This window comes from Aidingimonas halophila, assembly GCF_900106955.1.
Lineage (GTDB): Bacteria > Pseudomonadota > Gammaproteobacteria > Pseudomonadales > Halomonadaceae > Aidingimonas > Aidingimonas halophila.
The window spans coordinates 230,687-288,357 of the sequence record NZ_FNNI01000002.1 but is presented as its reverse complement, the minus strand read 5'-3'; the positions used below and the strand labels follow the sequence as shown (position 1 = coordinate 288,357).

51 protein-coding genes and 2 tRNA genes (2 of these 53 running past the window's edge) are annotated in these 57,671 nt (G+C 58.1%); 28 read left to right on the top strand and 25 right to left on the bottom strand.

All coding sequences use genetic code 11. The annotated features are described in order from the left end of the window. Positions 1-605, top strand: the 3' portion of a protein-coding gene (locus tag BLW01_RS04665; RefSeq protein ID WP_217635488.1) for a transglycosylase SLT domain-containing protein. The gene continues 4 nt to the left of window position 1, outside the view; 605 of the gene's 609 nt are visible here — the last part of the coding sequence; its start codon lies off the left edge, out of view; its stop codon occupies positions 603-605. A 46-nt stretch (positions 606-651) separates the two neighbouring features. Continuing rightward, a complete protein-coding gene (locus BLW01_RS04660; protein WP_229806377.1) occupies positions 652-1,470 on the top strand; it encodes an alpha/beta hydrolase in 819 nt (272 codons plus the stop codon). Positions 1,471-1,474: 4 nt separating this feature from the next. On the opposite strand, the gene BLW01_RS04655 is transcribed toward BLW01_RS04660, so the two are convergent. The 4 genes from BLW01_RS04655 to BLW01_RS04640 all read right to left on the bottom strand — a co-directional run bounded on the left by BLW01_RS04655 (position 1,475) and on the right by BLW01_RS04640 (position 5,606). Further along, positions 1,475-2,959 (bottom strand): pyridoxal-phosphate dependent enzyme, encoded by a 1,485-nt coding sequence (locus BLW01_RS04655; RefSeq protein WP_092568333.1) that lies wholly within the window; start codon positions 2,957-2,959, stop codon positions 1,475-1,477. Positions 2,960-3,040: 81 nt separating this feature from the next. Continuing rightward, positions 3,041-3,712: a DUF6064 family protein gene (locus BLW01_RS04650; RefSeq protein ID WP_092568332.1), complete on the bottom strand. Its 672-nt coding sequence runs from the start codon at positions 3,710-3,712 to the stop codon at positions 3,041-3,043. Beyond that, positions 3,712-4,641 (bottom strand): aldo/keto reductase, encoded by a 930-nt coding sequence (locus BLW01_RS04645; RefSeq protein WP_092568331.1) that lies wholly within the window; start codon positions 4,639-4,641, stop codon positions 3,712-3,714. The genes BLW01_RS04650 and BLW01_RS04645 overlap by 1 nt, the downstream gene beginning before the upstream one ends. A gap of 38 nt (positions 4,642-4,679) precedes the next feature. Continuing rightward, positions 4,680-5,606 carry an AraC family transcriptional regulator gene (locus tag BLW01_RS04640; RefSeq protein WP_092568330.1) on the bottom strand — a complete coding sequence of 309 codons (927 nt, stop codon included), beginning with the start codon at positions 5,604-5,606 and terminating at the stop codon, positions 4,680-4,682. A gap of 154 nt (positions 5,607-5,760) precedes the next feature. Between BLW01_RS04640 and BLW01_RS04635 the strand changes: the two genes are divergently transcribed. Together BLW01_RS04635 and BLW01_RS04630 are read left to right on the top strand one after the other, a co-directional pair. Continuing rightward, complete coding sequence (locus BLW01_RS04635; protein ID WP_092568329.1) at positions 5,761-6,816, top strand: NAD(P)-dependent alcohol dehydrogenase; 1,056 nt, start codon at positions 5,761-5,763, stop codon at positions 6,814-6,816. Positions 6,817-6,873: 57 nt separating this feature from the next. Further along, positions 6,874-7,881, top strand: coding sequence for a zinc-dependent alcohol dehydrogenase family protein (locus BLW01_RS04630; protein ID WP_092568328.1), 1,008 nt, complete (start codon positions 6,874-6,876; stop codon positions 7,879-7,881). A gap of 97 nt (positions 7,882-7,978) precedes the next feature. On the opposite strand, the gene BLW01_RS04625 is transcribed toward BLW01_RS04630, so the two are convergent. The 3 genes from BLW01_RS04625 to BLW01_RS04620 form a co-directional block, all read right to left on the bottom strand. Beyond that, positions 7,979-8,371, bottom strand: a complete 393-nt coding sequence (locus BLW01_RS04625; RefSeq protein ID WP_139243914.1) for a hypothetical protein — start codon at positions 8,369-8,371, stop codon at positions 7,979-7,981. Positions 8,372-8,442: 71 nt separating this feature from the next. Continuing rightward, positions 8,443-9,186, bottom strand: coding sequence for a hypothetical protein (locus tag BLW01_RS18335; protein ID WP_139243913.1), 744 nt, complete (start codon positions 9,184-9,186; stop codon positions 8,443-8,445). Between the two features lie 116 nt (positions 9,187-9,302). Continuing rightward, complete coding sequence (locus tag BLW01_RS04620; RefSeq protein WP_175529765.1) at positions 9,303-10,973, bottom strand: alkaline phosphatase family protein; 1,671 nt, start codon at positions 10,971-10,973, stop codon at positions 9,303-9,305. Between the two features lie 382 nt (positions 10,974-11,355). On the opposite strand from BLW01_RS04620, the gene BLW01_RS04615 reads away from it, so the two are divergent. After that, entirely contained in the window at positions 11,356-11,964 is a 609-nt protein-coding gene (locus BLW01_RS04615) for a rhomboid family intramembrane serine protease (RefSeq protein ID WP_092568325.1), read from the top strand. 10 nt (positions 11,965-11,974) lie between these two features. On the opposite strand, the gene BLW01_RS04610 is transcribed toward BLW01_RS04615, so the two are convergent. Then, positions 11,975-12,400: a VOC family protein gene (locus tag BLW01_RS04610; protein ID WP_092568575.1), complete on the bottom strand. Its 426-nt coding sequence runs from the start codon at positions 12,398-12,400 to the stop codon at positions 11,975-11,977. A gap of 175 nt (positions 12,401-12,575) precedes the next feature. Here BLW01_RS04610 and BLW01_RS04605 point away from each other — a divergent pair, with 175 nt between their 5' ends. From BLW01_RS04605 to BLW01_RS04595, 3 genes are all read left to right on the top strand, one after another. Then, positions 12,576-13,445 (top strand): bifunctional nuclease domain-containing protein, encoded by an 870-nt coding sequence (locus tag BLW01_RS04605; RefSeq protein ID WP_229806376.1) that lies wholly within the window; start codon positions 12,576-12,578, stop codon positions 13,443-13,445. Between the two features lie 31 nt (positions 13,446-13,476). Continuing rightward, positions 13,477-13,752 carry a YrhK family protein gene (locus tag BLW01_RS04600; protein ID WP_092568324.1) on the top strand — a complete coding sequence of 92 codons (276 nt, stop codon included), beginning with the start codon at positions 13,477-13,479 and terminating at the stop codon, positions 13,750-13,752. Between the two features lie 188 nt (positions 13,753-13,940). Beyond that, positions 13,941-15,083 carry an arylamine N-acetyltransferase family protein gene (locus BLW01_RS04595; RefSeq protein WP_217635483.1) on the top strand — a complete coding sequence of 381 codons (1,143 nt, stop codon included), beginning with the start codon at positions 13,941-13,943 and terminating at the stop codon, positions 15,081-15,083. A 56-nt stretch (positions 15,084-15,139) separates the two neighbouring features. On the opposite strand, the gene BLW01_RS04590 is transcribed toward BLW01_RS04595, so the two are convergent. The 10 genes from BLW01_RS04590 to BLW01_RS04545 form a co-directional block, all read right to left on the bottom strand. Next, complete coding sequence (locus BLW01_RS04590) at positions 15,140-16,798, bottom strand: C69 family dipeptidase (protein WP_092568323.1); 1,659 nt, start codon at positions 16,796-16,798, stop codon at positions 15,140-15,142. A gap of 50 nt (positions 16,799-16,848) precedes the next feature. Beyond that, positions 16,849-18,537, bottom strand: coding sequence for a choline dehydrogenase (gene betA / locus BLW01_RS04585; protein ID WP_092568322.1), 1,689 nt, complete (start codon positions 18,535-18,537; stop codon positions 16,849-16,851). A 13-nt stretch (positions 18,538-18,550) separates the two neighbouring features. Beyond that, a complete protein-coding gene (betT, locus tag BLW01_RS04580; RefSeq protein WP_092568321.1) occupies positions 18,551-20,632 on the bottom strand; it encodes a choline BCCT transporter BetT in 2,082 nt (693 codons plus the stop codon). A 175-nt stretch (positions 20,633-20,807) separates the two neighbouring features. Then, complete coding sequence (locus BLW01_RS04575) at positions 20,808-21,740, bottom strand: hydroxymethylglutaryl-CoA lyase (RefSeq protein WP_092568320.1); 933 nt, start codon at positions 21,738-21,740, stop codon at positions 20,808-20,810. Next, positions 21,737-23,680 (bottom strand): aconitate hydratase, encoded by a 1,944-nt coding sequence (locus BLW01_RS04570; protein WP_092568319.1) that lies wholly within the window; start codon positions 23,678-23,680, stop codon positions 21,737-21,739. The genes BLW01_RS04575 and BLW01_RS04570 overlap by 4 nt, the downstream gene beginning before the upstream one ends. Continuing rightward, positions 23,673-24,206: a TRAP transporter small permease gene (locus BLW01_RS04565; protein ID WP_092568318.1), complete on the bottom strand. Its 534-nt coding sequence runs from the start codon at positions 24,204-24,206 to the stop codon at positions 23,673-23,675. Before BLW01_RS04565 ends, BLW01_RS04570 begins: the two co-directional genes overlap by 8 nt. A 10-nt stretch (positions 24,207-24,216) precedes the next feature. Continuing rightward, positions 24,217-25,263, bottom strand: coding sequence for a TRAP transporter substrate-binding protein (locus BLW01_RS04560; RefSeq protein ID WP_092568317.1), 1,047 nt, complete (start codon positions 25,261-25,263; stop codon positions 24,217-24,219). Positions 25,264-25,342: 79 nt separating this feature from the next. Then, positions 25,343-26,632, bottom strand: a complete 1,290-nt coding sequence (locus BLW01_RS04555; protein ID WP_092568316.1) for a TRAP transporter large permease — start codon at positions 26,630-26,632, stop codon at positions 25,343-25,345. 13 nt (positions 26,633-26,645) lie between these two features. Beyond that, a complete protein-coding gene (locus BLW01_RS04550; protein WP_092568315.1) occupies positions 26,646-27,893 on the bottom strand; it encodes a CaiB/BaiF CoA transferase family protein in 1,248 nt (415 codons plus the stop codon). A 35-nt stretch (positions 27,894-27,928) separates the two neighbouring features. After that, the gene (locus BLW01_RS04545; protein ID WP_229806375.1) at positions 27,929-28,633 is read right to left on the bottom strand and encodes a GntR family transcriptional regulator; all 705 of its coding nucleotides are present in this window, start codon (positions 28,631-28,633) and stop codon (positions 27,929-27,931) included. Positions 28,634-28,876: 243 nt separating this feature from the next. Between BLW01_RS04545 and BLW01_RS04540 the strand changes: the two genes are divergently transcribed. Then, entirely contained in the window at positions 28,877-29,614 is a 738-nt protein-coding gene (locus BLW01_RS04540) for a sulfite exporter TauE/SafE family protein (RefSeq protein WP_092568313.1), read from the top strand. A 5-nt stretch (positions 29,615-29,619) separates the two neighbouring features. Here BLW01_RS04540 and BLW01_RS04535 read toward each other — a convergent pair whose 3' ends face one another. Further along, positions 29,620-30,438 (bottom strand): acyl-CoA thioesterase, encoded by an 819-nt coding sequence (locus BLW01_RS04535; RefSeq protein ID WP_092568312.1) that lies wholly within the window; start codon positions 30,436-30,438, stop codon positions 29,620-29,622. A 45-nt stretch (positions 30,439-30,483) separates the two neighbouring features. Between BLW01_RS04535 and tadA the strand changes: the two genes are divergently transcribed. Then, positions 30,484-30,942 (top strand): tRNA adenosine(34) deaminase TadA, encoded by a 459-nt coding sequence (gene tadA / locus BLW01_RS04530; RefSeq protein WP_092568311.1) that lies wholly within the window; start codon positions 30,484-30,486, stop codon positions 30,940-30,942. Between the two features lie 14 nt (positions 30,943-30,956). On the opposite strand, the gene mltF is transcribed toward tadA, so the two are convergent. Next, on the bottom strand, positions 30,957-32,423 hold the full coding sequence (mltF, locus tag BLW01_RS04525) for a membrane-bound lytic murein transglycosylase MltF (RefSeq protein ID WP_092568310.1): 1,467 nt from the start codon (positions 32,421-32,423) through the stop codon (positions 30,957-30,959). Positions 32,424-32,582: 159 nt separating this feature from the next. Between mltF and purL the strand changes: the two genes are divergently transcribed. The 6 genes from purL (at position 32,583) to BLW01_RS04495 (ending at position 39,403) form a co-directional block, all read left to right on the top strand. Beyond that, positions 32,583-36,515, top strand: a complete 3,933-nt coding sequence (gene purL, locus BLW01_RS04520; protein ID WP_092568309.1) for a phosphoribosylformylglycinamidine synthase — start codon at positions 32,583-32,585, stop codon at positions 36,513-36,515. A 10-nt stretch (positions 36,516-36,525) separates the two neighbouring features. Further along, a complete protein-coding gene (locus BLW01_RS04515) occupies positions 36,526-37,470 on the top strand; it encodes a segregation and condensation protein A (protein WP_092568308.1) in 945 nt (314 codons plus the stop codon). Further along, positions 37,463-38,251: an SMC-Scp complex subunit ScpB gene (gene scpB / locus BLW01_RS04510; protein WP_175529764.1), complete on the top strand. Its 789-nt coding sequence runs from the start codon at positions 37,463-37,465 to the stop codon at positions 38,249-38,251. The genes BLW01_RS04515 and scpB overlap by 8 nt, the downstream gene beginning before the upstream one ends. Next, positions 38,248-39,108, top strand: a complete 861-nt coding sequence (gene rluB, locus BLW01_RS04505) for a 23S rRNA pseudouridine(2605) synthase RluB (RefSeq protein WP_092568306.1) — start codon at positions 38,248-38,250, stop codon at positions 39,106-39,108. The genes scpB and rluB overlap by 4 nt, the downstream gene beginning before the upstream one ends. Before the next feature lie 86 nt (positions 39,109-39,194). Continuing rightward, positions 39,195-39,269 (top strand) — tRNA-Lys (locus BLW01_RS04500). A 59-nt stretch (positions 39,270-39,328) separates the two neighbouring features. Beyond that, a tRNA-Lys gene (locus BLW01_RS04495) sits at positions 39,329-39,403 on the top strand. 183 nt (positions 39,404-39,586) lie between these two features. Here BLW01_RS04495 and BLW01_RS18330 read toward each other — a convergent pair. After that, complete coding sequence (locus BLW01_RS18330) at positions 39,587-39,817, bottom strand: hypothetical protein (RefSeq protein ID WP_139243912.1); 231 nt, start codon at positions 39,815-39,817, stop codon at positions 39,587-39,589. Between the two features lie 801 nt (positions 39,818-40,618). Between BLW01_RS18330 and BLW01_RS04480 the strand changes: the two genes are divergently transcribed. Together BLW01_RS04480 and nadA are read left to right on the top strand one after the other, a co-directional pair. Then, the gene (locus BLW01_RS04480) at positions 40,619-41,335 is read left to right on the top strand and encodes a Crp/Fnr family transcriptional regulator (protein WP_092568572.1); all 717 of its coding nucleotides are present in this window, start codon (positions 40,619-40,621) and stop codon (positions 41,333-41,335) included. A gap of 326 nt (positions 41,336-41,661) precedes the next feature. Further along, the gene (gene nadA, locus BLW01_RS04475) at positions 41,662-42,690 is read left to right on the top strand and encodes a quinolinate synthase NadA (RefSeq protein WP_092568303.1); all 1,029 of its coding nucleotides are present in this window, start codon (positions 41,662-41,664) and stop codon (positions 42,688-42,690) included. A 66-nt stretch (positions 42,691-42,756) separates the two neighbouring features. Here nadA and BLW01_RS04470 read toward each other — a convergent pair whose 3' ends face one another. After that, on the bottom strand, positions 42,757-44,205 hold the full coding sequence (locus BLW01_RS04470; RefSeq protein ID WP_092568302.1) for a M48 family metalloprotease: 1,449 nt from the start codon (positions 44,203-44,205) through the stop codon (positions 42,757-42,759). 143 nt (positions 44,206-44,348) lie between these two features. Between BLW01_RS04470 and BLW01_RS04465 the strand changes: the two genes are divergently transcribed. Both BLW01_RS04465 and BLW01_RS04460 read left to right on the top strand, forming a co-directional pair. Continuing rightward, on the top strand, positions 44,349-44,600 hold the full coding sequence (locus BLW01_RS04465; protein ID WP_092568301.1) for a sulfurtransferase TusA family protein: 252 nt from the start codon (positions 44,349-44,351) through the stop codon (positions 44,598-44,600). Beyond that, the gene (locus tag BLW01_RS04460; RefSeq protein ID WP_092568300.1) at positions 44,597-45,697 is read left to right on the top strand and encodes an AI-2E family transporter; all 1,101 of its coding nucleotides are present in this window, start codon (positions 44,597-44,599) and stop codon (positions 45,695-45,697) included. The genes BLW01_RS04465 and BLW01_RS04460 overlap by 4 nt, the downstream gene beginning before the upstream one ends. A 4-nt stretch (positions 45,698-45,701) precedes the next feature. On the opposite strand, the gene BLW01_RS04455 is transcribed toward BLW01_RS04460, so the two are convergent. Beyond that, positions 45,702-46,175 (bottom strand): peroxiredoxin, encoded by a 474-nt coding sequence (locus BLW01_RS04455; RefSeq protein WP_092568299.1) that lies wholly within the window; start codon positions 46,173-46,175, stop codon positions 45,702-45,704. A gap of 217 nt (positions 46,176-46,392) precedes the next feature. Between BLW01_RS04455 and dapA the strand changes: the two genes are divergently transcribed. Genes dapA through purC form a run of 4 tightly spaced genes read left to right on the top strand, consistent with a single transcriptional unit; the run spans position 46,393 to position 49,846 of the window. After that, complete coding sequence (dapA, locus tag BLW01_RS04450; protein ID WP_092568298.1) at positions 46,393-47,277, top strand: 4-hydroxy-tetrahydrodipicolinate synthase; 885 nt, start codon at positions 46,393-46,395, stop codon at positions 47,275-47,277. Between the two features lie 46 nt (positions 47,278-47,323). Continuing rightward, complete coding sequence (locus tag BLW01_RS04445) at positions 47,324-48,298, top strand: outer membrane protein assembly factor BamC (RefSeq protein ID WP_175529763.1); 975 nt, start codon at positions 47,324-47,326, stop codon at positions 48,296-48,298. Then, positions 48,298-49,113, top strand: a complete 816-nt coding sequence (locus tag BLW01_RS04440) for an MBL fold metallo-hydrolase (protein ID WP_229806374.1) — start codon at positions 48,298-48,300, stop codon at positions 49,111-49,113. The genes BLW01_RS04445 and BLW01_RS04440 overlap by 1 nt, the downstream gene beginning before the upstream one ends. A 22-nt stretch (positions 49,114-49,135) precedes the next feature. Next, positions 49,136-49,846 carry a phosphoribosylaminoimidazolesuccinocarboxamide synthase gene (gene purC, locus BLW01_RS04435; RefSeq protein ID WP_092568296.1) on the top strand — a complete coding sequence of 237 codons (711 nt, stop codon included), beginning with the start codon at positions 49,136-49,138 and terminating at the stop codon, positions 49,844-49,846. Here purC and tsaA read toward each other — a convergent pair. Beyond that, positions 49,843-50,583 carry a tRNA (N6-threonylcarbamoyladenosine(37)-N6)-methyltransferase TrmO gene (gene tsaA / locus BLW01_RS04430; RefSeq protein WP_092568295.1) on the bottom strand — a complete coding sequence of 247 codons (741 nt, stop codon included), beginning with the start codon at positions 50,581-50,583 and terminating at the stop codon, positions 49,843-49,845. The genes purC and tsaA overlap by 4 nt on opposite strands. A 158-nt stretch (positions 50,584-50,741) precedes the next feature. On the opposite strand from tsaA, the gene BLW01_RS04425 reads away from it, so the two are divergent. Then, positions 50,742-51,251 (top strand): GNAT family N-acetyltransferase, encoded by a 510-nt coding sequence (locus BLW01_RS04425; RefSeq protein ID WP_175529762.1) that lies wholly within the window; start codon positions 50,742-50,744, stop codon positions 51,249-51,251. Between the two features lie 5 nt (positions 51,252-51,256). Here BLW01_RS04425 and nadC read toward each other — a convergent pair whose 3' ends face one another. After that, on the bottom strand, positions 51,257-52,111 hold the full coding sequence (nadC, locus tag BLW01_RS04420; RefSeq protein WP_092568293.1) for a carboxylating nicotinate-nucleotide diphosphorylase: 855 nt from the start codon (positions 52,109-52,111) through the stop codon (positions 51,257-51,259). Positions 52,112-52,188: 77 nt separating this feature from the next. On the opposite strand from nadC, the gene ampD reads away from it, so the two are divergent. The 3 genes from ampD to aceF all read left to right on the top strand — a co-directional run. After that, a complete protein-coding gene (gene ampD / locus BLW01_RS04415) occupies positions 52,189-52,746 on the top strand; it encodes a 1,6-anhydro-N-acetylmuramyl-L-alanine amidase AmpD (protein WP_092568292.1) in 558 nt (185 codons plus the stop codon). A gap of 304 nt (positions 52,747-53,050) precedes the next feature. Continuing rightward, positions 53,051-55,723, top strand: a complete 2,673-nt coding sequence (aceE, locus tag BLW01_RS04410) for a pyruvate dehydrogenase (acetyl-transferring), homodimeric type (RefSeq protein WP_092568291.1) — start codon at positions 53,051-53,053, stop codon at positions 55,721-55,723. An 86-nt stretch (positions 55,724-55,809) separates the two neighbouring features. Continuing rightward, on the top strand, positions 55,810-57,671 hold the 5' portion of the coding sequence (aceF, locus tag BLW01_RS04405; RefSeq protein ID WP_092568290.1) for a pyruvate dehydrogenase complex dihydrolipoyllysine-residue acetyltransferase. Its footprint extends 145 nt past the window's final position; 1,862 of the gene's 2,007 nt are visible here — the first part of the coding sequence; its start codon is at positions 55,810-55,812; its stop codon lies off the right edge, out of view.

The window sequence follows — 57,671 nt, the reverse complement described above, 5'->3', positions numbered from 1 at the left end:
TGTTGATTGGGATGTCCTCCGGGTGTGCCATGCTGGCGCCGTCACCACCGCAGAATCAGAGCAATATCTGTGAGATTTTTCGTGAGCAGCCTTCCTGGTATGACTATGCCCGGGACTCCGAAGAAAAATGGGGGACACCCATTGCCACGCAGATGGCCTTCATCGAACGTGAGTCCTCCTTCCGTAGCCATGTGCGACCGCCGAGAAAGCGCATACTCTGGATTATTCCCGGTCCGAGACCGTCATCAGCCCATGGCTATGCTCAGGCTCAGGATCCGGTATGGGGAGAGTACAAGGACGATGCCGGCAGTCTCTTCGCTCGCCGCACGCACATGAAACACGCGACTGATTTCATCGGCTGGTACAACGCCCGATCGCATCGACAAGCGGGTATTTCCCTCAATAATCCCGAGCATCTCTATCTGGCATACCATGAAGGCCAGGGAGGATATCGTCGCGGCTCTTATCATGCCAAGCCCCAGGTGATGCGCGCGGCCAGAGAAGTCAGGGATCAGGCCAGTCGCTATCGGACTCAACTGGCTTCCTGTGAAGCCGAATTTCGTTGTCGTCACTTTTACCAATTCTGGCCGTTCTGTCGGGCGTAATCGACGAGTCGATATGCGAATCAAATATTAGTACCGGGGATCGATGATGTGGCGTGTGCTTCTTTGGGCCATCCTGATCTATGTCTTGATCGTACTACTTGCCTGGCTGTTCCAGGATCGCTTGCTCTATCTACCCCATACGGGACGGGATTATATCGCCACGCCCGATGAATATGGCTTGTCCTGGGAGTCGGTCAGTCTGGAAAGCGAAGACGACATCACATTGGATGGCTGGTGGTTGCCGGCCGAAAAGGAGCGTGGCAGCTTGCTTTTCTTCCATGGCAATGCCGGCAACATCTCGCACCGACTGGATTCTCTGAGTCAATTCCATCAACTGGGCTTGTCGGTGCTGATCATCGATTACCGCGGCTATGGGCGGAGCGAAGGTAAACCCTCGGAAGCAGGAACGGCAAAGGACGCCCGTGCTGCCTGGCAATGGTTGCGGGAGCGACGAGAGGCGGACCGGATCGTTATTTTCGGCCGCTCTCTGGGTTCGGCGGTTACGGCGGAGTTGGCGCGTGATGTGTCACCGGCAGCCGTGATACTGGAGTCGCCCTTCCGCTCGGTTCCGCTCATGGCCCAGCAGATGTATCCGTTCCTGCCGGCTCGCTGGCTGTCACGATTCGGGTACCACACCATTGATTATGTTACCGAGCTGGATGCGCCGTTGCTGGTGGTTCACAGTCGTGATGACGATGTCATTCCATTCTATGAAGGCCAGGCCGTTTTCGAAGCGGCGCGTGAACCGAAGACCATGCTCGAAATCAGCGGCAGCCACAATGCGGGCTTTCTCGATAGCGAACCCGAATACCTCGACGGTATTGATACCTTCCTGGTCGAAGAGGCAGGGATGTCTCGCGACTAGGAGGTCAGCGGGGATGCAGCCAGCCAGGCAGCATGCTGTAGGGGTCGACCGGTGAGCTGGTGTCATAGGAGCGATTCAGGGCATCGAGTCGTTCAAAGAGTCGCCCGCTCTTGCACTCGTCGAACAGTTCCGTACAGCCACCGACGAACTCGCCGCCAATGAATATCTGCGGCAGGGTCTGGACCCCGGTGCGTGCGTTGAGCACGGCGCGTATCTTGCCGCCCCGGTTGTCCTGCTGATAATCCACCGCATCCAGGTCGATACTGCGATAATCGATATCATGATGTTTCAGGACCTTGCGTACCGACCAGCAGAATTCGCACCACTCCAGGGCGAACATCACGATCGGTTGATCAGGATCGTTGATGATCTGCGTGACTTCCGCTTCGGCAGCTGGGTCGAGAGTGACTGGCCTGGTGTCGGGAGCCGCAGCAGGAGACGACACATCGAAACGGTAACCGGGCGTGGAGCGGGAAATATCCAGTTCTTCCTCGGTCATGTCGACGGCGATACCTTCGAACAAGGGCGTCGTCAGGTAACGTTCGCCGGTATCCGGTAGCATGCAGAGGATGGTGGCACCAGGGTTGGCATTGTCGGCGACTTGCAATGCCCCCGCAAAGGTCGCGCCTGCGGAAATGCCGACAAAGATGCCCTCCTGGCTGGCCAGTGCCTGTGACCAGTACAGCGCATCGCTTCCATTGATGGGCAGGTAGGTGTCGATTCGTTGACCGGACAGCACCTCTTCGGCCAGTTGGGGAATGAAGTCCGGTGTCCAGCCCTGCATCAGGTGCGGTCGAAAGATGGGATGACTCTGGCTGTGGGAGCCGTCGGGATGGCGCTGTTGAGGAATGCCGCTTGCCATGATGGCGGCGTTGTCCGGTTCGCAGACAACGATTCGTGTCGCCGGACTGCGCTCGCGAAGTACGCGCGAGACCCCATTGAGTGTGCCGGCCGTGCCCACTCCGGTGACCCAGTAGTCGAGGGGCGAGTCATCAAAATCCTCGAGGATCTCGACGGCGGTGGTCCGGGCATGAATCTCGGCATTGGCAGGATTCTGGAACTGTCGCGATTGCCACCAGCCGTGTGTCTCGGCCAGTTCCCGGGCTTTGGCGACCATGCCGGAGCCTTTTTCCGATGCCGGTGTCAGCACGACCTTGGCGCCCAGAAAACGCATTAACTTGCGCCGTTCGACACTGAAGTTTTCGGCCATGGTAACGACCAATGGATAGCCTTTCTGCGCGCATACCATGGCTAGCCCGATGCCGGTGTTGCCGCTGGTCGCTTCGACGACGGTCTGGCCCGGCTGCAGTTCGCCGCGCCGCTCGGCATCCTCGACGACGCCCAGCGCCAAGCGGTCCTTGACCGACCCCATCGGGTTGAAGGCTTCGATTTTAACGAATAATTCGACGCCGGGGGGCGCCAGATTATTGATACGTACGACCGGTGTATTGCCGATAGTCTCGAGAATGCTGACGTAGCGCTTACCCATGCTCCACCCCCAACGGCAACCAGGATTGTTGCCGTGTCTCTTATCAATGTAGTGCGAGACACGGGCCGTCGCTATGCCGGGTTACTTTGCTTCGGCGTGAGGCCACAGTCTGGTGACAAGAGCCAGGCAGGCGGCGGTCAGTGGAGACCAGGCGGAGGGAGCGCCCATTGTATCGAGGGTGAGCCAACTGATCAGGCACCACAGCAGAGGAATGACCATCAAGGGCCAGGCCCATCGTGCTGGATGAGCGCTGACGAGCAGCCCCAGCGTTGCGATGGCCAGCGGGTCGGGAGCGACTGCGAAGACTTCCGCCATTTGCCAGGAGCGGCCTGACAAGAGCGGAACCAGTGGATGCAATATGACGGCATGGAGAATCAGGGCGAGCCCGATGTAGCGAGGGAGGCGTCTACGGTCGGTGAACGTCAGCCAGCCGCTGGAAAGCGCTCCCAGCAAGAGCAGGGCTTGCAGTGCAAAGAGCGGGATGACGTACTCGATAGCCCAGTTGATCGGTGCGTAGCGTTGCCAGAGAAAGGCCCAGGCAACGAAGCCCCAACTGGCTGCCAGGACGACACCGAGACAGCGTACGAGCCAAGGGCGGGGCGTTAGCAGTACCACAATGAGCAACAGGCCCGCGAGCAGTGCCACGATTTGTAGCGGCCACCATGCAGCATTATGCAGTTCGAACAGACGCCAATAGACACGCGGGGAGAATAACAGGAAATCTTCCGGCCGATAGGTCCACCACTCGGACATCACAGTTCTCCGATCGTCTCGGCAATACGCTGACGCATGTCGTCATCGGGAAGCGGTGACGAGGCAGCGGCCATGTTCTCGCGCACATGCGCCACCTGCGTCGTGGCGGGAATGGCGCAGGTGACATCGGGATGCGAGATGATGAACTTGAGAATGAGTTGTGCCCAGGTCTCGGCTTCTACATCACTGGCCCAGTCGGGTAGGGCGTGATCCTCGAGTCGGTCTATCAACCGGCCTTGCTGGAAAGGTCGGTTGACGATGACGCCGATCTCCCGCTCCCTGGCCAGGGGCAATAGCCGTTGTTCCGCTGCCCGGTCGATGGGATTGTAGGTGAGCTGGACGAAATCCAGCGGATAATCGCGCATAATGGTTTCGAATTCGTCGTGGCGACGCCCATGTGAGGTTGTGATGCCGACATAGCGCAATTCACCGTCGTCTTTCATGGTCAACAGCGTTTCGAGATTTTCCCGCCAGGCGCGCAAGTTGTGAACCTGAAGAAGGTCGAAACGGGATATGCCCCAATCGGACCGCGACGCGTCGATCTGATCGCGTCCCTCGTCAGGATTCGAGGTCCATAGCTTGTCGGCGGAAAAGACCCGGTCATGGGCGTCGAGCTTGTCCAGCCCATAGCCGATCGTCGCCTGCGATGAGCCGTACATCGGTGACGAATCGATCATGCGTCCGCCCGCATCGAAGAAAGCCGCCATGACATCGACGCATTGCTCCAGCAGCTCGGAATCGTCGCCGACATTGAAGGTGATCCAACTGCCCAGGCCAATCAGGGGTAGGGAGTCACCCGTGGAAGGGACGGCGCGCGTTTTCGGTCCGTTGTCCTGGGCCGATAACGGCCAGGAGGGTATGGCTGTAGCGGCCGCGGTTGTCAGGAGCCCTTTGAGAATCGTTCGGCGAGACGGATTGCAAATTGACATCGCTTTCTCCCGGCGTGCATGGCAGGCATGGCACTCGCTCAGCTGGCCCGTTGTGTCGTGGTGCGGTCGATCGTCGGCCCCGGCGACTGCTGACGATCCTTCATCGGAGAAACCCCGAAATAGCGTTTATAGTCGCGACTGAATTGAGACACGCTGCGATAGCCGATCCTTTCGGCGATCCGGTTGATGTTGAGATCATCGTGGCTGAGAAGCAAGCGAGCCTTGAGTAGACGCAAACGCTTGAGATATTGCAGCGGCGAAGCGTGAGTGATCCGTTTGAAATGGTGATGGAAGGACGAGACGCTCATATTGGCCTCGTGAGCCAGAGTATCCACGCTCAGTTCATGATCGAAGTCGGCATGCATCTGCGAGAGCACCTGGACGATACGTGAGTAATTGCCCTGGTTCTGAATGAGTGCGCGTAAGGCCGGCCCTTGTTCCCCCTTCAGGGCTTCAAAGATGACGTCCCTGACTCGCGCTTGCCCCATGACGCTGGCGTCGACCGGGTCATGGAGGGCCCGGACCAGCCGAATGACGGCCTCGCTGATACCTGGCGTCAAGGCTACCGAGTCCATGGGTAATGGTTCATGTTCATAGGTTTCGAAGGGGGGCGATCCCGCTGCCATGACCAGCTCGCCCAGCATGGCGGGATCGATATGAACCGACATCGCCAGCAGCGGGGCATCCGGCGATGCGAAGGTTTCGCACTCGAACGGCAGTGGTAGGGTCTGTACCAGGTAGTGTCCCGGGTTGTAATGAATCTCCCGCTCGCCCAGATAGCCGACCTTCTGTCCCTGGGCAACGATGATCAGGCTGGGATCGTACATGAGTGGTGTACGCTCGACGGGGCGATGGGTCGCGATCAGTGATACCTGGGGAATGCTCGTCTCGGAAAAACCATCATGGGTAATCAGCGGTCGTAGCAAGTCGACCAGATCGGGAAACGTAGATGTCGAGTCAACCATGGTATCTGCCTGTCATGAAGGGAAAACGGCATACTTTTGGAGAAATGAGCAAAAATGTCACAGAAACATCGATCGTATTCATCGGGTGTCACCACCAGAATACTGGGTCTCAGCCTAGTCGAAGCATGATCCGCATGCAGGAGGACACAGTAGCATGAGTCAAGTCAAAGGGTATGCCGCCCGTTCCGCCGATTCCGACTTGTCGCCAATCACGTTCGAGCGTCGACAGCCACGCGCCGATGACGTCTCCATCCAGATCGACTATTGTGGTGTCTGCCACACCGACCTTCATTTCGCTCACGATGACTGGGGCATCACCCAGTTTCCCGTCGTCCCAGGGCATGAAATCATCGGCCGTGTCACAGCGGTCGGGAGCGCCGTCACGATTTTCAAGGAAGGAGATATCGTCGGCGTCGGCTGCATGGTCGATTCCTGCCGTACCTGCCCAGCCTGCGAAGGGGGCCTGGAACAGTTCTGCCTCAATGGCATGACACCGACTTACAACGGTGAAGATCGCCATGATGGTAGCATCACCTTCGGCGGCTATTCCGACAGCATCGTGGTCAGTGAGCACTTCGTGGTCAAGGTGCCGAGTGCCCTGAATCCGGCCATGGCAGCACCGCTGTTATGTGCCGGCATCACGACCTATTCGCCACTGCGTCACTACGGCGTGAAACCCGGCCATAAGGTAGGCGTCGTCGGCATGGGGGGACTCGGCCACATGGGCGTCAAGTTCGCCAAGGCACTCGGAGCCGAGGTCACGCTGTTCACCCGTTCCAGTCACAAGGTGGACGAAGCGCGAAAACAGGGAGCGGATCACGTCGTGGTCTCCACCGATGACGCGCAAATGGAAGCCACCGCCGAACACCTGGATTTCATTCTCGATACGGTGCCGGTGCAGCACGACCTCAACCCGTATCTGAATACCCTGCGCTACGATGGGATTCACATCATGGTGGGCTTGCTGGAGCCGGTCGATCCACCGCTCCAGGCCGGCGCGTTGCTGATGAAGCGTCGTGTTCTGGCCGGCTCGCTGATCGGCGGCATGCCGGAAACTCAGGAAGTGCTCGATTTCTGCGCCGAGCACGGCATCGAGTGTGATGTAGAGATGCTCGACATCAAAAACATCAATGAAGCCTACGAGCGGATGCAGCGCGGTGACGTGAAATACCGTTTCGTCATCGACATGGATACCTTGAAAGCGGCCTGATATCGCTCCAACGTGTCAGAAAGCAGTGCTGCCATACGAATCGATAAGGAGGGTTCGATGAAGGTCGTTACATTACGCCATCCCGGCGGACTGGACCATCTCGACGTGCAGGATCGCGAGGCCCCGGGAGAGCCGGGGCCGGGTGAAATCCGCGTACGCCTGCATGCCAGTTCGCTCAATTTCCACGACTACGGTGTGGTTTCCGGCGCCATGCCGACGGAAGACGGTCGGATACCCATGTCCGATGGGGCCGGTGTCGTGGAAGCGGTCGGCCAGAGTGTCGACGAATTTCAGGTCGGTGATTCGGTCGTCTCCACCTTCTTCCCGACCTGGCTGAACGGGCCGGCGCCGGTAGGGGATTTCAAGACCGTTCCCGGCGATGGTGTCGAAGGGTACGCACGAGAGCAGATCGTGCGCCCTGCTACCTGGTTCACCCTTGCTCCCAAGGATTACACCCATGCCGAGGCGGCGACGCTGACCACCGCAGGCCTGACGGCTTGGCGCGCCCTGGTGGTCGATGGCGGCCTGAAGGCCGGCGATACGGTGCTGGTGCTGGGCACCGGCGGCGTATCGATCTTTGCGCTGCAATTCGCGCGGATGATGAACGCCCGAGTGATTGCTACCTCCTCCTCCGACGAGAAGCTGGAACGGCTGCGCGAGATGGGGGCCGAACACACCATCAATTACCGCACGGATCCGGAGTGGGGCAAGACGGTCAAGTCGTTGACCGGTGGGCGTGGTGTCGATCATGTGATCGAGGTCGGCGGTCCCGGTACATTGCCGCAGTCGATAGACGCTGTATGTATCGGAGGCCACATTTCCTTGATCGGAGTACTGACCGGTCGTGGCGGTGATATCCCTACCGCCAAGCTGATGGCAAAACAGGCAAAGCTTCAGGGCCTGATCGTCGGCAGCCGCGCCAATCAACAGGACATGATCCGTGCCATCGAGGCGAGTGACATGCATCCGGTCATCGATCGTACCTTCCCGCTGGACGACATCGCTGAGGCGTTCCGGCATCAGGAGGCCGGGCGTCATTTCGGCAAGATCTGCTTGTCGATGTAAGGCAGCAGGCAGCGAAGCCGATGGGGTGGAAAACTGTCCATGCGGGATGCCACCTCACCGGCTGGACGGGGGAGTCGTACCCATTGGCTTCTCAACACTATTGGAGTAGCGGTTGAAGGCGGTTCTGATAAGTTTCGAAAAGTTGGCTGTTGTGACGATTCGCCGCGTCGCGATGTTCAACATTGACTTGGCTAGTAATCGCGACTTGTCTGAGTTGTGAATGAACCCACTGATATTCTGCCCAATTACCCTCCTCGCTGAAAACGGCCTCAATCAAAGCTAATCGTTTTCTGTGAGTGTCGCCGGAATATTTGTTTTCTAGTTCTTCTGCCTTTTCAGTAATTACAATGAATTCTTCGACCTGATTTTGAGATAATTTTCCACTAGGTGGTGGTTCATATTCATGAGATCCGATATTTTTGATAACCGCTATATCATCAATAGCGTTTGAGTCACCAAAAGCCGATGAAGTTCCCAGCATCGTGGTCATGGCCGTTATGATTAGCAAGTATAGAGGCGTTTTTAGCATAAATGTCTTCATCTTATTTTCACAAGTGAGGGTTAGGGAGAATAGTTGGAATATCGCTCGGGTGGCTTTAGCTCTACAGTGAGAAAATGAGATATGCTTTCGGACTGGTTGTCTATTGCATATTTACCTGCCTTTTTCCATATTGATTCCATGGGATCCAGGTAATAATGGTTGTTTGAGTTATCTTTACTGTCCTTATGATTGATGAAGGTTTGGCTAATACCCACTATGACATGGTTGGATATTGTATGTGGTGGTAACTGTGAACATGGTGTCATGACATACTCTGTTACCCGAAAGAAAGTGTTGTCGAAAATCTTTTTTACCAGTTTTGACGCTTTTTCTGAAATATGCCCTTGTTGAGAAAGTTCGTAAAATGATGGGCCAGGTATGTTTGTCATAGAAGGTGTTATTCGGGATTGAAATTCCAAGAAACTCGCTTCGGAAATGCCATTGTTTTGGAGCGAGGATGTGTTCTTGGGGATGCTATATGGTTCGCCACGCCTGTGTCTGGATTGTTTGATTATTTTGTCACCATGTTTGTGTATTATGGAGTAGTCGCTCAAAGGATATATAAGCCATTTACGTGTACTTTCTTCCTCTATCTCTAACGTGTCACCTGGTTCCAGCGTGACTTCTCTAACCACTGCATACTCATTATTGATATGGGCTTGGCTATCAAGCGCCAACAGTGTCGTGGGAACGATAGATAAGAAAAATGCTATAAAAAATAATACCGATAGAGACAGCGGTTTTATTTTTCCATTAACAATCATTTATGATAATCTGTATTGCATACGCAATTGATATAAATGATGAGAGGCTGTTCCGCCATGCGTCCCTGGCATGTACAGTCAGGTCCTCTCATCATTAATAGCGGTTTTATCTGTTATTAGAAACTTCGCTCACTGACCACCTCCTCAAGCACATCACCATCGGCTCCGGAGGGTGTTCTCACCTCCATGTAATTGGTTATCGTGATGGCTAGATCGCTAACGGCCACACTTCTATCCACGACTTGATTGGGAATTTTAGGGCCGGATATCAGTATAGGAACATGCGTATCGTATGCATAAGGGCTGCCATGCATAGCCGAGAACTGATCCGCGTTGGGGTACAGGTACCAAAACTGGTCTTGGATGAAGAGAACATTGCCGGAACGTTCTGGCTGAAACGCACGCACCAACTTGTTCATTATCGGTGTATCCGGTATGTTGCCTGATTCGATATCCGTGCGGGTTATAGCATAACTGACTCCTTCCTGATCCAGCATGGCTTGAGCAAGTGCACGTTCGACTTCCGGATAGTCTAAATCATTTGACTCCATGACATCAGGATTCAGATAGAGACTTGGATTCCAGAAGGCCATGATGAGATCATCGGAAATATCAAAACGTTCCCGTAGGGTTTCATTGGCTGTTTCAATGAATTCCTCAGGATAATGACGATCGGCATCGAGTCCTTCTTGATGCTGGTACTCGGGTATATCATCAGCACCATGGTCTGAGCTGATAATGATCAATGTATTATCCAGACCAACCTCATCGTCGACGAAGCTGAAGAAATCGTCCAGTAATGCATCAACGTGCAGGAACATGTCTTCATATTCTAGGCTATTCGTTCCCCAGGCATGTCCTACATAGTCCGTCCCGGATAAACTGATATTAAGGACATCGGCGGCGTCTCCTTTGCCAATTTCTTCCTGCTCCATGAGAGTTTTGGCAAATTCGAGTGTTAGCTCATCGCCAGCCGGGGAAAAACGTAATCCTCCATAGTAGGCACTATCATCTGAATTATCATAATCCTTGGGGATGGTTGAGCCTAGGTCATAATAACCCTTTTCATGTTCTCGGTCGTCATTGTGCGAAAATGTATAAGTGTCTTCTGGTTTTTTAAGCGTCCATTGTTCATCACGGAATTTGTCTTTCTTTCCAGATTCATTGAACTCCGTTACCCATTCTGGCATCTCATCGTAATAATACGATGTCGTATAGAAGTCGCCAGAACCCGATTCATACCAGAAAGCTTTCCCAAGACGCCCGGCTGGTATGATGGCTCCCCGGTCTTTGACACTGACGGCGAAACTACGTGATTTTCCGCCGGAAGATAGGGAAAGTTCATCGCTAAAAGTCGTGGCTGTCAGATTTCGAGGTGACGTTCCGCGCATATCGGTATCAATGAAGGGATTGCTATCAGGGTCCGAAACGCAGTAGACACGCTCTCCGGTTTTTCGGTCGGCCCAGTCGTTTCCAGCCAAGCCATGTTCAGCAGCCGGGGCACCAGTGTTGAGTACCGCATGGCCAACTGCCGTGAATGTGGTGGAATGCTGATAACGCGCATTTGTATAGGAAACGCCATTGTCTATCACATGGCGAATGCCTCCTTCTGATAACCGATCATAGTTTCTAAAAGGGACTTCCCCTTTTAACATGTCGATTGTCACATTAAGGACTAAATCTACATCGTTGTTGTTAGCCTTTGCTCCCGGCGATTCTCCAATAAATAATAAAGGAATAGTCATGCTGACGATAGCTGATTTTTTGATATATCCTAATTTAATCATGATTAACCCCATGTAATTACTGAGGGCATTTTTATTTTGTTCTGCGAATTTTTAGTTTAGTTTTCTTGGTGTTTTTTTTCAAAAAATATATGAGTATCTATCATTTTTTATTAGAATGTTGGTGCATGATGACCATATTTTTGGTTTTAAAGAAAGGGTGGGTATCAGGCTATGGATGGAGAATGATGTCGTTAATGAGATGGGTTCATGAATAGGTGGTGGATTACCTATAAACCGGGCGATAGCTGGAGAGATAGCCTTAGTCGTTTCTCGGTTATGAGGGCAAGGAGCTAGGCGACCGATCATTGCAAAAAGTAGAATAGAGTGAAGCGCTACACGCCCGATGAACTTCACTGTCAGGCCTGCATTTCAAGGAGGAACAATGCCCATTGCCACCTATACCATCATGGCTGCCACCATTGCAGTGTCGCTGATGGCGTGGCGTTCGAGATCACTTCTCGATGCCTTGATCTACTGGCCGCCCGGCGTTTCTCGCGGGCAGTGGTGGCGTTTGCTCAGTCATGGCTTCATTCATGCCGATGGTGCGCATCTGCTGTTCAACATGGTGACGCTGTACTTTTTCGGTACGGTCATGGAGCAAGTGCTGACACCACGCATCGGGATCGTGGGCGTCGTGCTGTTCTATTTGATCGGCATACTGGTCGCCATTCTGCCGAGCCATGTCCGTCATCGAGGCGATCCACGTTACCGTAGCCTGGGGGCCTCGGGAGCGGTGGCTGCCATGTTGTTCGCTTACATCCTTCTGCAACCCTGGTCGATGCTGTTCGTGTTTTTTCTACCCGTGCCGGCGATTCTGTTTGCCGTAGTCTATGTGGCGTATTCCTTCTGGGCCGATCGGCGCGGGGGAGGCAACATCAACCACAGTGCTCATCTCTGGGGTGGAGCCTGGGGCGTGGCTTTCATGCTATGGCTGGAGCCACGCCTTTGGCAACGATTTCTGAGCGAGGTGCTGACTCCCCTCGGTATGTGAATGACGCACATTACCCATCTTTTTCACAGTTGATCATCCAGGGCACACCATACTGATCAATGAGCATGCCGAAACGTTCTGCCCAGAAGGTTTCCTCGAGCGGCATCTGAACCGTGCCGTTGTCCGACAAGGCCGCGAAAATGCGCTCGGCGTCCTCCGGCGTATCGACATTGAGGGTGATATGCGTGCCATGGATGCCCTCGTAGGGAACCGGACATACCGATGTCATGTCGGAGCCCATCAACCACTGTCCATCTACCGCCAGTCGGGCATGCATGATCCGGTTATGTTGCTCGGCGGGTACCGGTTCACCACAACCCTCCGGCATTTCGCCGTAGGTTGCCATGGCCTCGATGTGACCGCCGAGACAGCGCTCATAGAATTGGAATGCCGATTGGCAGGTACCATCGAACATCAGGTAAGTACTCAGGCGCATGATCTCATTCTCCTCTTGTATACAGACCAGGTGGCATCGACATTCCCTGGTCGAATGGGAGCGTCCGAATTCGACATCGTCCGGCCCGAGGAGCGTATTTTTCATGGCAGCCAATGCAAGCCACTGCCATGCTTCAAGCAGGACATGCCTCCACTGGCGTGAAGGACGGTGGTTGATGTTAATTCGTACAGTCATGCATGCGAGCATTCCCTGGCTCCTGGGGGGGCTGTTGATGGTCTGGGTCGGTGTCGCCGATGGGCGCGAACTGGCCGTGGACCCGGAGACCATGGTCGAGGTCGAGATCGCTTCGGTGGCGATCGCCGTCCCGATAGGGACACCGGTCGTGTTATTGCGGGAACCCGGTGCCGAAGAAGTGATCCCCATTCTGATCGGTTCCGCAGAGGCCGAAGCCATCCAGAGAGGATTGCGCGATCAACAACCGCGCCGTCCCATGACTCACGAGTTGCTCGATAATGTTCTCGACGGTGTCGATGTGTCGCTGGAGCGGGTTTACGTCGACGCCATCGAAGACGATGCCTTCCTCGGTATGCTCGAACTGAGAAAGGCGGGGCAAGACGAAACGATCCGAATCGATAGTCGCCCCAGCGATGCAATCGCTTTGTCCTTGCGTACCGGTGCCACCATTCATGTTGCTCCCCAGGTGCTGGAAGCGGCGCGGCGTATCGATTACCAGGGCATGGATGACCAGGTGGTGTCGGCGTTGGGTATCACGGTGACCCCGGTGACCGATGATCTGCGCGATGCATTCGAACTCCCCGACCGAGAGGGCGTATTGGTCAGCGATGTTGCCGGTCCTGCCGAGGATGCCGGAATGGAGCCAGGTGCGCTGCTGTTTGAAGTCAATGGCCAAACACCTGAGCAACCGATGCGGTATCTCGAACTCGTACGTAAAACACCCTCGGACGCGGAGGTTCGCTTGCGTTATTGGCAGGAAGGCGAAATAGAGGAGTTGGCGCTACCGGCCGATATACCCTCCCCGGGGCCGAGTGAACCGGAGCCGGAGGAGCCGGGGCTGCGTTTATAGTACATGTGAATGTGGCAAGGAAGAGAAGACTATGGCCAACACGCCGATGGATAATCCACTGACATTCCACCTCGGACGAGAAGAGTTGGTTATCCGACGCCGTTATGAGGTGCTCAGCATCATCAATGACTTCTTCATTGCCGTCTGGTTTCTGGTCGGCAGCGTGCTGTTCCTGTATCCCAGTCTGGAGACAGGAGCAATCTGGTGCTTCATCATCGGCAGTTTCCAGTTTCTGGTTCGACCCACCATCCGTTTGATCAGTCACATACATTTACAGCGAGTCCCGTCCAGTCAGTGGGAGCACTGAACCGCGGCAGGACTGAGTGTCGAAGTCGGGCTATGCCAAGCGACTAAAGTGTGAAACGTTCTGACTCGACATGACATTGCCAACCCTTGACCTCAACCATGGTTGAGGTCTTATAAAGACGTTCATTTCGTAAGCAGCGAGTGGCGGATGCCGTGTATCCTGATCACACTCGATGACAGGGAGGTCGCATGAACGACGACAATCAACCACCAAACTGGTTGACCGGAGCACGTGTCCTGTTGTTGGGACGTGCGCCTGAAGTGCTGGATATGGTGAGGCAGGAACTCCTCGAGCTGGGGGTCGATGTCCGGGGCACGACGGATGTCGAAAATGCCGCCGACCGGTTCGATGCCGAGGATTTCGATCTGATCGCCTTCGGTCGGGGCCTGCTGGGCCCCGCCAGCGAACGGTTGAAGCAAGCGTTTACCCGTCAGGATCCGCAGATACGTTTCCTGGATACCTTGGCGCCACTGGCCGTAGGACAAATTCTGTCGGCATTGACCGGCAAGGATCGTGACCCTGAACTCGATCTCGATGCCTACTTCGCCAGAATCGGTTATACCGGTCCGCGTTCGCCGACCCTGGTGACGTTGTGTGCACTCCATGAACGTCATCCCGCGTCCATTGTGTTCGAAAACATCGACATTCTGCTGGGTCGGGGGGTCGATATTTCGCCGACGGCGGTGGATGCCAAGTTGATCGAGGGACATCGCGGTGGTTACTGCTTCGAGCACAACAGCCTGCTCAAGCGTGCATTGGAGGCGATCGGTTTCGAGGTCGAAGGCCTTGCCGCCAGGGTCTATTGGCAGTCACTGGCCGGCGCGGCCCCTCGGCCGCGTACCCACATGGCGTTGCGCATCATGCTGGAAGGCCGTCCCTGGCTGGTGGATGTCGGATTCGGCGGGAATGTGTCAGTCGCACCGCTACGCATGGATACATCCGAGCCACAAGAGACTCCTCATGGCGTATATCGTGTCATTTCCTATGGGGATGAACTGATGGTGCAGGTGTGGCTGGACTCACGCTGGTCATCACTTTATGCGCTCTCGCTTGAGCCGCAACTCGACGTCGATTACGAGCTGCCCAACTGGTTCACCTCGACGCATCCGACATCGCACTTCCGGCATCATCTCACTGTGGCGCGCACGACACCGGACGCTCGTTATACGCTGGCCGATCGACAATTCACCATTCGCCCCGTCGAGGGTGAGAGTGAACGGTATCTCCTGGATGGTGACGGGATCGAACGGGTTCTTCGCGACACCTTTGGCATGCCCGTCGAGGCCGAATGGCGTCCCATCATCGAGCGAGCCGCGACGGCGAATGACTGAACGAGTCGATCGATCCCTGAAGGATCGACCGACGGTGAGTCCGAATGGTAGTGGCGTCAAGGCCTCAGGGCTCTGTCCTCTTCGTAGCGACCATGCTCACGTGGATATTCATCCATGGATTGCTGGTAACAGTGAATCATGGCGCCCCATCCTTCACGTGCCATATGCTGGCTCGTCGCCGGTGTCGTATCGCCCTTGCTGGCTTCGCCCTCGGGCATGCGGATGCCATATCTGTCACGGGTTTGCCGTTCCACGTTGCGGACCAGGTCTTCGCCGAGCGCCAGGCTGTCGAGCAGTGAGCGCTGGGTCATATCGGTGAGGTACCGACGCGCCTCGTCGCCTTCATCTGACTCAAACAGGGCGAGCGCTTCACGTTCGATGCGTGCGCGGGAATCCAGCAGGTTCTGCTCGAATGCTTCGATATCGCCGGTCACCGGTTGCAGGAAATCCTGAGGATTTTCACAGGTGTGGTAGAGCAGGCGCTTGAAGGTTCGAGTGGCATATCGAGTCGCTTCCAATGGACCATAATCCGGATCCAGGAAGTGAGAATCGGCATCCTTGGTCATGTAACGATGCTGCTTGAACTCCGGCGGTACTTCTTCGGTACCGATAGGAATCGGGACGAAGGGTGTCGTGATGGCACTGGTGACGGCGACCCATAGCGTTTGCAGTTCAGGGTGGGTGTCCGGGCGTATCTGCGCGACCTGACCGTAGCCGGAGAAGTCCGTAGACCAGCGGGGGTCGCGTACATAGGCGAGCATGTCTTTCAGCTTGATGGGGGCCATATCCCGAAGCTCCTCCTCGCGTTCGGGAGGGTTACGCCCCTCGGTATAGAAGCTGGGATAGAAGTCGCCGGGATCTTCAGCCGGAAACGGTTGTCCATAGACTTCCTGAAGGTCGAGGGAGTCGCCGTTACCATCCCACCACGCCTGTTCACGAGCGAAGTCGATGAGGTTGTCGGAGGCCATGTAATCGTCATCGTCGTCGGGAGAGGCGGGGAATTCATTGATATATCCCGGGTAGGAAACTCGCACTTCATCGGCTTCCAGCCGTTCTGCAGCCCAAAGCCCCTTGGCGCCGGCATAGTTGATGAAAACCCAGCCTTCGTTTTCGTCGGCAAATAGATGCGAGTTGCCTCCATAGGTCGAGAAACCGTGTTCATCGATGAGACTTCCGATGATCTCTACGGCCTCTCGAGCCGATGTCGCGCGCTCCATGGCGATGCGGGCGAGGTCGCTGTACTGCGGGCCGGTCTGGGGCTCATCTTCAGCAGCCTCTTCCGACATCTCCACGAGTTCCGGTCGTGAGGGCGACCAGATATCGCGTGCCGCGACACCATGCTCATTCAATCCGCCATTCGTGAGCGGTGGTGGAAAGCCCGCAAATTCCGAGTAGTTGGAAGTGATGTACTTGAAGGTTTCCTCTACCTGTGGAATCTCGGTCAGTTCGCCGGGGATGCGCGCGTCCTCGGTCACGCCGACCGTCATGGTCGCTCCCTCGGGATGCTCTTGTGATGGCACGATTTCCAGCCAGTGACTGGAAGGCTCATGACCGAACCCGCCGAGATAGGTGGCACCATCCTCTGTCAGGTCACTGCCGATATAGATACCCAGACTCTTTTCGTTAGGGTGGCCGAACCTCCCCGGGGTGTCCTCGGCGTGTAGCTGGCCGGCAATGCCGAGAGGGGCTATTGCAAGGATCGGTAAGTACCTCATGCAGATGCCCTCCTTGTGTTGTCAGTTGATGTTGTTTTTGTGGCGGTCGGTCACCGTTGGGGCTCTCCTTCGCGCTGCTTGCTGTCCCAGTCCGGAACGACGAAGACGGGGGCTTCGGAGGGAGCCAGTGGCTCGCGTCCCAGAATGTGGTCAGCGCCTTTTTCACCGATCATGATGGTCGGGGCATTGATGTTGCCATTGGTGACGGTGGGCATAATGGAAGAATCGACGACACGCAGATTGTCGACACCGTGCACACGGCATTCGGTGTCGACTACGGCCATGCTATCGGTTCCCATCCGACAACTGCCACAAGGGTGATAAGCGGTTTCCGCAGTGCGAGCGACCCAGTCATCGATCTCGTCGTCGCTTTGTACGGCCCGGCCGGGTGAGAGTTCCTCTCCACGGTAAGGGTCGAGCGCGGGTTGCGCGAAGATCTCTCGGGTCAGGCGCAGGGCACGGCGGTACGCCTGTTTGTCCTCTTCCTCCTGAAGATAGTTGAAAACCAGCTCGGGCGGAGCGGATGGGTCGCTCGATTTGAGCCGCACATGGCCTCGGCTCTTGGGTTTGTTGGCGCCCAGGTGGACCTGAAACCCGTGGCCTCTAGCGGCGCTGGAGCCATCGTAGGCGATGGCGCCGGCCAGGAAATGATACTGGATGTCCGGATATTTCAGGCCGGCCCGACTGCGGATGTAGCCGTTGGACTCGAACTGGTTACTTGCCCCCAGGCCTTTCTTGAAGAAAAACCAGCGCGCACCGATCAGCAACTGCCCCAATGGATTGAGCCAACCGTTCAGCGTGATCTTCTGTGTGCAATGTTGCTGCACCCAGACTTCCAGGTGATCCTGAAGGTTCTCGCCGACACCGGGTAGGTCATGTACGACCTCGATGCCATGCTGCTTGAGATGTTCGGCCGGGCCGATACCGGAGAGCATCAACAACTTGGGGGAGTTGAAGGCACTGGCGGACAGGATGACTTCACGACGCGCCTGTACGCGTACCACCTTGCCATGCTGGCGATATTCGACGCCGACGGCGCGTTTACCCTCCATGAGGATGCGGGTGGTGAGAGCATGCATCTCCAGATGGAGGTTGGCGCGTTTCAACGCCGGCTTGAGATAAGCATTGGCCGTCGAACAGCGGACCCCATCGCGCACCGTCATGTCCATGCGACAGAAGCCTTCCTGTCGATAGCCGTTGTAATCCTCGCTTTCCCCATAGCCGGCCTGTCGGCCTGCCTCGATGAAGGCGCGGTACAGTGGGTTCTTCATGTTGTTGCCATTGCAGACGCCCAATGGCCCACCGGTGGAGCGATATGCGTCGTCGCCATACAGACAGTCTTCGGCCCGCTTGAAATAGGGCAGGACATCGGCATAGTTCCAGCCTTCGGCGCCGAGCTCGACCCATTCTTCGTAATCCCCTGCGCAGCCGCGGACATACGCCATGCCATTGATCGACGAGGAGCCGCCGATGACCTTGCCGCGTGCTTGATGGATACGTCGACCGGCCAGTCCGGACTCGGGTTCGGTATACAGCTCCCAGTCGAAACGTGGCTTGTTGAGTGGAATGGAAAAAGCGGTTGGCATCTGGATATAGATGGAGTTGTCCTTGCCGCCGAACTCCAGTGCCAGCACCTCGTTGTCACCGTCGGCGCTCAATCGATCCGCCAGTACGGCGCCCGCCGACCCGGTACCGACGATGATGTAGTCGAACGACCGATCGAATCTCGCCTCGCTCATTCCGTGTCTCCTCTCATCCGCGTCCTGCCGTAGTGGGGTCGTCCGGCATGGCAGTGTCGCCGCCGGGCAATTCCCGCTGGTGATGCAGGAATAACAGATGGCGCTCATATTGGTCGAGAATGTCGGCGATCAGTTGTTCCTTGGAATAGCCGGCCACATCGTACCCTTGTCCGCCTTCGATGATATGGACCTCGAGGCGGTAATAATGGGAATCCGCGCGCGTGGCACGAATCGAGAAGGCTGGCATGGCACAGCGCCGTGGCCAGATCTGGTAGGTGAAATCCTGTTCGCCGCCCAGATCGACATTCAAGGCCAGGTGCTCATTATTTCCGTCACCTTCAACGATATCTACCGGGAACCCTTTTTCCGTCAGGACCTCTCGAATCTCCTCCATGGCGGGTTTCCCGATTTCCTGGAGGAATCGGCGCGCCTGCTCATGGCTGGGGAAACTGACGGCACGGGCTAGTCGTTGACGCCAGTTGCGGGCCGCCCCTTCGCCCGCATCGGTGCGGCCGGACAGATGGCCTGCCATGCTGCCGTGGAAGCTGTCCTCCTTGAGCCCCTCCACCTTCAACGCCTTGAACAGTCCAATCATCATCAAGAAGAGCACGAAAGCGAAGGGCAGCCCCATGATCACTACGGCACTCTGCAATGCCCCCAGTCCGCCGGCCATCAACAAGGCCAGCGTCAGGATACCGATGATGGCCGCCCAGAGAATGCGCATCCAGGCGGGGGCATCATGATTGGGGTCGGTGAGTATCGAGGTCAGATTGGAAAGCACCAGCGACCCGGAATCGCCCGAGGTCACGAAGAACACGATCGCCAGCACGGTCACCACGCCGGTCGTCAAGGCGACGGCGGGATAGCTCTGCAAGAACAGATAGATCGATGAGCCGGGGTTCTCCATGGCCTGCTGGCCGAATTCGGCGACCCCGGTGTCATTCATGACCAGTTCGATGGCGCTGTTCCCCATGATCGACATCCACGCCATCATGAACGACAGCGGCAGGATCAAGGTGCCGGCAACGAACTGGCGAATGGTGCGCCCTCGCGAGATCCGGGCCAGAAACAGCCCGACGAAAGGCCCCCAGGCGATCCACCAGGCCCAGAAGAACACGGTCCAGGCATTGAGCCAGTCGGAGGGTGGATCGAAGGCATAGGTATTCATCGACAGACTGACGAAATTGCTCAGATAGTCGCCGACGTTCAGCACCAGGGCATTGAGCAGGAACAGGGTCTGCCCGGAAAACAGCACGAACAGCATCAGTAACAGCGCCAGCAGCATATTGAACTCGGAGAGCCGTCGGATGCCCTTGTCGACGCCGGTGACTGCCGAAATGGCGGAAAACACCACGATCATGATCGCCAGCGCCGCCTGGGTCACGGTGCTTTCGGGAATGCCGAACATGTAATCGAGGCCGAAATTGAGCTGGATGATACCGATGCCAAGGCTGGTCGCGATGCCGAAGATGGTCCCGAGGACGGCGGCGATATCGACAGTGTTGCCGATAGGGCCATTGATGCGCTTGCCGAAGATCGGGTAAAGCGCCGAGCGGATGGTCAACGGCAATCCGTGCCGATAACTGAAGAACGCCAGCGACATGCCGACCAGCGTGTAGATCCCCCAGCCGGACAGGCCCCAATGGAGGAAGGTGAGTTCCATGGCATGCCGGGCGGCGGCTACGGTTTCGGCATCACCCTCGGGAGGAGCCAGGAACTGGGTGACCGGTTCAGCGATGCAGAAGAACAGCAGATCGATACCGATTCCGGCGGAAAACAGCATGGCAGCCCAGGTGACGACATTGAAATCCGGCGTGGAGTGCGCTGGACCCAACCTGAGCTTGCCGTAGCGAGAGAGCCCGATGGCAATGACGAACACCAGATACGCCACTACGGCAACGAAATAGAACCAGCCGAAGGTATCGGAAATCCAGCCCAACACGGCATTGATGACGGCGCTGGCAGGGCCAGTGAAGAGCATCGTCCACAACGCGAAGACCACGATGCCGATGGTCGATCCATAGAAGACGATAGGGTTGATGCGGTCTTGGGGAGCCTGCGAAGTCGTCCTTGGGTCGTTAGCGTCATTGGCCATACCACACTCCTTTTGAATGGGCATACAAGCCGGCATGTCCCGCCGTAGCCGCGGTAGACCACGTGCTACGCTATTCGCAGTGGTTGCTGAGATGAAACGTGGCGCGCGGGTTCATTCTGGGTATAGAGGCTGGAATGAACGATTGTCAAATTACCGCCTGGCATGCTGGTTCGCCTCAACTGACACGTTCCCGCGGGACATTGCGTAAATGACTAGCTATCTTGCCGCCGGGCAGTGCGGCGATCCTGTCCGCCGCCGTCAGCAAGCGGGGCAAGTCGATGCCGGTGTGGACACCACCGCCGTTGAGTGCATAGACCAGATCCTCGGTGGCGGTATTACCGGTGGCACCGGGGGCGAACGGGCAGCCACCCAGGCCGGCACAGGAACCATCGATGGCCGAGGCACCGTGATGGATCGCGAACAGCGCATTGGCGACGCCCATGCCGTAGGTATCATGGCCGTGAAAGGCCCATTTCAACCCCTCGTAGTCATGCCGCTCACGCAACCGCGTGAAATGATCGGCGACCTGATAGGGGGTCGCCCGGCCGGTGGTATCGCATAGCCCCACTTCCAGATCGAGTCCGGCGCAGAGATCCATGGCCCTGGTCATCACTCGATCCACCTGCTGCCAACCGATCGTACCGTCGAACGGGCAGTCGAAGCAGGTCCCCAGGTCGAGTCGCAGGTAGCTGTTACCGGCTTCCCTTAACCGCTTGGCGATGGCCGCCAGTTCATCCAGCGAGTCATCGACGCTGCGCCTGACATTGTTCTGATTGTGCGCTTCCGAGACCGACACGACGAAGACCAGTTCGCGCACCCCATGATCGAGCGCGATCGTCGCCCCTTTCTGGTTGGGAACCAGAGCGGCAAAGCGAATGCCGGGGCGGTTGGCAAAGGCCGCGACCAGATCGCCGGTGTCGGCCATTTGCGGTAGTATCCTGGGACTGACGAAGGAGCCGATTTCCAGCCGTGTGACACCGGCATCGATCAGTGCCTGAATACAGCGCTGTTTTTCCTCGGTCGGGATCGGTTCAGCGATCGACTGAAACCCGTCGCGTGGGGCGACATCGACGATATCCACCATGCCGGGAGGTAAGATGGGGGTCATGGCGTAGTCTCCCGTTTCAACCAGTTGATCACACCTCCGGCCGTCAGGATGGCGCGCTGGCGTTCGCTGAGTTCATGGTGTAGCGACATGTGTTCACCATTGTCCAGCCTGACGGCAACGGTCTGGCCGGAGGCGAGTTGTGTGTGAAGATCATCGATCGTCAGGTACTGGCCTTGCTGCAAGCGTTGCCGGTCGGCCGGCTCGACGAAGGTCAACGGCAGCACACCGAAACACGGCAGGTTCTGCCAGTGAATCCGTGCGATACTCTCGGCGATGACAACCTGAAGCCCCAACAAGCGAGGTACCAGGGCGGCATTCTCGCGGCTCGACCCCTGACCGTAATTGGCCCCTCCGACGATGATATGCCCTGCATCGCCCTGTTGACGAGCACGCGCGACATACCCTGTATCGACTGCCTCGAAAACATGCTCGGCCGACGCATGGACATTACTCCACAATGGCAGGACGCGTGATCCGGCCGGCATGATGTCGTCGGTGGAAATATTGTCTCCGACCGTGAGCAGGATAGGCGCCTCGATGCGTTCCGGGAGCGGCGCCAGGAGCGGTAGAGGGGGCGTGTTGTCGGTGGTCAACAGTGCGACCTGCCGAGCGTTTTCCGGCGCCAAGGGCGGTACGAACCAGGCGTCATTGGCGATCATTCTGGCTGGTTCGCGCGGGTGTGGATACGGGATATCCAGCGTTCGGGGGTCGGTGATCGTCCCGTTGAGTGCTGATGCTGCCGCCGTTTCCGGGCTGCACAGAAATACACAGTCTTCCCGTGTGCCGGAACGGCCCGGAAAATTGCGTGGCACGGTGCGCAAGCTGTTGCGACCCGCGGCCGGTGCCTGCCCCATGCCGATGCAGCCGTTGCAACCGGCCTGATGAAGGCGAGCACCGGCATCGATCAGTGAGCTCAGATGTCCTTCCGTCGTGAGTGCTGAAAGCACCATTCGGGTCGAGGGGTTGATGTCCAGCGAGACGTTGTCGGCTACATTGCGTCCCTTGACGATCTCGGCGACGACGGCGAAATCACGATAGCCGGGATTGCCTGATGAGCCGATGTAGGCCTGGTAGATAGGTTCACCGGCCACTTCAGTGACAGGTACCACCTTGTCGGGGCTCGATGGCAGTGCGATGAGCGGCTCCAGTCGTGACAGATCGATGTGTTCGGTGCGATCGAAATCGCAGCCGGGATCGGCCGCCAACGGTTGCCAGGCCGCTTCGCGACCATGAGAGCGCAGAAACGAGCGTGTCACTTCGTCACTGGGAAAGACGCTGCCGGTCGCCCCCATTTCGGTTCCCATGTTGGCCAGTACATGACGGTCCATGGCACTGAGCGAGGCGAGCCCCGGCCCCTGATACTCCAGAATGCAATTCTTGGCACCGGCGACGCCATGACGTCGCAGCAATTCGAGTATCACGTCCTTGGCGCTGACCCAGTCGGGGAGTTCGCCTTCGAGGTATACACCGACGATCTCGGGCATGGGTAGGAACAAGGGTTCCCCTGCCATCGCCATGGCGACTTCGATGCCGCCGGCACCGATGGCCAGCATGCCGAGTGCGCCTGCCGCCGTGGTGTGGCTGTCGCAGCCCACCAGGCTTTGCCCGGGAACGCCGAAACGCTCCATATGGACGGGATGACTGATACCGTTGCCGGGGCCGCTGTACCAGATGCCCAGCCTTTCACAGGCACTTTTCAGAAATAGATGGGCGTCGGCGTTGATGTTGTCCTGCTGGATCAGGGTGTGATCAATGTACTGTACACTGGGGTCGGTATGCACCCGATCGATCCCCATGGCATCCAGCTCCAGCATGACAAGGGTGCCGAGAATATCCTGGAGTAACGCCTGATCCATGCGCAGGGCGATCTCCCGGCCCGGGGTCATGTCGCCATCAATCAGGTGATCGGCGATCAGCTTGCGACTCAGTGACTCAGCCATGGGATGAGGTCTCCCGGTTGTCGTCGCTATCCTCGGGGTACATCAGTCGCAGACTTTCGCGCCAGACATCGAGGGCGAACTGTAGTCCCAGCAAGCCGAACCCGATCGGTAGCATGGCATAGGGAATGCCGATCGGGGTGCCTAGTGAACTGGAGACCCGTTCGTTGTATTCGAAGGCCTGCAGCATCATGATCCCACCACGCCAGGCCATGATGGTGCAGAAAGCGACGCCCAGAAGGCTGGTGAGAATGCCGGTCACGGCTTGTCCGCGCGGCGGCAGCTTGGCCTTGAAATAATCGATGCGGATGTGAGCATCCCGTCGTTGAGCCTCGGCGGCACTCATTACGGCCAGGTACACCAGCAGGAAGGAGTTGATCTCCAGACTCCAGTGTGTCGGTGCGGAAAAGGCATAACGCATGATGGCGTCATAGCAAATCGTGATCATCATGAACGCCAGCACGAACGTAGAGGCGCCACGCAGGACGGCCATCAGGCCGTCCCAACGCCGTGTGAGGTGTGCAGTCATGGCATACCTCCTAGGCGTCACCCAATGCCAGGGCGATAGCGCGCTCGCCGACATCCTCGCCGACTTCGCTCAGCCACTCTTCCCAGACGGCCTCGGTGCCTTCGTTGAAGGTTTCACGGTCCTCATCGGAAGGTTCGATGATCTCTACCCCCTCTTCTTCGACCTGGGGCCAGTATTCGTTGGGATAGATATCGTCATTGCAGTGACTGATGAAGTTCTCGTCATACCAGGTGGCGGCGTCCTGCAGGATGCTGCGCATGTCGTCGTCCAGGGCGTCCCAGCGGTCGCGCAGCATGAAGGGGGCGACCGTGAATGCCGTGGTCGGTAGCCTGCAGCAGTAATCGAGCTGTTCCTGCAGGCTGCGGCCAATTACCGTCGAGATATTGAAGACCCCGGCATCGACGGTCCCGCGCTGCAGGGCTTGATAGGTTTCCGACGACGGAATGCGGGTCGCACCGATGTCGTATTTTTCCAGGGCCATGGTCGCTTCGTAGCCCACGACACGTATCTTCTTGCCATTCAAGTCGCTCAAGGCGCGGATCGGGTTCTCCTCGGTACTCCAGATGTATTCCGGCTCGAGGATGCCGCCGCCGGCGGTGAGCATGTAGATATTCTCCTCGGCCAATTGTTCGTTGATCAGTTCGAGCAGCGGACTGCCCATGGCCAGCCGTTCCGGATGCCGATATAACTCGCCGACCACACCGGGCAGTCCGGTGATGCCCAGGATCGGTAGTGAGCGAGTGATGTAAGAAGCGGTGTGAAACATGAAATCAATGTTGCCGGAGCGCAGTGCCGGCAATTGCTCATCTGCCGTCAACAACTGACCGGAATCATAGAAATCCACGTTCAGGACGTCGCCGCCATTCTCCTTCAATCGCTCCACGAAACCGCTGGACCCATAGGTCAGCGCTTTGTAGGAAGGCGGCAGGTAGGTGACCCCGGTCAGCGTGGTGGCGGCCATGGCGCGCTGCGAGAACAGACTATGACCACCGAACATGGCGGCGCCGGCCGTGGCGAAGGAGCCATATTTGAGGACTTGTCGGCGTGTGAGTGTCATGGTGAGTCTCCTGCTTGTTGTTGTCTTGAGCTTGGCGTTTCTGCGTTGTTGCAACCGTTGCCGGTTACGGAATACCGGGCTACATCATGCCCGGCAACCACAGGCTGAGGCTGGGGAAGAACACGAATAGCATCAGCACAAGGAACTGGACAGCCACGAAAGGCAGAGCACTGCGGATGATCTCCTCGACCGAGAGTTGTGGACAGACACCGCGTAGCGCATAGAGGTTGAGTCCCACCGGGGGCGTCACCACGGCGATCTCCAGATTGAGAACCATGACGATGCCGAACCACAGCGGGTCATAGCCCAGGGTCTCGATCAGCGGCAGCAGTACGGGCGTCGTGACGACGATCAACGAGACGGCATCGACGATCATGCCGAGCAGTACCAAGAGGATCATGACAGCCAGGAGAATGGCCCAGGTCGGTAGGCCGCTGGCGGTCAGTATCTCGGTCAGCATCTGCGGCACGCGCACCATGTTGAGATAGTCGCCGAAGATCTTGGCACAGCCGATGATCAGTAGAATGGCGCCACTGATGCGGGCGGTAGAAGCGAGTATCTCCAGTGTCTTGGCCCAGGTCAGACTGCGAAAGACCACAGCGGCGATCAGGAAAGCGCCCATGGCTCCGACGCCGGCCGCTTCACTGGGCGTGGCGAACCCCGTGTAGATTGACCCCAGTACGGCAATGATCAGCAGCACGGCATGCCAGATATTGGCCAGGCTTTGCCAGCGCTCCCGCCAACTGAAGTGCTGGCTCGAGACTGGTGCTTCGTCGGGGTTGAACTGCACTCGAATATAGATGAAGACAGACAGGGCCAGCGCCAACACAATGCCGGGAACGATACCACCGATGAAGAGATCGGCGACGGACACACTGGAAACGGCACCGTAGATGATCAACGGGACACTGGGCGGGATCAGCATGGCCAGTGCCCCGGCACTGACCACGGAACCGGCGGCCAGCGAACGGCTATAACCGCGTTCCAGCATCTGGGGAACGGCAATCGAGCCGACAGCTGCAACACCGGCCAGGCTGACCCCCGAGACAGCCCCGAACATGGCCGAGGCGCCGACTGACGAGATGGCCAGACTGCCCCGTAACCAGTTGAGCCAGCGTACGGCTGCCTGGAACAAGTTGGAGCCTACTGGCGTAGCGCCCAGAAAACTCCCCATGAGAATGAACAGCGGTAATGCAATCAGCTCGAACACATTGAGCTGTCCGAACAGCGAGGTCGGGGCAAAAAAGAACGCCATCGACCCCCGGGCAAGATACAGGCCTACCAGACCGGCGACGCCGAGCGACAGAAAGATCGGCATACCCAGGCCGATCATGGTCACCAAGGCGATCAGGACGAGTATCGGTTCCATGTAGCGGCTCCGTTCAGATCACGTTGGCGGCGCGTAGTGCGTCAAGCGTCTCGTTATCCATGCCCAGCCAGTCGGAAAGGATGGTGTCCGTATGCTCCCCCAGGTCGGGTCCAACGTGGTGTATGCGTCCCGGCGATTCCGATAGCTTCGGGAAGACATTTTGCATGGGCAGTGGCTTGCCGTGACGGTCGGGAACATCGACGATCGATTCGCGTGCCTGGAAGTGAGGATCGTCGAGCATGTCCGGCGCGCGGTAGACCAGACCGGCTGGAACCCCCGCCTCGGCCAGCCAGTCAACGATGTCCTGGGCATCATGCTGCTGCGTCCAGGCGGCGACCAGATCATCGATGGCCTGCTGGTTCTCTCCGCGCGCGCGATGGGTCGCATAATCTGGGTGCTCGGCCAGTCTGGGCTGGCCCATGATCTGACATAGGCGCTGGAAGACGGTGTCCTGATTGGCACCGATGATGACGTCCCGGCCGTCACGTGATGGATAGGCATTGGAAGGGGCAATCTTGGGCAGGAAGCTGCCACTGCGTTCACGTATCTTGCCGGTGCGTGCGTAGTCTGGAACCAGGCTCTCCATCATCGCCAGTACCGACTCGAAGATCGCGCTGTCGACCACCTGGCCACGACCGGTGCGTTCCCGATTGTGCAGTGCCACGAGAGCCCCCATGGCACCATGCAGGCCGGCCAGGGTATCACCCAGTGAAATGCCGACGCGGACCGGTGGACGGTCGGGATAACCGCTCAGGTAGCGAAGACCGCCCATGGCCTCGCACACCGAGGCGAATCCGGCACGTGACGCATAGGGACCGTCCTGGCCGAAACCGGTCACGCTGACCATGATCAGGCCTGGATTGTCTTGCGACAGTGTGGCGTAATCCAATCCCCAGCGTTCCATGGTCCCGGGGCGGAAGTTCTCGATCAGGATGTCGGCCTGGCCAGCCAGATCACGCAGGATTTCCTGGCCACGTGTCTGGCGTAAATCCAGTGTCAGCGACCGTTTGTTGCGTGCAATGACGTTCCACCACAAGGGGTCGCCGTTGGCATCGGCTTCTCCCCACTGACGCATGGCATCGCCCTTGCCGGGGGGTTCGATCTTGACGACATCGGCGCCGAAATCGGCCAGTACCTGACCGCAATAGGGGCCGGCGATGAGTTGGCCGAGTTCGATTACCTTGAGGTCCGAGAGCGGTGTTTGCGGTACGAGCGGTCCGTTGGGATCGCTGGCGTGCCTATTGGTGTTTCGTTCCGACATTGTTGTTGTATTGCCTCCAGAAACGTGACTGAGTGCTAGTCCGTGGGTGGTGATATGGTGTCCGGAAATCGGGTGTGCAGATCTCGGGCAGCGAGCAAGTGAGAACGCATGACGTTCTCTGCCCAGGATGGACTGTTTGCCTCCAGCGCCTGAAGAATCTCCCGATGATGGTGCATGCTGCGCTGTAGATGCGTGATGTTGTAATTGGTGAAGTTGCGACGAATCACAGAGGTGCGCACGACACTATCGAGGACACTGATCAGACGCTGGTTGTGGCAGGCCTGGACGAGCTGACGATGGAATTCGTGATTCAGATTGGCGATCTCGTTGCGTGCCTGCGGATGGCGTTCGACCTGTTCGGTCAACCGCTCCATGCGGGTTGCCAGTCCGTCGAGTGCTGTCAGTTGCCGGTGGTCGATATGCTGGCAGGCTTGATTGACCGCCATGGGTTCCAGCACCAGACGCAGTTCGAAGACTTCATGCGCATCTTTCTCTGTCCAGGCGGCGACGCGAGCACCGTGATGGGGAATCGCTTCCAACCACCCCTCGGAAACCAGTTCGCGCAGTGCTTCGCGTACCGGCGTGCGACTGACATTAAGCTCCCGCGCGATGCTGGTTTCACGCACGTAATCATGTGACTGGTAATAGCCGTCCAGTATCCGTTGCTTGATCGCTTCATGGACTTGCGCCGCTGCGGTGCGAGTCACTGAAGTGAGATGAGGACGTTTGGCGTTCGCCACGTGATCAGACTCCATGATTGCATACAACTATAACCCTAGATAACGGAACATGGCCGATCAATCTAGACTTTTGGGTAATGTTGTATGCAATCCGGCGAGTGTCCCGCCTCCCGATCATGGCGCTTCGTGCTATTGGCGGCGGCCTGATCAGTCATCGGCTCTGTCACGAACCTGAAACAATGCTAATATTTCGCCCCTGATTGATCCTTGCCCTCCATCGGGTATGCCACTCAAGGATGTCGTGTGTCGGGTACCATCGCTTTCGGTCTGTTTGCTGTCGTTTTCGTTACCTCTGCTCTCTCGGGGGTGTTCGGAATGGCGGGTGGGCTGATCCTGCTGTGGTTTCTGTTGCTGGCGTTACCGGCGACGACCGCCATCGTCGTCCATGGCGTCATCCAGCTGTGTGCCAATGGGTCACGGGCCTGGTTCTCGCGGCATTACATCGATTGGCGAATCGTTGCGTTCATCGCCTCGGGTGGCGCTCTGGCTGCCCTGGGGCTGGCATTGATCGACTATACCCCCAACACGGCAGTCGTATCCTTGTTGATCGGTCTGATGCCCGTGCTCGTCTGGATTCCCAAGGCGTGGTTCCGGTTTGATGCATCACGCCCTCATCATGCACTGTCGTGCGGTGTCGTAGCGGGTGGCTTGACCATTGCCGCCGGGGTGTCGGGGCCCACTATCGACCTGTTCTTCATCCGGACCCAAATGGATCGCCGTCAGGTCGTTGCGACCAAGGCGGCGGTGCAAGTCATCTCGCATAGCATCAAGATCGTTTTCTATCTGCACGCCGCGCTGGTCCTGAGTAAGGGGCAGTGGGGGATGGTGCTGTTGGCGATCCCTTTCGCGATTCTGGGAACGCGCTCGGGAAACGCCATCCTGAGGCGCCTCACCGATGCCAACTTTCGTTACTGGACACGCTGGATTGTCACCGCCATCGGGGTCTTCTATTTCCTGCAGGGACTGTGGATGGTGACGTAACGTCGTCACTGCCGCATTCGTGTCAGCCCTTCCTGGGCGGAAGAAGCGACCAAATGCCCTTGACGATCGAAGATGCTGCCACGGGCAAAACCACGTGCGCCACCGGCCCAGGGGCTGTCCATGGCGTAGAGTAGCCAGTTGTTGGCCTGCACATCCTGATGAAACCAGATTGAATGATCGAGGCTGGCGATCTGTAGCTTGGGATCCCAGAAGTTGATGTCGTGGGGAACCAGGGACGTGGTCAGCAAATGGAAGTCACTGCTGTAGGCCAGCAGGTAACGGTGCAGTGCAGGATTGTCGGGAAGCGCCCCTGCCAGTCGAAACCAGAGATGCTTCTGAGGAGGGCGATCGCAACCATTGCCGGTATCGTCATCGAGATGGAGGAACTCGATGGGATGGCCTTCGAAACGTTGTACCGTGGCGCCCGAGGCGATCAGGTCGTCCGGATCCTCGAGGCCGGGCATGGCGAGCTGGTGGTGGTGACCGTCTTCCTGTCCATGGAAGGAGGCGCTGCAGAAGAAGATCGGTTTGCCGTACTGGATGGCCGTGACGCGACGAGTTGTGAAACTGCCACCATCACGAACGGCGTCCACTTGATAGACGACCGGTCGCGAGGCATTGCCGGGGCGCAGAAAATAACCGTGCATCGAGTGGACCCGGCGTTCCGGCATGACCGTCTGGCTGGCTGCCGAGAGCGCTTGGCCGAGCACCTGACCGCCGAACAGTTGGGGAAAACCGAGATCCTGGCTGTGGCCCCGGAACAGGTTTTCCTCGATCGTATCCAGGCCCAATAATGCAACCAGATTATCCAGCGCTTGTGACATGATAGGGTTCCTTTTCCTGAGTCCGCAGTCGATAGGGGCGTTGCCATGCGCAGTGACGAATTCTACATGTATCGTGCGTTGGACCAAGCGCATTTGGCACTCGAAGCCGATGAGGTTCCGGTGGGCGCCGTGGTGGTCGATGCCGATGGCATGATCATCGGTGAAGGCTATAATGCGCCGGTCAGTAGCCTCGATCCCAGCGGTCATGCAGAGATTCGCGCGTTGCGTGATGCTGCCTCCCGCTCGGGCAACTACCGGCTCGATGGCTGTTCCCTGTTCGTGAGCCTGGAGCCTTGCCTGATGTGCATCGGTGCGATCGTGCATGCCCGTATTGCCCGCCTGGTATACGGTGCGACCGAACCCAAGACCGGCATGGTCGAATCGCGGGCCAATCTGGTGGCGCAACCCTGGCACAATCATCGGGTCAGGGTGGAGGGGGGCGTGCTGGCGTCACGGTCCTCTCGGTTATTGCGGTGCTTCTTCGATGAACGGCGCGCCACCTAGTCAGTGTGCCGTCGTCAGAGGATCGGTGGCACCGTATCGAAAATGTGGCTGTCCTCTTCCTCCGGTGGCTGTTCATCGCGCTGGTAGAATTGCTTCTGACTGCGGTCAACATAGTTGAGTATTTCGTAGTAACGGCGAATGTTACGTACGTATACCACCGGTTCGCCGCCACGTGCATAGCCGTGGCTGACCTTGCTGTGCCATTCCTGGTTCTGCAGTAGTGGCAGTGCTTCGCGAACATCGGCCCAACGGTTGGGGTCGCCATCGCGCATTTCGGCAATTTCCTGGGCATCATACAGATGGCCCATGCCGACATTGTAAGCTGCCAGAGCCATCCACAAACGGTCAGGCTCGTCGATCTCTTCCGGTAATCGTTCCTCTAATTCGCGCAGATAACGGGCGCCGCCGAGGATGCTCTGGGCCGGATCAAGTCGATTGTCGACATCCATCTCTTCAGCAGTGGGATTGGTCAGCATCATGAGTCCCCGGACACCGGTCGGGGAAGTGGCATCAGGATCCCAGTGCGATTCCTGATAGCCGAGTGCGGCCAGCAGTTTCCAGTCGAAACCGGTTTCCCGTGCCGCTTCTCGGAACAGCTCGGAAAAGTCGGGCAGCAGTTCACGCACATGCTGGATGAAGCGTCTGGCTCCGACGTATTCCAGATAATCGTCGTGGCCGAAATGGCGGTTGATCAAGTCATCAAGTGTGCCGTTGCGCTTGAGCATGGTCAGGAAGCGATTGGCTTCCTGTTGTAACGCCAAGCCTCTGTCAGCGGGGAAGGCCCAGCTCATGCTCAAGGGGTCACCGAGAGCAAACCCATCCTCGACGCCGGGGAAGAACAGGCGGTTGTACTTGAAATCGTGAGCATGAATCACAGCCGCGTCAAAGCGTCCTTCCTCGATGAAGCCCAACAGATCGGCGACCTCGACATCGGTGGCTTCCTGCCAGGTCAGTTCAGGGTAGTCATCTTGCAGTTTACGCAGTGCCATGCTGGTGCCCGAGCCTCGTATCGACGCGATATCCAGGTCGATAAGATCCTCGGGCTCCGTCACGGGTGGCAGGTCGCGGCTGTACACCACCAGGGGTTGCAGCCTGATAATGGGCTGGCTGTAGATCAGATCGGGATTGCTCGGATCCAGAGGCAGAGCCGCGGCGCCGAGATCTCCCCGGTCGTGCAGGACCGCATCCAGCACTCCCTGGATATCGCTACGCGTTTCCATTGATAAACTGACGTCGAGGTGGTTGGCAAAGCGGTGCAGTAACTCGTACTCGAAGCCCGTCGGTCCATGACGTCCTTCATAGTAGGTGGTCGGCGTATTGCGGGAAAAAACGCTGAGAAAGTCGCGTTCCCTGATCGCTTCGAGTTGGGTACCGCTATGAGTTATCTGTCGATCGGGGATCAATGCCAGCAACAGGGCGATAGAGGTCAGGAGATACCTTCGATGGTATCGCAGGAGATGGGACAGTAGGGCCTTGGGCATGTCGATTCGGGGTTGTGAGAAGACGATTAACCATAACTGCCTGATGCCTCGGCTGTCATCCCGTAGATTTCGCGTGACTATCGCTTTCCAGTATCATAGCGGTTTATCGTCGCTAGCTGCGGCCCTCATTCACGTTCGTTTTCAGAGGCTCGATCGACCATGCTCGAACTGCGAGGTGCGCCTGCCCTTTCTGCCTTCCGTCATGCCAAGCTGCTGGGCGCCCTGCGGGACACCGTCCCTGATGTCGACTCCCTGCATGCCGAGTACATCCATTTCATCGATCATGATGCGGAAATGACCGATGCTGACCGTCAGGTGCTCGACCGCTTGCTGGATTATGGTGGAGCACATGACGATACAGGGCGTGAAGGCCACCTCTTTATCGTAGTGCCCCGGCTCGGCACTGTCTCTCCCTGGTCCTCCAAGGCCACCGATATCGCCCACAACTGCGGGCTGACACGTGTACGGCGGATCGAGCGTGGGATTACCTATCGGGTCAAGTTGAAAGGGGCACTGTCAGAGGAGGCTTTCGAAGCTATCGTGGCGACGCTGCACGACCGCATGACGGAGTCCGTGCTGGCCAACACCTCGGATGCCGCCAAGTTGTTTGCCTTCCATGAGCCGGCGCCGCTGGGGCAGGTGGATGTTCTCTCCGGGGGGCGGTCGGCGCTGGCCACGGCCAATGTCGAACTGGGTCTGGCATTGGCGGCGGACGAGATCGATTATCTGGTCGAGTCGTTTCGAACACTGGGGCGCAATCCGTCGGATGTCGAGTTGATGATGTTCGCTCAAGCCAATTCCGAACATTGTCGTCACAAGATATTCAATGCCGAATGGCATATTGACGGTGAGCCCCAGGCGCACTCGCTGTTCAGGATGATCAAGAACACCTACGAGCAGTCACCGAACGGGATTCTCTCCGCATACAGTGATAATGCTGCCGTCATCGAAGGTAATGAAACCACACGCTTCTTTCCGACGCCGCTGACCGGGGAATCGCGTGTCCGGGCCAGCTATGTCGGCGAGCGTGAGCCCGCTCATATTCTGATGAAGGTCGAGACGCACAATCACCCCACGGCCATTGCGCCACACCCTGGCGCCGCGACCGGTGCCGGTGGCGAAATCCGTGATGAGGGCGCGACCGGGCTTGGCGGCAAGCCGAAAGCCGGGCTGACGGGATTCTGTGTCTCCAACCTGCGCATTCCCGACTACGTTCAGCCCTGGGAAGCGTTCGACTACGGCAAGCCGGAACGTATCCAGTCGGCACTGGATATCATGCTCGAAGGCCCCATTGGCGGCGCCTCGTTCAACAACGAGTTCGGGCGGCCCAACTTGACCGGTTATTTCCGCAGCTTCGAGCAGGATGCCGTGGGGGTCGAGGGCGTCGAGCGGCGAGGGTATCACAAGCCGATCATGCTAGCCGGCGGTTACGGGAATATCCGGCCTCGGCATGTCGCGAAAGGTCAGATTCCGGTTGGCGGCAAGCTGATCATCATGGGCGGTCCTGCGATGTTGATCGGTCTGGGGGGTGGTGCCGCTTCCAGCATGGCGACCGGCAGCTCCAGCGAGGATCTCGATTTCGCCTCCGTGCAGCGAGGCAATCCGGAAATGGAGCGCCGTGCCCAGGAGGTCATCGACCGTTGCTGGGCGCTGGGCGACGACAATCCGATCCGCTTCATTCATGACGTGGGAGCCGGAGGACTCTCCAACGCCTTGCCGGAATTGGTCAAAGATGGCGGTTGCGGCGGCAAATTCGACCTGCGTGCCGTGCCCAATGCCGAGCCCGGCATGAGTCCGCTCGAGATCTGGTGCAACGAGGCCCAGGAACGATACGTGCTGGCCGTAGCACCGGAGGATATCGAGGCATTCGATACGCTGTGTCAGCGCGAACGCTGTCCTTATGCCGTCGTGGGGGAAGCGACCGAGGCGCACCACCTGGAAGTGAACGACGAGCATTTCGACACTCATCCGGTGGATTTGCCGATGGATGTGCTGTTTGGCAAACCTCCGAAGATGCAGCGGGAGTTCTCGCGCGAGACACGCGAATTATCGGGCATCATGCTCGACAACCTCGATCTGCGTGAAGCCCTTGACCGGGTGCTGCGCTTGCCGACGGTGGCATCCAAAAGCTTCCTGATCACCATTGGTGATCGTTCCATCACCGGACAGGTGGCACGAGATCAGATGGTCGGTCCCTGGCAGGTTCCGGTCGCCGATTGCGCGGTGACCACGGCCGGTTTCGATACTCATGCCGGCGAGGCCATGGCCATGGGCGAGCGTCCGCCGGTGGCACTGATAGACCCTGCGGCCAGTGCGCGTCTGGCGGTGGCTGAGGCGATTACCAATCTGGCAGCGGCACCGATAGGTGAGTTGGGGAATATCAAACTATCCGCCAACTGGATGAGTGCTGCCGACCATCCTGGAGAGAACCAGGCGTTGTACGATGCCGTGCACGCGGTGGGCATGGAGCTGTGTCCGGCATTGGGCATTGCCATCCCGGTCGGCAAGGACTCGATGTCGATGCGTACGGAATGGGCGGAGACCAGCGAGACAGGCGACACCGAAGAGAAACGGGTCACCGCGCCTCTGTCGCTGGCCGTGACGGGGTTCTCCCCCGTGAGCGACGCCATGAAGACGCTGACCCCACAGATCAACCTGGATCAGGACGAGAGCGACTTGATCCTCATCGACCTGGGTAGTGGGCAGAACCGGTTGGGTGGATCGGCGCTGGCCCAGGTATACGGCCAGGTTGGCGACAGTTGCCCGGATGTTGACGATCCTGAGGATATCAAGGCGTTCTTCTCGGTCATTCAAGGGCTCATCGCCGACGACAAGTTACTGGCATACCATGACCGCAGTGACGGCGGGTTACTGGTGACGCTGCTGGAGATGGCCTTTGCTGCCCATGCGGGCCTGGAGATCAAGCTGGATTGGTTGATCGATGAACCCTACGAGGCGATGGATGCACTGTTTGCCGAGGAGCTCGGTGCGGTGATTCAGGTGCGGCGTTGCGATACCGAGTTCGTGCTGGCGCAATTGTCGGCGGCCGGACTCGACATCTGCGGTGTCATTGCCCGGCCGCGTTACGACGACCAGGTGCGTGTGACGCTGTTTGAAGAGCCGTTGCTCGAAACGACGCGGCTGCTGACCCAGCGGACCTGGAGCGAGACCAGCTATCGAATGCAGGCGCTGCGTGACAATCCCGATTGCGCCAAGAGCGAATTCGACAGCCTGCTCGATGATCGTGATCCGGGGCTCTCGGCCGAGCCGACGTTCACGGTCAATGACGATGTGGCCGCGCCTTACGTCAACGCCACGCGGCCCGCCATGGCGATTCTGCGCGAGCAGGGGGTCAATGGTCAGACGGAGATGGCCTGGGCGTTCGATCACGCCGGGTTCGACGCAGTCGATGTCCATATGAGCGATGTGCTCGAAGGACGGGTGAGCCTGGATGCATTCAAGGGGCTGGTGGCCTGTGGCGGGTTTTCCTATGGCGACGTGCTCGGGGCCGGCGGTGGCTGGGCTAAATCGATACTGTTCAATGATCGTGCACGCGATGAGTTCGAAGCGTTCTTCGCTCGTGACGATAGTTTCGCACTCGGAGTATGCAATGGTTGCCAGATGCTTGCCCAGCTCAAATCATTGATTCCTGGGGCCGAACATTGGCCGCGCTTCGTACGCAATGAGTCCGAACAATTCGAAGCGCGGGTGTCGATGGTGCAGGTCGAGGAGAGCCCATCCATCCTGCTGTCCGGCATGGCCGGGTCACGTCTACCCATTGCCGTCGCCCATGGGGAGGGGCGTGTGGCCTTTGAAGATAGCGGCATCCTGCGCCGTATGCAGAGCAGTGAGCAGGTCGCCATGCGCTATGTGGACAATTATGGTCAGTCAACCACGCGTTATCCGGCCAACCCCAACGGATCGCCGGCAGGGATCACCGGGCTGACGACCCCGGATGGTCGCGTGACTGTGATGATGCCGCATCCCGAGCGTGTCGCCCGTGCCGTGACCAACTCCTGGCGGCCTGCCGAATGGACGGCGGAGGGCGCCTGGATGCGCTTGTTCCGAAACGCCCGCGTGTGGGTGGGCTGAGGAGCCCGACGTGAATGATGCAGTCAGCGAGGACGCCGTTTCATCGGCGGCGTCTGCCGAACAGGCGGCCGTGCTGGCGCGTCTGTTCGACGAGCCCATCACGACACTGCCCGAGGATCTTTATATTCCTCCCGAGGCGTTACGCGTCTTCCTCGAGGCATTCGAGGGGCCTCTGGATCTACTGTTGTACCTGATCCGACGTCAGAACCTCGATATTCTGGGCATTGATGTCGCTGCCATCACGCATCAGTACATCGAGTATGTGGAGCTGATGAGAGCGCTCGAGATCGAGCTGGCCGGCGACTATCTGGTGATGGCGGCGATGCTGGCAGAGATCAAATCACGCACGCTGTTACCGCGCCCTCCCAAGGCGGACGATGATGATGACGACGTCGATCCCCGTGCTGAATTGATACGTCGCTTGCAGGAGTACGAGCAGTTAAAATCCGCGGCTGAGGCATTGAACGAGCTGCCTCGCCAGGGACGTGACTGGTTTGCTCCGCAGGCGGCGTTGCCGACCCTGGAAGCGCGAGTCGTGCATCCCGATGTCGAGCTGGATGAGCTGTTACGGGCACTGGCCGGGATTCTCAAGCGTGCTGAACTCTCCCGCTCGCACCAGATCAGTCGGGAAGTGCTTTCTACCCGAGACCGCATGCGCAGGATCATGGAGCGGGTGCAAGACGAACATTTCACGCCGTTCGAATCGCTGTTTACCCTCGAAGAGGGGCGGGCCGGTGTCGTCGTGACCTTCATGGCCATCCTTGAATTGTCGAGGGAAGCCATGATCGAGATCGTTCAAAATGCACCGCTTTCGCCGATCCATGTACGGGCACGCGTGGAAACCGGGCAGTCGGCACCGGACGTCGAGGAGCATGAGGCTCGCGACGATGGCGAAGAGAGCCCGTTCGTCGAGCAGAGCAAGGGCAGTGACAGGATGGGTGACGGCGATGGATAATTCGCTGGAACAACTCGACAGGATTCTCGAGGCGGCGTTGCTGGCAGCGGGTGAGCCGATGTCGACGGAGCGTCTGGCAGGCCTGTTCGATGAACACGAACGTCCTGCGTGCGAACGGCTCCAGGAGGCACTGTCGCAACTCGAGAGCCGGTTGCAGGGAAGTGCCCTGGAATTGGTCAGGACGGCATCCGGTCATCAGGTGAGAATTCGTCAGTGTTTTTCTCCCTGGGTCTCGCGACTATGGGAGGAACGTCCTCAGCGGTATTCGCGTGCCCTGCTGGAGACGCTGGCACTGATTGCCTATCGTCAGCCGGTAACGCGCGCGGATATCGAGGACGTGCGCGGCGTCACGGTCAGTTCATCGATCATGCGCACCCTCACCGAGCGTGGTTGGGTGCGTGTCGTTGGCCATCGCGATGTCCCCGGGAGGCCGTCGGTGTATGCCACGACGCGACAGTTTCTCGACGACTTCGGCCTGGAGACACTGGATGCCTTGCCACCCATGCATGAGCTCAAGGAGGTCGAGGCTTTCGACCGGGTCGAGGGAACCGCAGACACGACACAGACTCCGGAGGTACCGCAGTCAATCGAGAGTAGCGATAACGACGCGACGGTCGGGATGACCGACGCTGATCAACACGCCGGGATGGCGTCCGACCGGCCAAGGCTGAGTTTTGCCGATCTTGAAGCCCGCCTGGCCGAACGCGCCCAAACGAGCGTCGATGATGACGGCCGTATGGATGCGGAAACTTCCGAAAATGAGAGGTCAGATGACCCATGAGCAGTAGCCATACCACCGAAAAGTTGCAGAAAGTACTGGCGCGGACCGGTCTGGGGTCGCGTCGCGAGATGGAGAGCGCTATCCAGGAAGGCCGTGTCAAGGTCAATGGCCAGGTCGCGACACTGGGTGACCGCATCGACACACGCGACACAGTGACGTTCGATGACCGGCCCCTGACCCTGCGGGGCGCTGAGGATACGCCGCGTCGCGTCATCATGTATAACAAGCCCGAAGGCGAACTCTGTACACGCAAGGATCCTGAAGGGCGGCGCACTGTCTTTGAACGCTTGCCGCGGCTGAAAGGGGAGCGCTGGATCGCGATCGGGCGCCTGGATATCAATACCAGTGGGCTACTGTTGTTCACTACCGATGGCGAGCTCGCCAATCGTTTGATGCATCCTTCCACCGAGATCGAGCGCGAATATGCGGTGCGTGTCATGGGAGAAGTGACTCAACCGCAGGTCGTGGCCATGGTCGAGGGTGTCATGCTGGATGATGGCCCGGCACGCTTTACCGATGTGCAGGAGTTTGGCGGTGAAGGCATCAATACCTGGTTTCATGTCGTGATCATGGAAGGACGTAACCGGGAAGTCCGTCGGTTATGGGAGTCACAGGGATTGACCGTCAGCCGTCTAAAGCGCGTGCGTTACGGAAATATTTTTCTCGACAAGCGGGCCAAGGCTGGCGAATGGACGGAACTGACTCAGGAAGAGGTGGATGACCTGTCGTTGATGGCCGGGTTAACGCCGCGCAAGGTGCCTGAGCTCACCCCCGACGAGAAAAACCGCTGGAGCCGTGACAAGCACAAGCGACGTCCGGTTCAGGGCGTGCGCAGATCCAAGGCGCGTCGGCACTGAAATAAGGCTTGCGGGACAAGAGCGTTATCAGTAGTATATGCGCCCTGTTGGAGGGCGAGCGGATACTCCTCTCCGTTCAAGGTGATGGGTCGTTAGCTCAGTGGTAGAGCAGTTGGCTTTTAACCAATTGGTCGAAGGTTCGAATCCTTCACGACCCACCAGCCGCCTTCAGATGTTACATTTCGCCGCTCTCGAATCCGACTTGTCGGATACCTGTTTCGGGTCGTTAGCTCAGTGGTAGAGCAGTTGGCTTTTAACCAATTGGTCGAAGGTTCGAATCCTTCACGACCCACCAGATTCGATGCGAAGCGCCCTCGCTTGTTAAAACGAGGGCGCTTTGTTCATGGGGCCCACTTATCCTCTAATGCTCCAGCTTTACTCGGCGAGGGTTGTAATCGCCACAGTGGTTCGCCAGCACAGGGAAACCGCCATTCTCGAGGTCGAGTGTGCCCGTGATGTCTTGCCAATCGTGGTCGTTTCAACGAAGACCGAGGGCGGAAAGAATCACCAGCACGATGACGACTGCGCCGACGATATAGACGATGTTGTGCATGAAGTCTTTCCTCTGTGGCGCATGTTCTGTTTTCAGAATGCTGCGGGATGGTTCATGTCGCGATGGCGCCGCAATCCATGCGGCGCGTAGCGTAACTCCCTGTACAAGCTCTTTCCTTTTGTTTTCCTTGCCGCGCTCATCTCGAAGATATGTCATCGGAGGGCTCCCATCTGTTCGCTGGCGTACATAAGGCGCATTGCCTTTAGAGGAGCGGTGACCCCATACGTTGTCAGCGCTGTCCTTGACGTCGTCGCCATAGGTCCCGCTGAAGCCGCTGCTATCGAGATTCCGCCCGCTACTCTCACGGCGACAGGGTAAATCGCATCGAGAGGCTGTAGTGACTGTTTACCGACACCATCAAGGGGGGCGATCAGCATGTCTCCGGAAAAGACTTGGTAGTCATTTTCAAGCATTTTAGGGGTGCCGGGGCCGATCAGGGGGACCTCGAAAGGTGACTGCGGGTCTTTAGTCACCTCTCGTGCGCCATGCGCTTGGTTCAGCGTTGGTACTGCCGTTACTCTTTGGCGCATGTCTCACTCCGTCAATTCAACACCATTGGTTGGCAACGAACAGGCAGATTAGTATGGATGGCTAGTCGTCCAGAGGTTAGTCATGGCTACGGCTTCACTATGTACGCTAACTAACATAGCGTGTCGTCAGTCACCCTCTACTGAGAAAGGATGACAACAGGGGGATCGTTATCCGTTTAGTGATGCACGAGGTCACCCGACACTGCGGTAGTCAAAAGCGAGTACGATCGTCTGCTGGATGGCCGAACAGTGAGGTGAGTCTGCACCCCCTATGTACGCTAGCGTGCCGACACGTGTTTTCCCCGCATGCTAGTCTGCAGCCATATCGCCTGATTGAAGACTCTCAGGATCTCGGTCTGCAGTCGACATTGAAATCATCATGTATGTCTCCATGCCGCTTGCCAGGTTCGTCGCCGCTGGAGCAGCCATGTCTCCCTTCCCCGCTTTTCCCGCCGCCAACCGACTGCTCCAAGAGCTGCCGGCGGTCGAACACGCTGCCTTCATGGCCGCTTGCGAGCCTGTCAACCTGGTGTTTGGGAAGGTACTGGTCGAGCCGGGCGCGCTCATCGAGCAAGTCTACTTTCCCCTCGACGGTTTCATTTCACTGATCGTCAGCCTCGATGATGGTGATCGGTTGGAAGTGGCAATGGCGGGGCGGGAAGGCATGATGGGGGTGTCGCTGCTCCTCGGCGTCGAGGAATCGCCGCTGTGCGCTCTGGTACAAGGTGCCGGCATGGCGCTGCGCATGGATGCCGCTCGGTTTCGGAGTCTGCTGTCAAGTTGTCCCGTGCTGCAACAGCGGCTGCAGCGGTACCTTTATGTGGTCATCGGTCAGCTTGCCCGAACGGCTGCCTGCACGCACTTTCACCAGGTCGAGGCACGGCTGGCGCGCTGGCTGCTGATGACCCAGGATCGCGCCGACTCCGACAAGCTATATCTGACCCATGAGTTCCTTGCGGCGATGCTGGGTGTCAGGCGTGCCGGCATCACCCAGGCGGCAACGGCGTTGCAAGAGCGGGCGTTGATCAGCTATCGCCGCGGCAACATTACCGTGCTTGACCGTCCGGGCCTGATCGACGTGTCCTGCGGCTGTTATCGTGCCGACTGTTCGCTATACTCGCGGATATTGGACGATCACCGTTGATGCAACCTGTTGCAAGAGTGACGGATCAAGGTCGAGCTGAACAAATCGGTGAGTGGAGCGAAATGCACGGAACGCGGGAACCTGAGTATGATATGTAAAAATCTCGTGTATCGTGCAGCGGATCGATTGGCGCGCGTAGACTTTTTGCGGTGTTTTCTCAAGTGAGACCTTGGGGAGTCATTGCGTGTGGTCTAGAATGACAGTAGGCGAAATCGTGCGGGAGTCGCACGATTCTCCGTCAGGGGCGTCGCTCGGACAAAGAGTCCGTGGCCGGCGCATCTGGTGCCATGCAGGGGGAGCCCCTGCCAGTCGCAGTGGTAGACACGATGACGATCATGACCTCTCGAGCCGAAGTACGCGAATATCTGGCTCGCACTTACTGCCCGACGCGCATTCCCGTTGAGGATGAGGCGCGTATCGATGAAATAAAACGTCTGCTGCAGGAGCGCAATGCCGTTCTGGTGGCGCATTATTATACTGACGACGCCATTCAACAGTTGGCCGAGGACACCGGCGGCTGTGTGGCCGATTCCCTGGAAATGGCCCGCTTCGGGGCACGTCACGAAGCGTCCACGCTGGTGGTGGCCGGCGTGCGTTTCATGGGCGAGACGGCGAAGATTCTGTCTCCCGAGAAACGTGTGCTGATGCCGACGCTTGAGGCGACCTGTTCGCTGGACGTTGGGTGTCCGGCCGACGAGTTCAGTGCCTTCTGTGACGCACATCCTGACCGTACCGTCGTCGTCTATGCCAACACCTCGGCCGCTGTAAAAGCGCGTGCCGACTGGGTGGTGACCTCATCGATTGCGGTCGATGTCATCGAGCATCTTCAATCCCGTGGCGAAAAGATTCTATGGGCGCCGGACAAGCACCTGGGGCACTACATCCGTGAGAAGACGGGTGCCGATATGTTGCTGTGGGATGGTGCTTGCATTGTTCACGAGGAGTTCAAGGCCAAAGGGATCGAGGACCTCAAGTCACTCTATCCCGACGCAGCGGTACTCGTTCATCCGGAGTCGCCTGCCAGTGTGGTGGATATTGCCGATGTGGCGGGCTCGACATCACAGTTGATTCAAGCCGCCAAGTCACTGTCCAACGACAAGCTGATCGTGGCCACCGATCGCGGTATTTTCTTCAAGATGCAGCAGGCCGTTCCGGAAAAGACGCTGTTTGAAGCCCCTACCGCGGGCAATGGGGCAACCTGCAAGAGTTGCGCGCACTGTCCCTGGATGGCCATGAATGCCCTTGATAATCTGGCTGGTTCTCTGCGCAACCTCGATGGCGAGATTCATGTCGATGATGATCTGCGTCAACGCGCCCTGAAACCCCTGGAGCGGATGCTGAATTTCAAGGCTTGACCCATTGCGTCGAGTCAGGGCGTTACGCTTGTAGTGAAGGTACAGCCCTGACCGTCGCCTGGCACGCTAGAACTGTTCCATTGCCTCCCGGTATTCCATGAATTCGTCGCGTCGCTGTTCGATTCGTTGGCTCAGGCTGCTTTCGCCTTCCTGATTGGCGATGTCTTCAGCGATATCGAGCTGGCGTATGGCCCGGTCAATGCGTCCGGTGAGCTGGAGTTCTTCCGCCCGCGCCAGGTGGCCCCAGCCATTGCGTCCGGTATCACCTGCCGCTTCTGCCAGCAGGATGAATACCTGGGGGTCGTTCGGGCGCTTGTCCGCCAGATCGCGCAACAGGTCATAGGCCCGTTCGGGATTGCTTTGCAGCAGGGCTTCGGCAAGAAACATCTGTGTCGGCGTGTGGCCGGGGAACAAGCGCAGCAACCGCTGGGCCCGATCTCGGGCTTCCTCGTGTTCGCCGGTATCCAATGCCAGCTCGACGGCACTGGCGCGTATCATCGTCAGGTCAGGGAGTTCAGCGGCCAACTGGTCGAGTGACTCCAATGCCTGTTGCAGATTATCGCGCTCGGCGTTCACCAGGGCGTCGAGATAGCGCTGCGCTTCCTCGGAAGGAGAGTCCTGGGCCAGCCGAGTGGTGGCTTGTGAAGGGTCGTTGCGGTGCAGGTCAAGCAAAGCGCGTGCACGGATCATGTCATATTGGGGACCGGCGTCACGTCGCTCGGCGGGAGTCAATTGGGAAGCACGGGATTCCGTATCGCTGATACGGGATTGTGTCACCGGGTGAGTCAGGAGGAACTCCGGTGGGTTGCCACCCTGGAGGCTGGCCATGCGTTGCATCGAGCGGAACATTTCGACCATCGCATTCGGGTCGAACCCGGCCTCGGCCAAGGCCTGCAGACCGACACGATCGGCTTCCTGCTCGTAGCGACGTGAATAGGCCAATTGGTCTTGCAGGAAGGCGGCCTGGGAACCCATGGCAGTGGCGATGCCGGCTTGTCCGCCACCACCGGCGGCAATCAGCATGCCGGCCAACAGGGCGGCCATCGTAGGGAGTTGGGTCTCTTCGGCGCGTTGTTGTTGCCGCGCATGGTGACGCTGCGAAAGGTGGCCGAGTTCATGGGCCAGTACCGAAGCGAAGGCATCTTCGCTCTTGGCGAAGGAAAACAGGCCTGAATTGACGCCGATGATTCCTCCCGGAACGGCGAACGCGTTCAAGAGTCGGCTGTCGACCAAGGTGACCAGAGGCTGGATATTACCCATGTCACTATGCGGTAACAAACGATTCACCAGCGATTCGACATACTGCTGGCTGATGGGGTCCTGCCAGGTTGGTGCCTGGGCACGGAATTGGCGTAGCCAAGCGCGTCCGAGACGGTATTCTCTCTGGGTCTCGGCGCCTCCACCGGCGGAACCGAGCTGAGGTAGTCCATAATCACTGGTTTGTGCTCCAGCCGGCAAGGCGCTGGCGATGAGCAGGCCGGTGGCGGCAACACAAGGAAAAAGGAGTCGTCTCATGTTCCTCCTCACAACGTTGGACTGACACCAGACATGACTTGGCCTTTGACATTGATTCTTCCGCCAAAGTGCCTGTAAATTTCAAAAGCGTATCGTCAGCGTCATACGACGGTGACATTATGGTCCTTTTTCCGGGAGTTAGCATGGTCCTGCAACCCGATGATGTGCTTGATGCCTGTGGTTTGCCCTGTCCGCTGCCGCTGCTCAAGGCCAAGCAAGCGCTCTCGCGTATGTCAGCGGGGGAGATGCTGGAAGTCATGGCAACCGATGCCGGCTCCTGGCGCGACTTCGAGACGTTCGTCGCCCAGACCGATCACGTCATGGAGGCACGTGAGACACGTGATGACGTGTATTACTACTGGATTCGCAAGGGGGCCGGGGAGCCGATGGCATGACCCTTCGCAAACTCCTGAAGAATTGGATCGAGCGATATTTCTCCGACGAAGAAGCGGTTATCCTGCTGGTCGTATTGCTGCTGGGCTTTGCGGCGGTCATCTGGTTCGGCCGCATGCTGGCTCCATTCTTTACGGCATTGGTCATTGCCTTTCTGCTGCAGGGCGCTGTCAATTGGCTGATGCGCTTAGGTGTGCCCAAGATGCTGGCGGTGATGGTGGTGTTCCTGGGGTTCGTCGGCATATTGCTGGCGATTGCCCTGTTTCTCATGCCGTTGATCTGGAATCAGTTGGTCAACCTGGTGCAGGAAGCGCCTCGCATGTTCGCCAGTGGGCAGCAACTCCTTGATGATGTACAGGAGCGATATCCCCACCTGGTGACACCGGATCAGATTCAGAACTGGATCGATGTAGCCGGTCGTGAACTCACACAGGTCGGGCAACGGGCATTGACCCTTTCCCTGGCATCACTGGGCAATCTGCTGGATTTGATCATCTACCTGGTGCTGGTGCCGATCCTGGTATTTTTCATGCTCAAGGATAGTGACCGTTTGGTGGGGTTCATGCTCTCGCTGTTGCCGCAGAAACGGTCGCTGATGACCCAGATCTGGCAGGAGATGGATGATCAGATCGCCAATTATGTCCGTGGCAAGTTCATCGAAATCTTCATCGTCGGCAGTGCCGCCTTCCTGACCTTCGGCTATTTCGGATTACCTTATACCGCCTTGTTGGCCGTGATGGTCGGTTTTTCGGTGCTGATTCCCTATATCGGGGCAGCCGTGGCGACGTTGCCGGTGGCTGCGGTGGCAGGCTTCCATTTCGGCTTGGGGGATCAATTCGTCTATGTGTTGATCGCGTATGGTGTACTTCAGGCACTGGATGGCAATGTTCTGGTGCCGATCCTCTTTTCAGAGGCCGTCAATCTTCACCCGGTATCGATCATTCTGGCAGTGCTGTTTTTCGGCGGGATCTGGGGGTTTTGGGGGATATTCTTTGCGATCCCCCTGGCAACCTTGATCAAGGCGCTGGTCTACGCCTGGCCGCGAGGCATCAAGCATCGTGGCGACGAGAAGGCGCTCGAGGCACTGGCCGAGGACTGACGCGTCAACCGGTGTTCAGTCGTTGGGCAGCTTCGAGCACTTCATCGACATGACCGGGGACCTTGACGCCGCGCCACTCACGCGCCAGTTTGCCATTGTCGTCGATCAGGAACGTGCTGCGTTCGATACCGAGGTGTTCCTTTCCGTATAGTTTTTTCGTCTTGATCACGTCGAATAGCTGGCATAGGGTTTCGTCCTTGTCCGAGATCAAGTCGAAGTTGAACTCCTGCTTGGCCTTGAAGTTCTCATGAGCACGCAGGCCGTCGCGAGACACACCCAGAATCACGGTATTGGCCTCATCGAACGCAGCCTTGCGATCGCGGAAATCTCCGCCTTCCGTCGTGCATCCTGGTGTGCTGTCCTTGGGGTAGAAATAGATGACCACTTGCTTCCCTTTGAAGTCGGATAGGCGGATGGTCTTGTCACCGGTGGCGGGGGCGCTGAAATCGGACACGGATTGGCCGAGGCTGACGCTCATTGCTAGCTCCTTGAGTGATACGGTCGAGCCACAGATTACACGCAACTGATGCGTTGCTGTAAAGACACGGGGGAGTCATCGGGCGCAAAGATCATCGGGTCCTGTACAGGCATTTGTCGCCTGAGTACCATCTAGCCTTTGGGCGCCATGCAATGGTGAGGCAGACGTCATTTCATTCGGTAATGGCCGGCCAACGATTTCGTAGAGGATAAGCAGGATGATCACAGGCAGCATCGTCGCTCTGGCGACACCGATGAAGGTGGATGGGAGTATCGACTGGCAGGCGCTGCGTCGTCTGGTGGGCTTTCATCTCGACAATGGGACGGATGCCATCGTCGCCGCGGGTACGACCGGTGAACCGACGACCATGTCATTTGCCGAACACTTCGATGTCATTCGCACCGTCGTGGAGGAGGTCGATGGTCGCATCCCCGTCATTGCCGGTACCGGCGCGAATGCGACTTCAGAGGCCGTCGAACTGGCGCGTTACGCCAAGGACGTCGGGGCCGATTACTGTCTGTCAGTGTGCCCTTACTACAACAAGCCGACTCAGGAGGGGCTGTACCAGCACTTCAAGGCGGTTGCAGAAGGCGCTGATATGCCCGTGATTCTCTACAACGTACCTGGGCGGACGTGTTCAGATTTGTACAACGAAACCGTATTCCGGCTCGCCGAACTGGAGAACATCGTGGGTCTCAAGGATGCGACGGGCAACCTTGAACGAGCCGAGGAACTGGTCGACCGCCTGAAGGGGAGCGATTTCATGCTCTATTCCGGTGATGACGCCACGGCCTGTGATTTCATGCTGATGGGCGGACATGGAGACATTTCCGTCACGGCCAACGTGGCGCCACGCTCGATGCATGAGCTGTGCAAGGCGGCCGTTGCCGGGGATAATGAAACTGCGCACCAGATCAACACCCGCTTGATGCCATTGCACACCAATCTTGGCATCGAAGCCAACCCGATACCGGTCAAGTGGGCGCTCAACCGCATGGGATACGTCGATACCGGTATCCGTCTACCAATGACATGGTTGTCCGAAAAATATCACTCTACGGTCGGTGAAGCCCTGCAGATGGCCGGTGTCATCGATGACTGAGATGCAGAGCCAGCAAGCCCGTGAATCGAACCCACAAGGTGGATGCATGAAACCTGCACTGAAATGGATGCCGCTGATCATGGTGATCACGCTGGCGGCAACCGGGTGTGCTCGTGATGGTTACTATCATGATCGCGACATCGACTACACTGACGCTGAAACGGCACCACCACTGACGCTGCCGTCGTCACGCAATGCCAATGATTATGAAGATGCGATGCCGGTACCGGACATCAGTGGCTCGTTCGAAGCGAACTCGGAGGGGCGGTTCGATCCTCCCCGCCCCCAACCCATGGGGGGAAGCAGCTTGCGTGACTTCGTCGAGACGCGTGAGATGGGGAATGACCGTTGGCTGTTGGTGTCCATGGAACCTTCTGCCTTGTGGCCGCAACTGGAAGCGTTTGTCGAGCGCCAGGGCATGCGTGTCTCCAATGTCGATAGCCAACGTGGCGTGATGGAAACGTCTCGGGGGACGTTGCGATTACGCCAAGGGTTGGTCGCGAACTCCAGCGAGGTGCGCTGTACGCAGGGAGGATCCCCGGATGAGAACTGCCTGGCTGCATTGAACGATTACCTCGCCGGTCAGGGACAAACAGCCAGCAATTCCGCCCTCGCCAGTGAGCGTCGTAATGATGCCGAAGGGGCAGGTGGTCCCAGCATCCAGCAAGACGGTGAAGAGTGGGTGGTGCAGACAGAGAGCGGAGCGGATCGCGTCTGGGCCGAGTTGAGTCACCAGCTCGACGAGTATTTCGACCAGGAAGGTCGTCAGATGCTGGTCGAGGAAGATCCTCAGGCCGGTGAGTTCCTGATCGATTACATGACGCTGACCGAGCGGGATCGTGGCTTCGTCTCGATCGTCTTCAGCCCTGATGTCCGCCAGACTGCACAGCGTATTCGGTTACGCGTCGAGGAGTCTGCGTCGGGGGGGAGTGTGATTCGCGCTATCAACGAGAGCGAAAAACCGTTCACCGAAAAGGATGCGCGTGAGCTGCTTGACGAATTGGCCACGCTATTGCGCTGATGTCTAAGCCGATGGCAGGTGAATCGTCTGACGACACTCTGTCGTCGCCCGGGTTGCATTTCTCTTCGCTGGGTAGTGGCAGCAAGGGGAATGCCACCCTGGTCAGCGATGGTGAAACACATGTGCTTGTCGACTGCGGATTCGCCATGCGTGACGTCGAGCGGCGGTTGGCGGATCAGGGCATGCATCCGCGTCAGCTCGATGCCATTCTGGTATCTCATGAGCATGGTGACCATGTGCGCGGTGTAGGAGCTCTGGCCAGACGGTATGATGTACCGGTCTATTTGACGCCGGGCACCTGGCTGTCGAAACGCCTGGGCGACGTGCCTCGGTACCACTGGATCACACCGCAGTCGCGTTTCGCCATCAAGGGCCTCGACATTGATCCGGTGACGATCCCTCATGATGCGCGAGAGCCGGTACAATTCCGTTTCCAGGCCTGGGGCAAAGCGCTCGGTATCCTGACTGATCTCGGCCATGCCACGAGCCATGTAATCGACTCCTTCCATGGCTGCGACGCTCTGGTACTGGAGTGCAACCATGATCGGCGCATGTTGGCCGAAGGCCCGTATCCGGTCAATTTGAAACGCCGTGTCGGAGGGCAGTGGGGACACTTGGCCAATACTCAGGCATCAGCACTATTGCAAGTGCTGGGTCTGGACCGGTTGCAACGTATCGTCTGCTCGCATTTGTCGGAACAAAACAACCATCCCGAGCGGGTCCTGGAAGCGTTGGTGCCGCTGCTCGATGGTGATGGATCACGGTTGGGTGTGGCCGTCCAGGACCGAGGCCTGGCCTGGCATCGCATCCGCTAACTCGATATTTCGGAGACCTCCCATGGAAAAGCGTCACGCACTCTATGCCGGCAAGGCGAAATCGGTGTATCACACCGATGATCCTGAGCGACTCATCCTGCATTTCCGCGACGATACCAGTGCCTTCGACGGTGAGAAAAAGGAGTCGTTGGCACGTAAGGGGATGGTCAACAACAAGTTCAATGCTTATATCATGGGCAAGCTTGAAGAGGCCGGGATTCCCACCCATTTCGCCGGTCTGCTCAATGATACGGAGTGCGTCGTCAAGAAACTCGACATGCTTCCCGTCGAGTGTGTCGTTCGCAATCTCTCCGCTGGCAGTCTCTGCCGCCGTCTTGGTGTCGAGGAGGGATTGGATCTCGACCCGCCGACCTATGAACTGTTTCTCAAGGACGATGCGCAACACGACCCCATGATCAATGAGTCGCTGGCGGAAACCTTCGGTTGGGCGACACCGGCGCAACTGGCGGAAATGAAACGCTTGACCTATCGGGTCAATGAGGTACTTCGGCAGTTGTTTCTCGATGGCGATATGTTGCTGGTGGACTACAAGCTCGAGTTCGGTGTTTTTCACGGCGAGATCGTGCTGGGCGATGAATTTTCACCCGATGGCTGCCGCCTGTGGGACGCCAGGACTCGTGAGAAGCTCGACAAGGACCGGTTCCGTCAAGGCCTGGGGGGAGTCATCGAGGCCTACGAGGAGGTCGGACGCAGGATCGGGGTCAGTTTCTAGGAAGAGCCTGCCACGAGTTCGGTAACGTACAGCAGCATCGCTCCAGCCTCCGTCAAACGTGCCTGAAAACGCACATCCACATCACGTAGCCTGACTCCATAGGTTCGCTGTTCGGCACCCTTTCGATAGGCCGGACGAGGGTCCTGGGCAAGGACCTGGACGACCAGTTCACGCAGGCTGTTGCCATCGCGACGACTGTCCAGGAACCTTTCGGCCTGCGGAGCAAATCGTACCGGATAGGTGTCGGGCGGTTCCTCCGCATAACCGGCCTGATTGCTGTCGGGGGTATCCGCCCAGGGCAAGTGTGGCTTGATATCTACTACGGGGGTTCCATTGACGAGGTCGTGTCCTTGTATTTGCAACCGTACGCCTTGGCTGGTGTCGACGGCGACCAGCTCGACCAGAGATAGCCCCAGTCGGTTTGGACGATGGGTGCTTCGGCTGGCGAATACACCGACCCGGGTATTGCCCCCGAGACGTGGGGGACGGATCAATGGCGTCCAGCGGGACGGACTGCGATGGAAGATGAACGTTACCCATAGATGGCTGAAAGCGTCCAAGCCGCGTATTGTCAGCGGGTCGTCATAGGGCGGAAGCATGACCAGAGTGGCTCGAGCAGCCTTGGCAAGACCCGGCTGGCGGGGGATGCCGAACTTGTCCGGATAATCGCTTTCAATGCGACCAATGGGATCGACGGCAAAGGTGGTCGCGGAATATGGGGCATCGCTATGCGTCATGTCCGGTATTATGCGGTTTGATCGCGCGTAACGCGAGCGCGAATAGGGTTGGGAGACCTGGCGGTTTTCGTTATGCTTTAAGGTTGGTGAGCCGTAAACGCAGGCGTCGTATCGGTCGAGACGCGATACCTGAGATGGCATATGACGCGGGGATAACGATGAATCGAGCCGAGAGTGGAGCGCGTATTCACTATCGTGACGCTCGCGCACGTGATGGCGCCGATCAGGCTGAGGTGTTCTATCACGCCGTAATGCAAGGAAGTCATACGTATTACACACAGGCACAGCGCCGGGCCTGGGCGCTTGCCTTGCCCCGCGAGGCCAGTGCCTGGCGTGCCAGACAAGCGTTGTACACGACGCTGGTGGCTTCCTGCGACAACCGTTGTGTCGGTTTCGTTGAAATCGATATGCCGGCTGCACGGATCGAGACATTATATGTATGGCCATCCCTCGCTCGTCGCGGCATCGGCTCGACCCTGCTGATCCATGCCGAACGTGCCATGCGGGAACGAGGGATCGATACCGTATCCATTGCTGCCAGCTTGATGCTTGCTGACGGGCTTGAACGCCGCGGTTGGCAGCGGCTGGGTGAGGAGAGGGTGGATCGGGGAGGGGAATCCCTGCCCCGTGTCAGAATGGAGAAACGGCTATCGCTGGTGGAAACCTGAACGCCTCAACGTTGCTCGATGTGGGTGATACGCATCGAGAGGTCGATTGCCTTGATGTCCTTCGTCAGCCCTCCCATGGAAATGCAGTCGACTCCTGTGTCGGCAATATTCCGCAAGGTGGTCTCGTTCACATTTCCTGACGCTTCCAGTGTCGCCCGTCCCACGGTGCGGGCGACAGCCTCACGCATATCGGCCAGCGAGAAATTATCCAGCATGATGGTATCGGCGCCGGCGTCGAGCGCCTGTTCCAACTCCTCGAAGGTTTCGACCTCGACTTCCAGGGGCAGGTCGCGTGCAATGCCGCGTGCTTCCTTGACGGCGTCGGCAATGCCGCCACAAGAGGCGATATGGTTCTCTTTGATCAGAAAGGCATCGTAAAGCCCGATACGGTGGTTATGTCCGCCACCACAGGTGACAGCGTACTTTTGTGCCAACCGAAGCCCGGGTAGCGTCTTGCGGGTATCCAGTAGGCGGACTCCCGTATCGGCGATCATATCCGCATAGCGGCGTGTACAGGTGGCAGTGGCGGACAACGTCTGCAGCAGGTTCAGTGCTGCACGTTCTCCGGTGAGCAGGCTGCGGGCTGGACCCTCGAGCTCCAGGAATGCCTGGTTCGCTTCCAGAGCGTCACCGTCTGCCCCCAGCCAGGTCAATACGACCCGTGAATCGAGTCGTCGATACAATTCATCCACCCAGGCGACCCCACAGAGTACGGCAGCTTCCCGGGTGATGACCTGAGCTTTCGCCCACTGTGACTCGGGGATCAACTGGGCGGTCATATCCCCTGGACCGACGTCCTCGGCCAGCAGACGGGCTGCACTGGTGCGGATTTCTTCGGCAAGGGCTTGATGGTAATGCATGACGAGCCTATACGATGGAATATGCGATAATGCCTGCCATTATAGAGAATCGGCACGGGCTGCGTCAGGGGAGAATAATGTCGATCGAGAACGGTTGGTGGCACAGGGCTCGCTGGGTCGAATCGCCGAACCAGGACTCACGACCGCAGAATGAGATATCCCTGCTGTTGTTGCATTCGATCAGTCTGCCGCCACACGAATACGGTGGACCCTACATCGAGCGTTTGTTCACCAATCGCCTGACAGCCGATGAGCACCCTTTCTTCGCCACTATCGCAGGACTCCGGGTATCGGCCCATCTGCTGATACGTCGGAGTGGCGAGTGTATCCAGTTCGTTCCGTTTCATCGCCGTGCCTGGCATGCCGGCCGTTCATGTTGGCATGATGGTGATGAAACGCGGTATGCGCTCAATGACTTTTCGATCGGTATCGAACTCGAGGGCGATGAAATTACGCCCTACAAGGAGGCGCAGTACCGGGTTCTGGCTGAAGCGACCAAGTCGCTTTGCCGACAGTATCCGGCCTTGTCACCAGAACGCATTACAAGCCATGCTCGTGTCGCGCCACGACGCAAGACCGATCCTGGGCCCGCTTTCGATTGGGCCTACTATCGGCAATGTCTGCAGTCCTTGTAGTCGAGCTACAATTGTCATCAGGAGATAGGTGTCGATTGATGTGTTTTCAACGGTCTTGCTGCATCGCAATATTAAAATGGAAAAAATTTCCACATCCAATGTAATTGGCACAAGCTAGTGTTTGCGGTATCTTCATGGGCAAATCTAGGGGTCCAATACTGCCCACCTGTAAAGAAATTACAGCACGATTTTCCGGAGACGTGACCCAAAGAAGGTCATGCCCGCACTGAAGAGCGCCAAATGTCCCTCACCCCTCGGGGTGAAGGCAGCCCGATACATCATTCTTCATTCGGAGAGACGTCTTATGAGTCTGGAGGCAAGAGAAGATCTCGATCCGATCGAAACCTCGGAGTGGGTGGAATCCCTGGAATCGGTCCTGGATCGTGAGGGCGAAGAGCGCGCCCAATACTTGATGAGCCGTCTGGCGGACCGTTTGCGTCGTGACGGCATGCAGGTGCCCTTCTCGGTAACGACCCCTCACCGTAACAGCATCCCCGTGCACCGCGAGACTCGCATGCCAGGGGATTTGTTCATGGAGCGGCGCATTCGCTCTTTGATCCGTTACAACGCCATCGCCCAGGTGATTCGCAATAACCGGGCCAAGCCGGGGTTGGGCGGACATATCGCCAGTTTCATGTCGTCGGCCACACTCTATGATGTGGGCTTCAACCATTTCTTCCGCGCGCCGCAGGACGACTTTGAAGGCGATCTGGTATATATCCAGGGACACAGCTCTCCGGGTATCTATGCGCGGGCTTTCCTCGAGGGACGCCTGTCCGAGGCGCAGATGGACAAGTTCCGTCAGGAGGTCGATGGGGATGGCTTGTCGTCATACCCGCACCCCTGGCTGATGCCGGATTTCTGGCAGTTCCCCACGGTATCGATGGGACTGGGGCCGATCCAGGCTATCTACCAGGCTCACGTCATGAAGTATCTCGACTCGCGCGAGATCAAAGCCATGTACGATCGCAAGATCTGGTGCTTCATGGGGGACGGCGAGTGTGATGAGCCCGAATCCCTGGGGGCTATCCATCTGGCCAGTCGTGAGAATCTCGACAACCTGATCTTCGTCATCAACTGTAACCTGCAACGTCTCGATGGCCCGGTACGTGGCAATTCGCGCATCATGGATGAACTTGAAGGCGTATTCCGCGGGGCTGGCTGGAACGTGCTCAAGGTTGTCTGGGGACGCCACTGGGATCCGCTGTTCGAGCAGGACAAGAAAGGCGTGCTGCAAAAACGCATGGACGAAGCAATCGACGGCGAATACCAGAACTACAAGGCCAATGGCGGTGCCTACACGCGCGAACATTTCTTCGGCAAGTACCCCGAAACCGCTGAACTGGTCAAGAACATGTCCGATGAGGACATCTGGAAACTCAACCGTGGTGGCCATGACCCTTACAAGGTCTATGCGGCATACCATCATGCCGTCAATAATTCCAATGGTCGTCCCACGGTCATCCTTGCCCATACCGTCAAGGGGTACGGCATGGGTGATGAGGATGGCGAGGCTGCCAACGAGGCGCACCAGGTCAAGAGCATGGAGTACGAGGCGCTCAAGAAATTCCGCGATCGCTTCGGTATTCCAATAACCGATGAACAGCTCAAGGAGGTGCCGTACTACAAACCGGACGATGACAGTCCGGAAATGAAGTACATGCACCTGCAGCGTGAACGTCTCGGTGGCTATCTGCCGGCACGCCGGACGGAGTTCGAGGCGCTTGAGATACCGGCGCTCGAGGACAAGACGTTTGCCTCGCAGACCGGTGGCTCCAAAGGGCGTGAAGTGTCGACGACCATGGCGTTCGTACGCATTCTCAACGGCCTGGTCAAGGACAAGAAACTCGGCAAGCGGGTCGTGCCGATCGTTCCCGATGAAGCTCGCACCTTCGGTATGGAAGGCATGTTCCGCCAGCTCGGCATCTATACCTCGGAGGGGCAGAAGTACGAGCCGGTCGATAAAGGCCAGATCATGTTCTACCGCGAGGACAAGCAAGGTCAGATCCTCGAGGAAGGCATCACCGAGGCAGGTGCCATGTCGGCCTGGATTGCTGCTGCCACGTCGTACAGCAGCAACAACAAGACCTTGCTGCCGTTCTACATCTACTACTCGATGTTCGGCTTTCAGCGGATCGGCGATCTAGCCTGGGCCGCTGGTGACATGCAGGCGCGTGGCTTCCTTGTCGGTGGTACGGCCGGACGTACCACCCTCAACGGTGAGGGGCTGCAGCACCAGGACGGACACAGCCATATTCTGGCATCGACCATTCCCAATTGCCGTTGCTACGACCCGACCTATGCCCATGAGGTGGCCGTCATCGTTCAGGATGGGTTGAAGCGCATGTTCACTGATCAGGAGAACTGCTTCTACTACCTGACGGTGATGAATGAGAATTACGAGCAGCCGGCTCTCGACGAGATTCCTGCCGACGATATCGTCAAGGGCATGTATTTGCTGCGTGAGACGAAGGGCAAGAAAGGGCATGTGCAGTTGATGGGCTCCGGTACCATTCTGCGCGAGGTCGAGGCAGCCGCCGAGCTGCTCAAGGACGATTTCGATATCGGGGCGGATATCTGGAGCGTGACCAGTTTCAACGAACTGCGTCGCGAAGCCCTGGAAATCGATCGCCAGGCCTTCCTCAAGCCCGAGGATGAGCCGGGCAAGCCCCATGTCACGAAGTGCCTGGAAGGCCGCAAGGGTCCCGCCATCGCATCGACCGACTACATGAAGCTGTTCGCGGACCAGGTGCGAGCCTGGGTGCCGACCAACTACCATGTATTGGGTACCGATGGCTTTGGACGTTCCGATACCCGTGAGAAGCTGCGTCACTTCTTCGAGGTCGACCGCTATTTCGTCGTCGTGGCTGCGTTGAAGGCGCTGGCCGAAGATGGCGATGTTGACCGCAAGGTCGTGGCGGATGCGCTCAAGAAGTATGGCATCGATCCCAACAAGCCCAATCCGGTGGTGTCTTGAGCCAATGACCAGCGCAGCAGACGCCTTGCCGGGAATGGTCATGGGCCCGGCGTCTGCGGCCAGCACGATTCGAAAGGAGCGCGACCTTGAGTAGCGAAACCATCAAAGTTCCCGACATCGGCGGTAGCACCGATGTCGAAATCATCGAGATCGCGGTGTCGGAAGGCGATGTCATCGAGGCCGAAGACACCCTGATCACTCTGGAGTCCGACAAGGCCAGCATGGATGTGCCCTCGCCCAAGGGTGGCAAGGTACTGAAATTGCTGGTGAAAGAGGGCGATACCGTATCCGAGGGCGATGACATCGTCGAGGTGGAAGTCGAGGGCAACGACAGTGATGATGGTGGCGATGAAGTCGCCACCGAAGCGGCGTCGTCATCGGACGACTCGGCGCAACAGCCCGCCAAGGAGGAACCTGCCTCGCAGCAGAGCGGTGGAGGCGGTAGCCGCACCGTCGAGGTCAAGGTACCTGACCTGGGTGGCTCCAGCGATGTCGAGATCATCGAAGTGGCGGTGTCCGAAGGTGATGAGGTCAATGAAGAGGACTCCCTCATTACGCTGGAATCCGACAAGGCCTCCATGGATGTGCCCAGCCCCTATACAGGCAAGCTCGTCAGCTTGTCGGTCAAAGAGGGGGATACCGTCTCCGAAGGGGATGTGATCGGGACCATGGAAGTGGCTGGTGACGATGGCGAGCCCGCAGAACAGCCGCAAGCTGCCGCGTCGTCGGAGCCGTCCGCCAGCCAGGCCAAACCGGAATCCGCGCCTGCTGCGAGCGGCGAGCCGGAGCGCAAGGAGATCCGTGTGCCGGATCTGTCCGGTTCCAGCGACGTGCCGATCATAGAAATTGCCGTTGCGGCAGGGGATGAGGTCGACGAGGAAGACCCCCTGATCACGCTCGAGTCCGACAAGGCGTCCATGGACGTACCCAGCCCCTATAAAGGCAAGTTGCTCGAACTGAGCGTCAAAGAGGGGGATACCGTCTCCGAGGGTGATTTGATCGGCTATATCGAGACAGCCGGTGCCCCGGCGCCGAGTGCCGAGCCAGCGTCGACATCTCATGCCCCGGAGTCACCGGCCGCCAAGAAAGCCCCTGAGCAGGCTCCCAGTCAGCCGGCTGCTGCGCCGGGGCCGGAGGCGAAAGGTACGCCTCAACCGGTACGCGAGGGCAAGCTGGTGCATGCCGGCCCGGCCGTTCGCATGCTGGCCCGGGAGTTGGGCGTCGACCTGGCATTGGTCACGCCGAGCGGTCCCAAGGATCGGGTGCTCAAGGAGGACGTCCACTCTTACGTCAAGCAGGTCATGGCCGGTCAGGCCAAGACGCCGGCTGCTGCCCCTGCAGGCGCCGAGGGAGGAGCGGGCATTCCGCCGATTCCCGAAGTCGATTTCAGCGAGTTCGGCGAGGTGGAAGAGAAGCCCATGGGGCGTTTGCTCAAAATGGGCGCGACCAATCTTCACCGCAGCTGGCTCAATGTCCCGCATGTCACTCAGTTCGACGAAGCCGATATCACCGAGCTCGAGAATTTCCGCAAGTCGATGAAGGCCGAAGCGGAGGCGCAGGGCGCCAAGCTCACGCCACTGCCATTTTTGATCAAGGCCTGTGCGTTTGCGCTGCGCAAGTTTCCACAGTTCAACGTCAGCCTCAAGGGTGACGGTGAGACGATGGTCTGGAAAAAATATGTGCACATCGGCGTGGCGGTCGATACACCGGATGGCCTCATGGTGCCGGTCATTCGTGACGCCGATCGGAAATCGTTGATTGATCTCGCCAAGGAGTCGGTCGAACTGGCGGGTAAGGCACAGTCGAAGAAACTCAAGCGCGAGGAGATGACGGGGGGCTGCTTCACGATCTCCAGCCTGGGTTCGGTCGGCGGCACGGCGTTCACACCGATCGTCAATGCGCCGGAAGTGGCTATTCTGGGGATCTCCAAGGCGCAGATGAAGCCCGT

Bases quoted from the DNA above. Each gene is read 5' to 3' on its own strand.
- BLW01_RS04660 (WP_229806377.1), top strand. From the start codon at position 652: ATGTGGCGTGTGCTTCTTTGGGCCATCCTGATCTATGTCTTGATCGTA.
- BLW01_RS04655 (WP_092568333.1), bottom strand. From the start codon at position 2,959: ATGGGTAAGCGCTACGTCAGCATTCTCGAGACTATCGGCAATACACCG.
- BLW01_RS04650 (WP_092568332.1), bottom strand. From the start codon at position 3,712: ATGTCCGAGTGGTGGACCTATCGGCCGGAAGATTTCCTGTTATTCTCC.
- BLW01_RS04645 (WP_092568331.1), bottom strand. From the start codon at position 4,641: ATGTCAATTTGCAATCCGTCTCGCCGAACGATTCTCAAAGGGCTCCTG.
- BLW01_RS04640 (WP_092568330.1), bottom strand. From the start codon at position 5,606: ATGGTTGACTCGACATCTACGTTTCCCGATCTGGTCGACTTGCTACGA.
- BLW01_RS04635 (WP_092568329.1), top strand. From the start codon at position 5,761: ATGAGTCAAGTCAAAGGGTATGCCGCCCGTTCCGCCGATTCCGACTTG.
- BLW01_RS04630 (WP_092568328.1), top strand. From the start codon at position 6,874: ATGAAGGTCGTTACATTACGCCATCCCGGCGGACTGGACCATCTCGAC.
- BLW01_RS04625 (WP_139243914.1), bottom strand. From the start codon at position 8,371: ATGACCACGATGCTGGGAACTTCATCGGCTTTTGGTGACTCAAACGCT.
- BLW01_RS18335 (WP_139243913.1), bottom strand. From the start codon at position 9,186: ATGATTGTTAATGGAAAAATAAAACCGCTGTCTCTATCGGTATTATTT.
- BLW01_RS04620 (WP_175529765.1), bottom strand. From the start codon at position 10,973: ATGATTAAATTAGGATATATCAAAAAATCAGCTATCGTCAGCATGACT.
- BLW01_RS04615 (WP_092568325.1), top strand. From the start codon at position 11,356: ATGCCCATTGCCACCTATACCATCATGGCTGCCACCATTGCAGTGTCG.
- BLW01_RS04610 (WP_092568575.1), bottom strand. From the start codon at position 12,400: ATGCGCCTGAGTACTTACCTGATGTTCGATGGTACCTGCCAATCGGCA.
- BLW01_RS04605 (WP_229806376.1), top strand. From the start codon at position 12,576: ATGTTAATTCGTACAGTCATGCATGCGAGCATTCCCTGGCTCCTGGGG.
- BLW01_RS04600 (WP_092568324.1), top strand. From the start codon at position 13,477: ATGGCCAACACGCCGATGGATAATCCACTGACATTCCACCTCGGACGA.
- BLW01_RS04595 (WP_217635483.1), top strand. From the start codon at position 13,941: ATGAACGACGACAATCAACCACCAAACTGGTTGACCGGAGCACGTGTC.
- BLW01_RS04590 (WP_092568323.1), bottom strand. From the start codon at position 16,798: ATGAGGTACTTACCGATCCTTGCAATAGCCCCTCTCGGCATTGCCGGC.
- betA (WP_092568322.1), bottom strand. From the start codon at position 18,537: ATGAGCGAGGCGAGATTCGATCGGTCGTTCGACTACATCATCGTCGGT.
- betT (WP_092568321.1), bottom strand. From the start codon at position 20,632: ATGGCCAATGACGCTAACGACCCAAGGACGACTTCGCAGGCTCCCCAA.
- BLW01_RS04575 (WP_092568320.1), bottom strand. From the start codon at position 21,740: ATGACCCCCATCTTACCTCCCGGCATGGTGGATATCGTCGATGTCGCC.
- BLW01_RS04570 (WP_092568319.1), bottom strand. From the start codon at position 23,680: ATGGCTGAGTCACTGAGTCGCAAGCTGATCGCCGATCACCTGATTGAT.
- BLW01_RS04565 (WP_092568318.1), bottom strand. From the start codon at position 24,206: ATGACTGCACACCTCACACGGCGTTGGGACGGCCTGATGGCCGTCCTG.
- BLW01_RS04560 (WP_092568317.1), bottom strand. From the start codon at position 25,263: ATGACACTCACACGCCGACAAGTCCTCAAATATGGCTCCTTCGCCACG.
- BLW01_RS04555 (WP_092568316.1), bottom strand. From the start codon at position 26,632: ATGGAACCGATACTCGTCCTGATCGCCTTGGTGACCATGATCGGCCTG.
- BLW01_RS04550 (WP_092568315.1), bottom strand. From the start codon at position 27,893: ATGTCGGAACGAAACACCAATAGGCACGCCAGCGATCCCAACGGACCG.
- BLW01_RS04535 (WP_092568312.1), bottom strand. From the start codon at position 30,438: ATGTCACAAGCGCTGGATAATCTGGTTGCATTATTGGGCCTGGATACG.
- tadA (WP_092568311.1), top strand. From the start codon at position 30,484: ATGCGCAGTGACGAATTCTACATGTATCGTGCGTTGGACCAAGCGCAT.
- mltF (WP_092568310.1), bottom strand. From the start codon at position 32,423: ATGCCCAAGGCCCTACTGTCCCATCTCCTGCGATACCATCGAAGGTAT.
- purL (WP_092568309.1), top strand. From the start codon at position 32,583: ATGCTCGAACTGCGAGGTGCGCCTGCCCTTTCTGCCTTCCGTCATGCC.
- scpB (WP_175529764.1), top strand. From the start codon at position 37,463: ATGGATAATTCGCTGGAACAACTCGACAGGATTCTCGAGGCGGCGTTG.
- rluB (WP_092568306.1), top strand. From the start codon at position 38,248: ATGAGCAGTAGCCATACCACCGAAAAGTTGCAGAAAGTACTGGCGCGG.
- BLW01_RS18330 (WP_139243912.1), bottom strand. From the start codon at position 39,817: ATGACATATCTTCGAGATGAGCGCGGCAAGGAAAACAAAAGGAAAGAG.
- BLW01_RS04480 (WP_092568572.1), top strand. From the start codon at position 40,619: ATGTCTCCCTTCCCCGCTTTTCCCGCCGCCAACCGACTGCTCCAAGAG.
- nadA (WP_092568303.1), top strand. From the start codon at position 41,662: ATGACGATCATGACCTCTCGAGCCGAAGTACGCGAATATCTGGCTCGC.
- BLW01_RS04470 (WP_092568302.1), bottom strand. From the start codon at position 44,205: ATGAGACGACTCCTTTTTCCTTGTGTTGCCGCCACCGGCCTGCTCATC.
- BLW01_RS04465 (WP_092568301.1), top strand. From the start codon at position 44,349: ATGGTCCTGCAACCCGATGATGTGCTTGATGCCTGTGGTTTGCCCTGT.
- BLW01_RS04460 (WP_092568300.1), top strand. From the start codon at position 44,597: ATGACCCTTCGCAAACTCCTGAAGAATTGGATCGAGCGATATTTCTCC.
- BLW01_RS04455 (WP_092568299.1), bottom strand. From the start codon at position 46,175: ATGAGCGTCAGCCTCGGCCAATCCGTGTCCGATTTCAGCGCCCCCGCC.
- dapA (WP_092568298.1), top strand. From the start codon at position 46,393: ATGATCACAGGCAGCATCGTCGCTCTGGCGACACCGATGAAGGTGGAT.
- BLW01_RS04445 (WP_175529763.1), top strand. From the start codon at position 47,324: ATGAAACCTGCACTGAAATGGATGCCGCTGATCATGGTGATCACGCTG.
- BLW01_RS04440 (WP_229806374.1), top strand. From the start codon at position 48,298: ATGTCTAAGCCGATGGCAGGTGAATCGTCTGACGACACTCTGTCGTCG.
- purC (WP_092568296.1), top strand. From the start codon at position 49,136: ATGGAAAAGCGTCACGCACTCTATGCCGGCAAGGCGAAATCGGTGTAT.
- tsaA (WP_092568295.1), bottom strand. From the start codon at position 50,583: ATGACGCATAGCGATGCCCCATATTCCGCGACCACCTTTGCCGTCGAT.
- BLW01_RS04425 (WP_175529762.1), top strand. From the start codon at position 50,742: ATGAATCGAGCCGAGAGTGGAGCGCGTATTCACTATCGTGACGCTCGC.
- nadC (WP_092568293.1), bottom strand. From the start codon at position 52,111: ATGCATTACCATCAAGCCCTTGCCGAAGAAATCCGCACCAGTGCAGCC.
- ampD (WP_092568292.1), top strand. From the start codon at position 52,189: ATGTCGATCGAGAACGGTTGGTGGCACAGGGCTCGCTGGGTCGAATCG.
- aceE (WP_092568291.1), top strand. From the start codon at position 53,051: ATGAGTCTGGAGGCAAGAGAAGATCTCGATCCGATCGAAACCTCGGAG.